The 57,671-nt window shown below is 69.3% G+C and carries 34 protein-coding genes (1 of these 34 running past the window's edge); 12 read left to right on the forward strand and 22 right to left on the reverse strand.

The features are described from left to right. Positions 1-36: 36 nt before the first annotated feature. The 4 genes from ACWFRB_RS10065 to ACWFRB_RS10080 form a co-directional block, all read right to left on the reverse strand. Positions 37-2,319, reverse strand: coding sequence for a polyribonucleotide nucleotidyltransferase (locus tag ACWFRB_RS10065; RefSeq protein WP_452640682.1), 2,283 nt, complete (start codon positions 2,317-2,319; stop codon positions 37-39). A gap of 374 nt (positions 2,320-2,693) precedes the next feature. Further along, on the reverse strand, positions 2,694-2,963 hold the full coding sequence (rpsO, locus tag ACWFRB_RS10070) for a 30S ribosomal protein S15 (RefSeq protein WP_097211165.1): 270 nt from the start codon (positions 2,961-2,963) through the stop codon (positions 2,694-2,696). Positions 2,964-3,098: 135 nt separating this feature from the next. Next, positions 3,099-4,079, reverse strand: a complete 981-nt coding sequence (locus ACWFRB_RS10075) for a bifunctional riboflavin kinase/FAD synthetase (RefSeq protein ID WP_211243317.1) — start codon at positions 4,077-4,079, stop codon at positions 3,099-3,101. A 43-nt stretch (positions 4,080-4,122) separates the two neighbouring features. Continuing rightward, positions 4,123-4,857 (reverse strand): TetR/AcrR family transcriptional regulator, encoded by a 735-nt coding sequence (locus ACWFRB_RS10080; RefSeq protein ID WP_452640684.1) that lies wholly within the window; start codon positions 4,855-4,857, stop codon positions 4,123-4,125. 178 nt (positions 4,858-5,035) lie between these two features. On the opposite strand from ACWFRB_RS10080, the gene ACWFRB_RS10085 reads away from it, so the two are divergent. The 4 genes from ACWFRB_RS10085 (at position 5,036) to ACWFRB_RS10100 (ending at position 7,937) form a co-directional block, all read left to right on the forward strand. Further along, the gene (locus ACWFRB_RS10085) at positions 5,036-5,761 is read left to right on the forward strand and encodes a metal-dependent transcriptional regulator (RefSeq protein ID WP_452640686.1); all 726 of its coding nucleotides are present in this window, start codon (positions 5,036-5,038) and stop codon (positions 5,759-5,761) included. 14 nt (positions 5,762-5,775) lie between these two features. Continuing rightward, a complete protein-coding gene (locus tag ACWFRB_RS10090; RefSeq protein WP_452640688.1) occupies positions 5,776-6,186 on the forward strand; it encodes a hypothetical protein in 411 nt (136 codons plus the stop codon). A gap of 123 nt (positions 6,187-6,309) precedes the next feature. Beyond that, the gene (locus ACWFRB_RS10095; RefSeq protein ID WP_452640690.1) at positions 6,310-7,086 is read left to right on the forward strand and encodes a DsbA family protein; all 777 of its coding nucleotides are present in this window, start codon (positions 6,310-6,312) and stop codon (positions 7,084-7,086) included. Then, positions 7,086-7,937, forward strand: coding sequence for a cytochrome c biogenesis CcdA family protein (locus ACWFRB_RS10100; RefSeq protein ID WP_452640692.1), 852 nt, complete (start codon positions 7,086-7,088; stop codon positions 7,935-7,937). The genes ACWFRB_RS10095 and ACWFRB_RS10100 overlap by 1 nt, the downstream gene beginning before the upstream one ends. Here the strand turns inward: ACWFRB_RS10100 and truB are convergent. From truB to rimP, 11 genes are all read right to left on the reverse strand, one after another. Further along, positions 7,934-8,854: a tRNA pseudouridine(55) synthase TruB gene (truB, locus tag ACWFRB_RS10105; protein WP_452640694.1), complete on the reverse strand. Its 921-nt coding sequence runs from the start codon at positions 8,852-8,854 to the stop codon at positions 7,934-7,936. The two genes, ACWFRB_RS10100 and truB, sit on opposite strands and share 4 nt — an antisense overlap. Positions 8,855-8,865: 11 nt before the next feature. Next, positions 8,866-9,534: a 4'-phosphopantetheinyl transferase Npt gene (npt, locus tag ACWFRB_RS10110; RefSeq protein ID WP_452640695.1), complete on the reverse strand. Its 669-nt coding sequence runs from the start codon at positions 9,532-9,534 to the stop codon at positions 8,866-8,868. Continuing rightward, on the reverse strand, positions 9,531-10,457 hold the full coding sequence (locus ACWFRB_RS10115; protein WP_452640696.1) for a metallophosphoesterase family protein: 927 nt from the start codon (positions 10,455-10,457) through the stop codon (positions 9,531-9,533). The genes npt and ACWFRB_RS10115 overlap by 4 nt, the downstream gene beginning before the upstream one ends. A gap of 5 nt (positions 10,458-10,462) precedes the next feature. Continuing rightward, positions 10,463-11,830 (reverse strand): MATE family efflux transporter, encoded by a 1,368-nt coding sequence (locus tag ACWFRB_RS10120; RefSeq protein WP_452640698.1) that lies wholly within the window; start codon positions 11,828-11,830, stop codon positions 10,463-10,465. Positions 11,831-11,836: 6 nt separating this feature from the next. Next, complete coding sequence (locus ACWFRB_RS10125; protein WP_452640699.1) at positions 11,837-12,817, reverse strand: DHH family phosphoesterase; 981 nt, start codon at positions 12,815-12,817, stop codon at positions 11,837-11,839. Positions 12,818-12,825: 8 nt separating this feature from the next. Further along, entirely contained in the window at positions 12,826-13,299 is a 474-nt protein-coding gene (gene rbfA, locus ACWFRB_RS10130; protein WP_452640700.1) for a 30S ribosome-binding factor RbfA, read from the reverse strand. Between the two features lie 76 nt (positions 13,300-13,375). Beyond that, positions 13,376-13,666 carry a DUF503 domain-containing protein gene (locus tag ACWFRB_RS10135; RefSeq protein WP_097211154.1) on the reverse strand — a complete coding sequence of 97 codons (291 nt, stop codon included), beginning with the start codon at positions 13,664-13,666 and terminating at the stop codon, positions 13,376-13,378. Between the two features lie 78 nt (positions 13,667-13,744). Beyond that, complete coding sequence (gene infB, locus ACWFRB_RS10140; protein ID WP_452640702.1) at positions 13,745-16,609, reverse strand: translation initiation factor IF-2; 2,865 nt, start codon at positions 16,607-16,609, stop codon at positions 13,745-13,747. Positions 16,610-16,744: 135 nt separating this feature from the next. Continuing rightward, positions 16,745-17,053 carry a YlxR family protein gene (locus tag ACWFRB_RS10145; RefSeq protein ID WP_452640704.1) on the reverse strand — a complete coding sequence of 103 codons (309 nt, stop codon included), beginning with the start codon at positions 17,051-17,053 and terminating at the stop codon, positions 16,745-16,747. 44 nt (positions 17,054-17,097) lie between these two features. Continuing rightward, the gene (gene nusA, locus ACWFRB_RS10150) at positions 17,098-18,129 is read right to left on the reverse strand and encodes a transcription termination factor NusA (protein WP_452640706.1); all 1,032 of its coding nucleotides are present in this window, start codon (positions 18,127-18,129) and stop codon (positions 17,098-17,100) included. Positions 18,130-18,133: 4 nt separating this feature from the next. Further along, a complete protein-coding gene (gene rimP / locus ACWFRB_RS10155) occupies positions 18,134-18,703 on the reverse strand; it encodes a ribosome maturation factor RimP (RefSeq protein ID WP_452640708.1) in 570 nt (189 codons plus the stop codon). A gap of 163 nt (positions 18,704-18,866) precedes the next feature. On the opposite strand from rimP, the gene ACWFRB_RS10160 reads away from it, so the two are divergent. Continuing rightward, a complete protein-coding gene (locus ACWFRB_RS10160; protein WP_452640710.1) occupies positions 18,867-19,382 on the forward strand; it encodes a hypothetical protein in 516 nt (171 codons plus the stop codon). Beyond that, the gene (locus tag ACWFRB_RS10165) at positions 19,379-19,837 is read left to right on the forward strand and encodes a ferritin-like domain-containing protein (protein WP_452640711.1); all 459 of its coding nucleotides are present in this window, start codon (positions 19,379-19,381) and stop codon (positions 19,835-19,837) included. Before ACWFRB_RS10160 ends, ACWFRB_RS10165 begins: the two co-directional genes overlap by 4 nt. Before the next feature lie 11 nt (positions 19,838-19,848). Here the strand turns inward: ACWFRB_RS10165 and ACWFRB_RS10170 are convergent, their stop codons facing one another. Beyond that, complete coding sequence (locus ACWFRB_RS10170; RefSeq protein WP_452640712.1) at positions 19,849-21,282, reverse strand: DHA2 family efflux MFS transporter permease subunit; 1,434 nt, start codon at positions 21,280-21,282, stop codon at positions 19,849-19,851. A gap of 89 nt (positions 21,283-21,371) precedes the next feature. Between ACWFRB_RS10170 and ACWFRB_RS10175 the strand changes: the two genes are divergently transcribed. The 4 genes from ACWFRB_RS10175 (at position 21,372) to ACWFRB_RS10190 (ending at position 24,969) form a co-directional block, all read left to right on the forward strand. Then, the gene (locus ACWFRB_RS10175) at positions 21,372-22,052 is read left to right on the forward strand and encodes a TetR/AcrR family transcriptional regulator (RefSeq protein WP_452640714.1); all 681 of its coding nucleotides are present in this window, start codon (positions 21,372-21,374) and stop codon (positions 22,050-22,052) included. A gap of 113 nt (positions 22,053-22,165) precedes the next feature. Continuing rightward, entirely contained in the window at positions 22,166-22,666 is a 501-nt protein-coding gene (locus ACWFRB_RS10180; RefSeq protein ID WP_452640716.1) for a nuclear transport factor 2 family protein, read from the forward strand. After that, positions 22,663-23,511 (forward strand): SDR family NAD(P)-dependent oxidoreductase, encoded by an 849-nt coding sequence (locus ACWFRB_RS10185; protein ID WP_452640718.1) that lies wholly within the window; start codon positions 22,663-22,665, stop codon positions 23,509-23,511. The genes ACWFRB_RS10180 and ACWFRB_RS10185 overlap by 4 nt, the downstream gene beginning before the upstream one ends. Positions 23,512-23,658: 147 nt before the next feature. Next, positions 23,659-24,969: a condensation domain-containing protein gene (locus ACWFRB_RS10190; protein ID WP_452640720.1), complete on the forward strand. Its 1,311-nt coding sequence runs from the start codon at positions 23,659-23,661 to the stop codon at positions 24,967-24,969. 61 nt (positions 24,970-25,030) lie between these two features. Here the strand turns inward: ACWFRB_RS10190 and ACWFRB_RS10195 are convergent, their stop codons facing one another. The 4 genes from ACWFRB_RS10195 to ACWFRB_RS10210 form a co-directional block, all read right to left on the reverse strand. Continuing rightward, positions 25,031-25,225 carry a hypothetical protein gene (locus tag ACWFRB_RS10195; protein WP_452640722.1) on the reverse strand — a complete coding sequence of 65 codons (195 nt, stop codon included), beginning with the start codon at positions 25,223-25,225 and terminating at the stop codon, positions 25,031-25,033. Between the two features lie 72 nt (positions 25,226-25,297). Beyond that, on the reverse strand, positions 25,298-52,075 hold the full coding sequence (locus ACWFRB_RS10200; RefSeq protein WP_452640724.1) for a non-ribosomal peptide synthase/polyketide synthase: 26,778 nt from the start codon (positions 52,073-52,075) through the stop codon (positions 25,298-25,300). Positions 52,076-52,087: 12 nt separating this feature from the next. Next, entirely contained in the window at positions 52,088-52,528 is a 441-nt protein-coding gene (locus ACWFRB_RS10205; RefSeq protein WP_452640725.1) for a tail fiber domain-containing protein, read from the reverse strand. A 14-nt stretch (positions 52,529-52,542) separates the two neighbouring features. After that, positions 52,543-52,683 carry a hypothetical protein gene (locus tag ACWFRB_RS10210; RefSeq protein ID WP_169310410.1) on the reverse strand — a complete coding sequence of 47 codons (141 nt, stop codon included), beginning with the start codon at positions 52,681-52,683 and terminating at the stop codon, positions 52,543-52,545. Between the two features lie 629 nt (positions 52,684-53,312). On the opposite strand from ACWFRB_RS10210, the gene ACWFRB_RS10215 reads away from it, so the two are divergent. After that, on the forward strand, positions 53,313-53,957 hold the full coding sequence (locus tag ACWFRB_RS10215; protein ID WP_452640770.1) for an FHA domain-containing protein: 645 nt from the start codon (positions 53,313-53,315) through the stop codon (positions 53,955-53,957). Here ACWFRB_RS10215 and ACWFRB_RS10220 read toward each other — a convergent pair whose 3' ends face one another. Further along, a complete protein-coding gene (locus tag ACWFRB_RS10220; protein WP_452640727.1) occupies positions 53,958-54,926 on the reverse strand; it encodes an alpha/beta fold hydrolase in 969 nt (322 codons plus the stop codon). 234 nt (positions 54,927-55,160) lie between these two features. Then, a complete protein-coding gene (locus ACWFRB_RS10225; protein WP_452640729.1) occupies positions 55,161-57,269 on the reverse strand; it encodes a DUF222 domain-containing protein in 2,109 nt (702 codons plus the stop codon). Between the two features lie 117 nt (positions 57,270-57,386). On the opposite strand from ACWFRB_RS10225, the gene ACWFRB_RS10230 reads away from it, so the two are divergent. Next, a protein-coding gene (locus ACWFRB_RS10230; RefSeq protein ID WP_452640731.1) for a carboxymuconolactone decarboxylase family protein crosses the window boundary here: on the forward strand, positions 57,387-57,671 show its start. 288 nt of this gene lie beyond the right edge of the window; the window shows 285 of its 573 coding nt (coding positions 1-285); its start codon is at positions 57,387-57,389; its stop codon lies beyond the right edge, outside the window.

Below are 57,671 nucleotides of genomic sequence, written 5' to 3' on the forward strand. Positions count from 1 at the left end.
GGGGCACCGGTGCTCTACCAGCGGTTCGGCCCGGATCTACTCCGAGTCGGTCGCCTCGTCGGCGGCCGCGTCAGCAGGCGCGTCGGCCGCAGCGGCCTCGTCCTCGACGGGGATCAGCGAGATCTTGCCGCGGTTGTCGATGTCGGCGATCTCGACGCGGAGCTTGGAGCCCACGTTGACCACGTCCTCGACCTTGGCGATCCGCTTGCCGTTGCCCAGCTTCGAGATGTGCACCAGCCCGTCGCGGCCCGGGAGCAGCGAGACGAACGCGCCGAAGGCGGTGGTCTTGACGACCGTGCCGAGGAAGCGCTCGCCCACCTTGGGCAGCTGCGGGTTGGCGATGGCGTTGATCATGTCGATCGCGGCCTGCGCAGACGGACCATCGGTGGCGCCGACGAACACGGTGCCGTCGTCCTCGATGGAGATGTTCGCACCGGTCTGCTCGGTGATCGAGTTGATCATCTTGCCCTTGGGCCCGATGACCTCGCCGATCTTGTCGACCGGCACCTTGATGGCCGTGACGCGCGGGGCGTAGGGGCTCATCTCGTCCGGGGTGTCGATGGCCTCGGCCATGACCTCGAGGATCGTGGTGCGGGCGTCGTGCGCCTGCGACAGCGCGCCTGCCAGCACCTTGGACGGGATGCCGTCGAGCTTCGTGTCCAGCTGCAGCGCCGTGACGAAGTCCTTCGTGCCCGCGACCTTGAAGTCCATGTCGCCGAACGCATCCTCGGCACCGAGGATGTCGGTCAGCGCCACGTACCGGGTCTCACCGTCGACCTGGTCGGAGACCAGGCCCATGGCGATGCCCGCGACCGGAGCCTTCAGCGGCACACCGGCGTTGAGCAGCGACAGGGTCGAGGCACAGACGGAGCCCATCGAGGTGGAACCGTTGGAGCTCAACGCCTCCGAGACCTGACGGATCGCGTACGGGAACTCGTCCTGGCTCGGCAGCACCGGCATCAGGGCGCGCTCGGCGAGGGCGCCGTGGCCGATCTCGCGACGCTTCGGCGAGCCGACGCGACCGGTCTCACCGGTGGAGTACGGCGGGAAGTTGTAGTGGTGCATGTAGCGCTTGCTGGTCTCGGGGCCCAGCGAGTCGATCTGCTGCGCCATCTTGACCATGTCGAGGGTGGTGACGCCCATGATCTGGGTCTCGCCACGCTCGAACAGCGCGGAGCCGTGGGCCCGCGGGATGACCGCGACCTCGGCCGACAGCGAACGGATGTCCGTGATGCCGCGGCCGTCGATGCGGAAGTGATCCTTGAGGATCCGCTGGCGCACGAGCTTCTTGGTCAGCGAGCGGAACGCCGCGCCGATCTCCTTCTCGCGACCCTCGAAGTTCGGGGCGACCTGCTCGAGGACCTCGACCTTGATCTCGTCGGTCTTGTCGTCGCGCTCCTGCTTGCCCGCGATGGTCAGTGCGGCGCTGAGCTTGTCGGCTGCGGCCTTCTCCACGGCGGCGAAGACGTCGTCCTGGTAGGCCGGGAACACCGGGTAGTCGCCGGTCGGCTTGGCAGCCTTGGCGGCGAGTGCCTGCTGAGCGGCGCACAGACGCGCGATGAACGGCTTGGCGGCCTCGAGGCCCTCGGCCACGATCGCCTCGGTCGGCGCCTGCGCGCCGCCGTCGATCAGGTCGATCACGTGCGCGGGGGCCTCGGCCTCGACCATCATGATCGCGACGTCGGCGTCGTCACCGGAACCGGAGACGATACGGCCGGCGACGACCATGTCGAAGACCGCGGTCTCGAGCTGCTCGACGGTCGGGAAGGCGACCCACTGGCCCTTCTTGTTCTCGTCCGAGGTGAGCAGCGCGACACGAACGCCACCGACCGGGCCGGAGAACGGCAGGCCCGCGATCTGCGTCGACGCCGAGGCGGCGTTGATCGCGACCACGTCGTACAGGTCCTTCGGGTCCAGGCTCAGGACCGTCACGACGACCTGGATCTCGTTGCGCAGACCGTCGACGAAGGACGGGCGCAGCGGCCGGTCGATCAGACGGCAGGTCAGGATCGCGTCCGTGGAGGGACGGCCCTCACGACGGAAGAAAGAGCCGGGGATACGGCCCGCGGCGTACATGCGCTCCTCGACGTCCACCGTGAGGGGGAAGAAGTCGAAGTGCTCCTTGGGGTGCTTGCTGGCCGTGGTGGCCGACAGCAGCATGGTCTCGTCGTCCAGGTAGGCGACGACGGAGCCTGCGGCCTGCTGCGCGAGACGACCGGTCTCGAAACGGATGGTGCGGGTGCCGTAGCTCCCGTTGTCGATCACGGCGGTGGATTCGAACACGCCCTCGTCGACCTCTACTGCGGAATTCTCTGTCATCTTTTCTCTTCTCGTCCTCTCGTCTTTTGCCGTATCCGTGTGTGGGCGTCGCAGCCCTCCTGGCTGCGACGCGCACCATCACGACGGTCCAGCGCCCGAGGCGGGCGGGAACGTCGCTGCGCGGAGGCGGTCATCGATCGAAGCCCTCCGGATTGGCGCCGTCTTGAGATCGACGCGTCCGAGTGACCACTACCGAGGACCGACGCCACGGCTTCAGGTACGTACGGCTGGATCCCGTGGATCCGATGCTAAAGCTGCGGCGCGAAAAACACCGGTAGCCAGCGAGGCCAAGTCTATGCACTCGGCTCGCTGGCTACCGGGAAGTTCACGTCCAGATGACCCGCAACGTGTCGCGGGTCACCGTGTACGCCGAATTATCGACGCAGGCCCAGACGCTCGATCAGCGAGCGGTAACGCGCGATGTCGACCTTCTGAACGTACTTGAGCAGACGACGACGGCGTCCGACCAGCAGCAGCAGGCCGCGGCGGGAGTGGTGGTCGTGCTTGTGCTTCTTCAGGTGCTCGGTGAGGTCGACGATGCGCTTGGTGAGCATCGCCACCTGCGCCTCCGGCGAACCGGTGTCGGTCTCGTGCAGTCCGTACTCGCCGAGCACGGCCTTCTTCTCTTCGGTGGTCAATGCCACTGTGAATCTCCTGTAACTGACGTCCGCGTGATTGGAACCGGGGCTCCCACCCGAAGATGTTCGCCCCAGTTGGTGCGGCCACCGCGGACCGCAGCACACACCGACAGGAGATACTACCAGGGCATTCGGGGCGAATTACTCACCGTGACGCAGGTCGGCCTCGATCAGGATCTCGCGCGAGCGCTCCGCGTCCCTGCCCATCTGCGCGACGAGTTCATCGACCGAGTCGAACTTCTCCATGCCCCGCAGTCGCTCGACGAAATCGACCGCGACGTGCTGGCCGTACAGATCGGCCTCACCGTCGAGCACGAACGCCTCGACCGTGCGGGTGCGTCCGGAGAACGTCGGGTTGGTGCCCACCGACACCGCCGCCTGGTGCCGCTCGCCAGGAACGACGGTTCCGGTCAGCGGTCCTGCGCCGAGAACGGTGAACCACGCCGCGTACACGCCGTCCGCGGGAATCGCCGAGTACATCGGGGGCGCGATGTTCGCCGTGGGGAAGCCGAGCTGGCGGCCGCGCCCGTCGCCGTGCACCACCACACCCTCGACCCGGTGCGGTCGACCCAGGGCCTCGGAAGCGGCCGCGACGTCGCCCGCGTCCACACACGAGCGGATGTACGTCGACGAGAAGGTCACCGCGTGTTCGGCCAGCAGGCTGACCCCGTCGACCGCGAAGCCGAACCGTTCGCCGGTCTTGCGCAGCAGGTCCACGTTGCCCGCCGCCTTGCGCCCGAAGGTGAAGTTCTCGCCGACCACCACCTCCGCGACGTGCAGCCGCTCCACGAGGATCTCGTGCACGTAGCGCTCGGGGGTCAGCTTCATGAACTCCGGGGTGAACGGCATCACGCAGAAGACGTCGATGCCGAGTTCCTCGGCCAGTTCCGCCCTGCGCGCGAGCGTCGTCAACTGCGCGGGGTGACTGCCCGCGCGCACGACCTCGGCCGGATGCGGATCGAAAGTCATGAGCACACTTGCGATTCCACGCTCGCTGGCGGCCTTGACCGCCCTGCTGATCAGTTGTGCGTGCCCACGGTGCACGCCATCGAAAACGCCGATCGTGAGAACGCAACGACCCCAGTCGGCAGGCACTTCGTCGAGACCACGCCATCTCTGCACGAGTGGCAGCCTACGGCCCCGGTCCGAGCGCGTCACCTTCGGCTCAGGACTCGAGGGCCTTCGCGGCGATCGCGTTCGCGACCTCGGCGAGTCCGGCGGCGATCGCGTCGGTGTCCCGGTCCACCAACCAGCGCAGCACAAGACCGTCGACGATGGACAGGTTGCGGTGCGCGATCGCCGCGACCGGCTCCGTCCACACCATCCCGGTGCGGACCGCACTCTCGTCGAGAAACGCCGTGACCTCCCGGTCCATGATCCGGTACTGCTCGCCGACCACGTCCCCCGCGTCCGGCGACCCGGCCTCGCGCAGGCGCAGGGCGTGCGTGGCGATCTCGTAGGTGAGCAACCTGCGGTTCGGATTTGCCTCGACGATCGACCACATGGCATTCAGCCCGATCCGGACCAACTCGTGCAGGCCCGCCCGCCCGGGCTCTTGCTGCGCGTCGGCCACCGCGGCGAGCATCATCTGGGAGGCCGTGCTCAGCTCGAGCACCAGCCTCTCGGCCATCTCCGTCAGCAGTGCTTCCTTGCTCGCGAAGCAGTAGTGCACCATCCCGAGGGAGATGCCTGCCTCCCGCGCGATCGCCCGCACCGTGACCGCGCCGATCCCGCCGCGCTCGGCGATGTCCAGCGCACACTCGATCAGTTGGCGGCGGCGCTCGTCGGCGGTCAGCCGAGCTGTCGAGACCGGGACTGGAGTCGTGGGGCCACCCGAGGGCGCCGACTGAACCGTCACCGCATCGGTCGTCATCGTGTCGGTCATCATCGAGGAGGTCATCGCATATTGATACCAGCGCGGATGCCGCTTGCCGGGACGTCGAGCACGCGTTAGGGGTCGAATAGGGGCAGGCCCGTGTCCGCAGCCCCTATTGCCCACGAATCCCCCTGTCGGGTCCCCCCGCCCCCGGGCCTCGAGAGTGTCGGCTTATGCCCGCACGCGTGCATTGCCTAAGCTCATGATCGTGGCCGAGAGCAAGAGTGGACCGAGCGAGACCGGGAGTCCGGCAGCGCCGGAATCCCTGACCACCGTCGCGCAGGACTACCTCAAGGTGATCTGGACGGCAGGCGAATGGTCCGGTGAGCACGTCTCGACGAAGATGCTCTCCGAGAAGATCGGGGTGTCGGCCTCCACGGTGTCCGAGGCGATCCGCAAGCTCGCGGGCCAGGGTCTGGTGGACCACGCCCGCTACGGCTCGATCGCGCTGACCGACCGGGGCCGGGCCGCCGCGATCGGCATGGTCCGCAGGCATCGGCTGATCGAGACCTTCCTGGTCAACGAACTCGGCTACGGCTGGGACGAGGTGCACGACGAGGCCGAGGTCCTCGAGCACGCGGTCTCGGAGCTGATGATCGCCCGGATCGACGCCAAGCTGGGCCATCCGGAGCGGGACCCGCACGGCGACCCGATCCCGACCGCCGACGGCGCGATCCCGACCCCGCCCGCCCGGCAGCTCAGCGATTTCGCGGACGGCGAGAGCGGCAGGGTGGCGCGGATCTCCGACTCCGACCCGGCGATGCTGCGGTACTTCGACACGGTGGGGATCGCCCTCGACCTGACGATCACGGTGGTCGAACGGCGCGACTTCGCAGGCACCGTCTCGGTCCGGCTCGGGGACGGTGTCGACGACACCGTGGACCTGGGCAATCCGGCCGCCGAGGCGATCTGGCTCGTCGAGGACTGACCGGGGTGCGGCGAGTGAGTTCCCGATCCGGGTCGCATCGGCGGCCCTCTCGGCGGCATCGGACCATGCTGCTCGGCGGCGTGCTGACCGCGATCATCGGAATGATCATCGGGATCATCGCGGCCTGCCCGCTCGCCGAGCGGACCGCGGTTGCCGAAGGTTCCTCGCTCGCCCACGTCGTGCCGGTCACCGCGGATCTACAGGCTGCCATCGGAAAGTCACCCGCCTGCCGTCAGGATCCGGCACCGGTGGCACCGATCCAGGCGGGGGTCCCGCACCGCGAGGACCTGCGGGTGCCGCTCGCCGGCTACGAGGTGCCGACGGCGGTGGCGCTCGGGCGCTCGATCCACGCCGACGTCCGGCTGATCGGGGCAACCGGTCCCCCACCGCCTGCCCTGGACCTGACCACCATTCTGCGAATTTAGACGACCTCACCCGGCCTCGACATCACCCCGACGGGGTGGTGCTCGGGCCTGGCTTTGTCATGTCGTCAATTCGTAGTTCGCGCGCCCGGTGAGTCGGCGCGCGCAGTCAGGAGCCCTCCCATCATGTCTGTCCGTCCCCAGCGTCGTCCCAGGAAGTCGATTCCCACCAGTTCACCCACCCGTAAGTTCGCTGCGGGGCTCGCCGTCCTCGCAGCCGTCGTACTGCTGGTCCTGGCGATCTCCCAGTTCGACAGCGGCACGAGCGCCGAGTCCGAGCAGGCGGGTAAGGCCACCGCGACGCAGTCCGGCGACAGTGAGATGTACCGACAGCTGGCCGCATTCGCGCGTCGCGATGCCGCCGACCCGATGGCACGGGGCTCGGTGACCGCACCCGTGGTCATGATCGAGTACTCCGATTTCCAGTGCCCGTTCTGCCGCCAGTTCGCACAGAACACCGAGCCCGAACTCGTCGAGAAGTACGTCGACAGCGGCCAGTTGCGGATCGAATGGCGCAACCTCGCGATCTTCGGCGACGAATCCGAACTCGCGGCGCGCGCAGTCTGGGCGGCCGGGCAGCAGGGCAAGTTCCCGGAAATGCACGCGATCATGTTCGAGCACTCGCCCGCCAAGAAGAACACCGGCGTCTACACCGCCGATCGGCTGACCGAATGGGCCGGGCAGGCCGGAGTCGCGGACCTGACCCGGTTCCGTGCCGACATGGATTCCGATGCCGCGCGCGCCGCCATGAAGACCGATGTCGACGAGGCGATCGGCATCGGCATCAATTCCACCCCCGCCTTCCTGATCAATGGCCGGCCCGTACTCGGCGCGCGTCCGATCGAGCAGATGATCGCGGTCATCGAAGCCGGACTGCAGGACGGCACCGAGGCGGGTCGGTAGTGAGCTTCGGAATCGGATACGGCGCAGCCTTCCTCGGCGGACTGCTCGCCCTGCTCAGCCCGTGCAGCGCGCTACTGCTGCCCAGTTTCTTCGCCTACTCCTTCAACTCCACCGGCAAGCTGATCACCCGAACCGGCACGTTCTACCTGGGCCTGTGCACGACTCTCGTACCGTTGGGCGCGGCCGGTTCCCTCCTGGGAGGGGTGCTCTCCCGGCACCGCGACACGGTGATCACCGTCGGCGGCGTGACCATCATCGTGCTGGGCATCCTCCAGATCCTCGGCCGCGGTTTCACATTCGAGTTCACGCAGCGCAAGATGGCCCAGCACGGCCGCTCGGACAGGGGTGGCGCCGTCTATCTGCTCGGCATGGTCTACGGCCTGTCCGGTTTCTGTGTCGGCCCCATCCTCGGCTCGATCCTCACCGTCGCGGCACTGAGTTCCTCCCCCCTCCACGGCGGCTCGCTACTTGCCGTCTACGCCCTCGGGATGGCCATGCCGCTGTTCCTGATGGCGATCCTCTGGGACCGCTTCGATCTGGGTCATCGCCGCTGGCTGCGAGGTCGCGCCATCACGCTCGGCCGCTTCCACCTGCACACCACATCGCTGATCTCCGGCGTCTTCTTCATTGCCGTCGGCGTCCTGTTCCTGCTGTCCGACGGCACCTCAGCCCTGGCAGGAACCATCGGAGCCGATACCGGTTTCGCGCTGGAGACCCAGGTCATGCGGTTCGGCGATTCCATCCCGACGACGGCCGTGCTGCTCCTGCTCGGTGTCGCAGCACTGCTGGTGCTGGCCTGGCGGCTACTGCGGCCGGGGGTGCGGGTCGAGGATTCGCCCGATTCGGGCTAGTGGTCCCGCAACGTCGCCGGGCGGACCACCATCACCGAACTGGCTCGCCTGCCACGCTCCTGCAGCAGTGCGATCGTGTGGCCGCCCGGGTCGATGGCCGCATAGGTGCCCGGGATCCCGATCGGCTCGAGCCACCGACCCTGGCTGATCGACTCGGCCTCGTCCGCGGTGATCTGCCGGTGCGCGAACGCGGTCTGGGCGGCCTGATCGATGTCGAGGCTGACCGCCGGGTCCTCGGCGAGTGCCTCGAGGGTGCGCGCGTGCTCAAGGGAGAACGGGCCGACCCGGGTGCGCCGCAGCACGGTCAGGTGTCCCCCGACGCCGAGCGCGGCGCCCAGATCGCGGGCCAGCGCCCGGACGTAGGTTCCGGACGAGCACTCGACCTCCACGTCGAGATCGACGAACGGCCCCTGGCGCCTCGTCTCGGTCAGCGCGAACCGGTCCACCGTGACGGGCCGGGCCTTGAGTTCGAACTCCTCGCCCGCGCGGATCAGCTTGTGGGCCCGCTGCCCGTCCACCTTGATCGCGCTGACGCTGGCCGGGACCTGCGAGATGTCGCCGGTCAGCGTGGCCATCACGGCCGCGATCTCGGCGTCGGTGACGGCGGAGGCGTCTGCCTCCGAGATCAGCTCGCCCTCGGCATCGTCGGTGGTCATCGCCTGGCCGAGCCGGATCGTCGCCGTGTACGCCTTGGTGGTCAGGGCCAGCAGCCCGAGCAGCTTGGTGGCCCGCTCGACGCCGAGGACCAGCACACCGGTGGCCATCGGATCGAGGGTGCCCGCATGCCCGACCTTGCGCGTGTTCAGGATCTTGCGACACCGGGCCACGACGTCGTGGCTGGTCATCCCCGCGTCCTTGTCGACGATCAGCAGCCCGGCGCCAACGAGGCCGGAGGACGGTTTGCGGTGAGAAGACACGGGTTTCGAGACTACTGGACGGTGATCGCGGTGATCACCAGGCCGTCGGCGACCATCCAGCGTCCGTCGAACGAGGACAGCGGCGGGCCCGACGTCGCCTCCCCCGGCACCAACAGCTTCGAGTGGAAGGTGCCCGCCGCCGCGCCCTCCGCGGCCTCGGACAGGGTGAAGGTGATGTGCGCGTCCTCGAACCCGAGCCAGCGGCCGGTCACGGGGAACCATGCCTTGTAGGTGGCCTCCTTGGCGCAGAAGAGGATCCGGTCCCAGTGCACGACGCCCGCCTCGGCGGCCGCGATCGCGGTGCGCTCCTCCGGCAGGCTGACCGCGTCCAGGACGCCGTCAGGGAGCGGACCGTGCGGCTCCGCGTCGATGCCGACCGACCGGACCTGCATCGAGTAGCCGAGGACCGCGCCTCGGTAGCCGTCGCAGTGCGTCAGGCTGCCGACCACCCCGCGCGGGAACAACGGAACGCCCCGCTCGCCCTTGAGGATCGGCGCCGGGTCCATGCCGAGCTTGTCGAGCGCGACCCGCGCGCAGTGCCGCGCGCTGGTGAACTCGCGGCGGCGCTTCTCGACCGCCCGGGAGATCAGCGACTCCTCCTGCGGGTGCGGCACGAGTCCCGGCGGATCCTCGAACAGTTCGGCGAACGCGACGCCGGTCGGCAGAATCTTCTCGATCACGCGCGCCCCGCCCTCATCGCATCGAACTCGGCTTCCTGCTCCGGGGTGACCTTGAAGTGGCCGCCCCACTTGTTCAGCGTGCCCGGCGGGTACTCCGGCACCGGCAGGATCTGGCGCAACAGCCGCTCGGGCATCCCGCGGCGCTGCCACTCACGCGGATAACCGAGCGAGACCTCCTCGAAGCGAACGCCGTCGTAGTAGGTGGTGCGCGGGATGTGCAGGTGGCCGTACACGCTGCAGATGGCGTTGTAGCGGGTGTGCCAGTCGGCCGTCAGCTCGGTGCCGCACCACAGCGAGAACTCGGGGTAGAACAAGACCGAGGTGGGTTCGCGGACCAGCGGGAAGTGATTGATCAGCACCGTCGGGACACTGGGGTCCAGCGCGTCCAGCCGGGCGCGGGTCGACTCCACCCTGGCGTGACACCAGGCCTCCCTGGTGCTGTACGGCTCGCAGGAGAGCAGGAACTCGTCGGTGGCGACCACGTTCTTGTCCCGCGCGATCTGCAGCGCGTGTGCCTTGGAGATCGAACCCGGCGGCCTGAACGTGTAGTCGTAGAGCAGGAACATCGGAACGAGGGTGGCCGGGCCGCCCTCGCCCTCCCACACCGGATAGGGATCCTCCGGCGTGATCACGTCGAGCTCACGACACATCGCGACCAGGTAGTCGTACCGGGCCGCGCCGTGGATCTGGACGGGATCCTTGGCCGTCGTCCACAGTTCGTGGTTGCCGGGCACCCAGATCACCTTCTCGAACCGGCTGCGGAGCAGTTTCAGCGCCCACGCGATGTCGTCGGTCTTCTCCGAGACGTCTCCCGCGAGGATCAGCCAGTCCTCCGGCGAATCCGGGTACAGCTCCTCGGTGATCGGACGATTTCCGCGATGCCCGACATGGGTGTCGCTCACCGCCCACAACTTGCGTGTCACGTGCACTACCTTCCCGCCTGTATATCGGCACCGGTCACTGCCCATCGGCCGGAACCCACCCGCCACACGACGGCCAGCATCCGCAGCACCATGAACACCGTAAGCCCCGACCAGATTCCCGCCAGACCCCAGTCCTGGATGAGCGAGAGCCAGATCAGGGGCAGGAATCCGACGATCGCACAACCGAGCGTCGCGTTGCGCAGGAACGGCGCGTCGCCCGCGCCGAGCAACACCCCGTCCAGCGCGAAGACCACCCCCGCGACCGGCATGATCGCGACGAAGAACCACCAGATGACGTCGATCTGGCCGAGGACGGCGGCGTCATCGGTGAACAGTCCCGGAATCACCGTGTGCCCGAGCGCGAACGCCGTGGCCAGCGCCACCGCGAACACCGTCGACCATTCGGTGAGCCGCCGCGCGAGACCCTTCGCCTGCGCCGCCCTGCCCGCACCGAGCGCCGCACCGACCAGTGTCTGCGCGGCGATCGCGAGCGAGTCCAGGGTCAGCGCGACCAGGTTCCACAGCTGCAGCACCACCTGATGGGCGGCGACCGCGGCAGCCCCGAACCGGGCCGCGACGGCAGCCGCCGACAGGAAGCAGGCCTGGAAGGCGAGGCTCCGCAGGATCAGGTCCCGGCCCAGCACGACCTGGGCCCGCATCACCGCCGAGTCCGGTCGCAGGGAAACCCCCGAGCCCGTGGAGCGGGCCTGCCGCAGCAGCGCCACGACGAAGAACACCGCCGTGACGGCCTGCCCGACGACATTGGCGACCGCGGAGCCGATCAGTTCCCAGCGCGGCGCCCCGAGCAGGCCGTGCACCAGGACCGGGCACAGCACGGCGGACAGCCCGAGTCCCACCAGCACGAAGCGCAGCGGGCGCACCGTGTTCTGGACGCCGCGCATCCAGCCGTTGCCCGCCATCGCAATCAGGATCAGGGGCGCGCCGAACACCGCGATGCGCAGCCACGACAGCGCCTCCGCGGCGATGTCACCGCCGCCGGCGATCAGCGAGGTGACCGGCTCGGCCAGGACCTGGACCGCGGCGATGATCGCCAGCCCGATACCAACGGCGAGGTAGGTGGCCTGTACGCCCTCGCGGACCGCGCCCGCCTCGTCACCCGAACCGTGCATCCGGGCGGCGCGCGCGGTGGTGCCGTAGGAGAGGAAGGTGAGCTGGGTACTGACCTGCGCCAGGATCAGCCCGCCGACGGCCAGCCCGGCAAGCGCGAGCGCGCCGAGTCTGCCGACCACCGCGATGTCGAAGAGCAGGTACAGCGGTTCGGCGGCCAGCACGCCAAGCGCCGGTAGCGCGAGCCCCAGAATCCGCGAGGCGGACGGTTCGGCCCGGCTCCGCCGGGCGGTCCGCTCAGCCAATGTCTCTCATGAGAGGGCGCCGAGCAGCGCGGCGACGACGTACTCGCTGTCACCCTCGGCGGTGTACCCGGACGCGAACCGGTGTCCGCCCCCGCCGAGCCGAGCGGCGACGACCGACACGTCGAGGGCGGCCTTCGACCGCAGCGACACCGACCAGTGACCGGGTGCGGTCTCCTTGAGCACGGCGGCGACCTCGGCCTCCGACGTGGTCCGCACGATGTCGATCACGCTCTCGATCTCCTCGGAGCGCATCCCGATGGTGTCCTCGTGCCGGAGCAGCGCGTAGACGAGCCCCAGTCCCTCGGCGGAGTCGGGGACCAGCTGCGCCGACCCGAGCACCGCGGCCAGCATCGGCAGCCAGCCGAACGGATGGGTGTCGAGCAGCACGCGGGCGATCTCCGCCGAGTCGATGCCGGTGTCGATGAGCCGCTCGGCCAGCAGGTGGGTACCGGGCTGGACCCAGCGGAACGAACCGGTGTCGGTGACCAGACCGGCGTACAGGCAGTGTGCGATGTCCCGATCGATCTCCACGCCCCACTCGTCGAGGAGCCGTGCGAGGATCGCGGTCGTCGACTCGGCCAACTCGTCGACCAGGTTGTGCTCGGCGTATCGGGTGTTGGAGCGGTGGTGGTCGATCACCAGGCTGGTGCGCGCGCCGTCGAAGCGGTCGGCCAGGTCACCGAGCCGACCACGGCTACCGCAGTCGACCGTCACCAACAGGTCCACCTCGGGGTTGACCTCAGAGGCCGCGGCCAGCAGGTGTGTTCCCGGCAGGCCGCTCATCGACTCCGGCAGTTCGTCCGGCCGCGCGAACGCCACCTGGACCGGGATGCCCTTGCGCTCGAGGACGATCGCAAGGGCGAGCCCGCTGCCGATGGTGTCCGCATCCGGCTGGATGTGGCACAGCACCGTCACCGATGCGGCGGCGGACAGCAACCCGACCGCGCCGGCCAGGTCGACGTCAGAGTTCTGCTCGGTCACGGTCATCCCGGGCCCTAGTCGTCCTCGCCGACCCGGTCGTCGTCCTCGTCGTCCACCGAGCGCGGCTCCTTGTACGGATCGGCCTCGCCCGCATGCGTTGCGTTCGCCCTCGCACGGGCCACCTCGTCGTCAGCCGCGCGGGCCTTGGCGAGGAGCTCCTCCATGTGCCGGGCCGTGTCGGGCACGGTGTCGGCGACGAAGGTCAGGGTCGGGGTGAACCGGACGCCGGTACCCGCGCCCACCTTGGAGCGCAGCGATCCGGTGGCCTTCGCGAGGCCGGCCGCGGCACCCTCGTAATCGGGTTCGGTCTCGAGGTCGACACCACGAACCGTGTAGTAGACGGTCGCGTCGTGCAGGTCCGCGGTGACCTTGGCATCGGTGATCGTGACGAAGTCGAGGCGCGGATCCTTGATCTCGCCCCCGATCGCCGACGCGACGATCGTCGCGATGCGCTTGGCCAGCTTGCGCGCCCTCGCCGGATCTGCCATGACGGGATGTCCCTTCTCGAAATCATCCGACGGCGTTGCCGTCGGTGAAACCATTCAATTCCATGCGGACACCGAGTCAATCCTCGGGTCCGAAGATCCTTCGCCGCACCGCGAGCAACTGCAACTCGGGCCTGCCGGCGACGTGCCGTTCGCAGGTGTCGAGCACCTCGGTGAGATGGCCGACGTCGGCACTCGCGACCGCGACACCGAGCAGTGAACGCCGGTAGCGGTCGTGCTCACCGGTCTCGGCGACGGACACCCCGTATCGGGCGAGGGCAGCGATCACGGGCTTGACCACAGACCGCTTCTCCTTGAGCGAACGCACGTCGCCCAGCAGGATGTCCAGCTCAAGAGCACCGAGATACAACGAGCCCTCCCGTCGGTCTGCCCAGTGCGCGCCCCGCCGACCACAGGTCGACGAGGCGCGCACATGGTGTCACTCAGCTCAGTCGCGCGGCTTCTCGCGAAGCTCGTACGCCGCGATGACGTCGCCGACCTTGATGTCGTTGTACGTGACGGTCAGACCACACTCGTAACCGTCGCGGACCTCGGTGACGTCCTCCTTCTCCCGCTTGAGCGAGGAGATGGTGACGGTCTCGGCCACGACCACGTTGTCACGCAGCAGCCGTGCCTTGGCGTTGCGCTTGACGACACCCGAGGTGACCAGGCAGCCGGCGATGTTACCGACCTTCGAGGACCGGAACATGGCACGGATCTCGGCCGTACCCAGCTCGACCTCTTCGTAGATCGGCTTGAGCATGCCCTTGAGGGCCTTCTCGATCTCGTCGATGGCCTGGTAGATCACCGAGTAGTACCGGATGTCGACGCCCTCGCGGTTCGCCAGCTCGGTTGCCTTGCCCTCGGCCCGGACGTTGAAGCCGATGATGATCGCGTTCGAGGCCGAGGCCAGGTTCACGTTCGTCTCGGTCACGCCACCGACACCGCGGTCGATGACGCGCAACTGCACCTCGTCGTCGATCTGGATGCCGAGCAGGGCCTCTTCGAGCGCCTCCACGGTGCCCGAGTTGTCGCCCTTGAGGATGAGGTTGAGCTGACTCGTCTCCTTGAGCGCTGCATCGAGATCGTCGAGGCTGATCCGCTTGCGGCTGCGTGCGGCCAGCGCATTGCGCTTGCGCGCATTGCGACGATCCGCGATCTGCCGGGCGATGCGGTCCTCGTCGACCACGAGCAGGTTGTCGCCTGCACCGGGGACTGACGTGAAGCCGACCACCTGGACGGGACGCGAGGGCAGCGCCTCGAGCACGTCGTTGCCGTGCTCGTCGACCATCCGGCGAACGCGTCCGTAGGCGTCGCCCGCCACGATCGAGTCGCCGACCCGCAGCGTTCCGCGCTGGATGAGCACGGTCGCGACGGGGCCGCGGCCACGGTCGAGGTGCGCCTCGATGGCGACACCCTGGGCATCCATGTCCGGGTTGGCGCGCAGATCCAGGGAGGCATCCGCGGTCAGCAGCACCGCTTCCAGGAGGGCATCGATGTTGGTGCCCTGCTTGGCCGAGATGTTGACGAACATGGTGTCTCCGCCGTACTCCTCGGTGACGAGGCCGTACTCGGTGAGCTGCTGGCGGATCTTGTCGGGGTTTGCCCCCTCCTTGTCGATCTTGTTCACCGCGACCACGATCGGCACGTCGGCCGCCTGGGCGTGGTTGATCGCCTCCACCGTCTGCGGCATGACGCCGTCGTCGGCCGCGACCACGAGGATCGCGATGTCGGTGGCCTTCGCACCACGGGCACGCATGGCCGTGAAGGCCTCGTGACCGGGGGTGTCGATGAAGGTGACCAGGCGCTCGTTGCCGTCCAGCTCGGTCAGCACCTGGTAGGCGCCGATGTGCTGGGTGATGCCGCCGGCCTCGCCCTCACGGACGTTGGCCTTACGGATCGTGTCGAGCAGTCGGGTCTTACCGTGATCGACGTGGCCCATGACGGTGACCACCGGCGGACGGGACTCGAGGTCCTCCTCGCCACCGGCATCCTCGCCGTAGGTCAGGTCGAACGAGTCGAGCAGCTCGCGGTCCTCATCCTCCGGGCTGACGACCTGGACGACGTAGTTCATCTCGCCGCCGAGCAACTCGAGGGTCTCGTCGTTCACCGACTGCGTGGCCGTGACCATCTCGCCGAGGTTGAACAGCGCCTGCACGAGTGCTGCGGGGTTCGCATCGATCTTGTCGGCGAAGTCGGACAGCGACGCGCCGCGGGCGAGACGGATGGTCTCGCCGTTGCCGCGAGGCAGCCTGACGCCACCGACTGCGGGAGCCTGCATGCTCTCGTACTCGGCGCGCTTCGCCCGCTTCGACTTACGGCCACGACGAACGGCACCACCGGGGCGACCGAACGCGCCTGCCGCGGCACCACGCTGTCCGGGACGGCCACCGCCGCCACCGGGACGACCGCGGAAACCACCTGCGGGAGCGCCACCGGCGGGAGCGCCCGTGCCTGCACCTGCGCCGGGAGCTCCGCCACCGCGGTATCCGCCGCCACCGGGCGGACGACCGCCCGGACCACCGGGACGACCGCCGCCGCCGCCGGGCCTACCGGCACCGGGAGCGGGACGAGCCGAACGGGACGGCATGGCACCCGGGTTCGGGCGAGGAGGCATCGAGCCGGGGCTCGGACGCGGGCCACCCTGGCCGGGAGCCGGACGGGGACCGCCCTGACCTGCGGCCGGACGCGGTGCGCCGGGCGCGGGACGGGGACCGCCCTGGCCGGGAGCCGGACGCGGGGCACCCGGACGGGGTGCACCCGGGGCCGGACGCGGCGCGGGACGCTCGGCCGGGGCCGAGGAGTACGGGTTGTTACCGACGCGCGGCGGCTTCGGGCCGGGCTTCGGACCTGCGGGGGCCGCAGGCGCGGCCGGAGCCGCACTCGCGGCGGGTGCCGCAGGCGCTGCCGGAGCCGCGGGTGCGGGGACCGGCGGGGCAGCCGGGACCGGCGCCGCGGGCGCGGCCGGGCGCGGTGCCGGCTGCTGGGCGACGGGGGCCGGGGTCGGCGCTGCCGGGGCCGCGGGGGCGACCGGCTGAGCCGGGGCTGCCGGTGCGGGTGCCGCCGGCTTCGGGCCGGGGCGCGGGCCACCGGGCTTCGCCGCGGTGGGCGACGGGGTCTTGGGCTTTGCTGCCTCGGCATCCGCCGACTGTGCGCCGGGGAATGACTCCCTGATGCGCCGTGCAACCGGGGCCTCCACGGTGGAGGACGCCGACTTCACGAACTCGCCCTGCTCCTTGAGCCTCGCGAGTAGTTCCTTACTTGTGACACCGAGTTCTTTTGCCAACTCGTGCACGCGGGCCTTGCCTGCCACTGCTCTCCTCACTGAGAGGTCGAGCGCGGCTTGGTGCCCGCACGACCTCGGGTTAACTCCGATGGACGATCATCGCTGGTGCTTCACGGTGTGCTCATGATGTGTTTGCCTGACTTCTCGAGAGGTACTGCTCTGTTATGGGAGCGATTCGATCATGTGATCGAGGGCCGCCGTGTCCAGGCTTCCGGACACTCGCAGTGCTCTGCCGAATGCTCGGCGCTTCTCGGCCTGACTCAGACACTGCGGGTCGGGGTGCAACCAGGCACCTCGCCCCGGGAGTCTGCGTCGCGGGTCGGGCACCAGCGTCCAGCCTTGCGGCTGCACCTCTCGCGCAACGATCCTCAGCAGATCAGCGGCCAACGCTTGTTTACGGCATCCGATGCATGTGCGGACCGGTTCTCCCGGTTTCGCACGCGCCTGTACCGAAAGCTCACGCTGAGCCATTGACCACTCTACCGCTGTTCGGGCAAGTTTCCCGCATGCCGCCCCTAGACACGCGAGGAAGCGGGTCCGGCAGGCCGATCCTGGGAGGGTTCGGCGTCACTACGGATGTCGATTCGCCACCCGGTCAACCGCGCTGCCAGGCGGGCATTTTGCCCTTCCTTGCCGATGGCCAGGGACAACTGGAAATCGGGGACGACAACCCGGGCGGCACGCGCATCCGCGTCCACGACTGTGACCGACACCACTTTCGACGGGGAGAGTGCGTTCCCGACGAACCGGGCCGGATCCGGGTCGTAGTCGATGATGTCGATCTTCTCGCCCGCGAGTTCGCTCATCACATTGCGAACCCGCTGACCCATCGGACCGATGCACGCACCCTTGGCGTTGAGACCCTGGACCCTCGACTGCACGGCGATCTTCGACCGGTGACCGGCCTCGCGGGCGACGGCGATGATCTCGACCGAGCCGTCCGCGATCTCCGGGACCTCGAGCGCGAACAGCTTGCGGACGAGGTTCGGGTGCGTCCTGGACAGCGTGATCTGCGGGCCACGCTGGCCGCGGGTGACGCCGACCACGTAGCACTTGATCCGCTCGCCGTGCTCGTAGCTCTCCCCCGGCACCTGCTCGGCGGCCGGGATGATGCCCTCGGCGCCGCTGGCCTCGCTGCCGATGTGCACGACGACCATCCCGCGGGCGTTGGCCCTGGTGTCGCGCTGGATGACGCCGCCGACGATTTCGCCTTCGTGCGTGGAGAATTCACCGAAGCTGCGCTCGTGCTCGGCGTCCCGCAGACGCTGCAGGATCACCTGGCGCGCGGTAGTCGCGGCGATCCGCCCGAAGCCCTCAGGGGTGTCGTCGATCTCCTCGCCGATCATGTTCCCGTCGGCGTCGACGTCGTGGGTCATGACCCGGACGACACCGGTCTTGGTGTCGACGTCGATCCGCGCGTGCGCGTGGTGGCCCTCGGTGTGCCGGTACGCGGTCAGCAGCGCGGTCTGGATCGCCGCGATGATGGTGCCTGAGGAGATACCCTTCTCCACCTCGATCGCGCGCAGCGCGGCAATGTCGATATTCACTTGTCTACCCCTCTACCTCTTCATCAACCTGAAAATCTGTCTCATCGATCTGTGCCGAGGCCACCCGACCCTCGGCCACACCACCGGCCAGTTCGAGCTCGCGCTCGTTCGGGGGCGAGAACTCCACCTGCACGACCGCCTTGCCGATGTCCGCGAGGGCTATCTCGCGCACCGACGGACCGCCCTTGCCGGGCAGCACGATCGCGATGACGCCGTCACCGAGCTGACCGACACGACCGGTCACGCTCTCGTCGGCGAGGTCGATCTTGACCTTGCGGCCACGCGCCCTGCGCCAGTGCCGGTCCTCCGTCAACGGCCGGTCGATCCCGGGCGAGGTGACCTCGAGCGTGTAGGGAGCCTCCCCGAATTCGGGTGTCGCGTCGAAGGTCTCGGAGATCGTCCGGCTGAGCTCCGCGACGTCGTCGAGGTCGAGTCCGGTGTCGCTGTCGATCATCACGCGGACCACACTGTGCTTGCCCGCGAGGGTGACCGCCACATCCTCCAGGTCGTATCCCTGGCGATGAACCAGATCGGAGAGAAGCTCGATCACCCTCTCCTTCGGCGGAACCGGCATCAGTGGAGCTCCCTCGTTCAGTTGTGGTCGGCAGGTCTCGTGTGCACAAGTCGTGCGCGCCCGAAATGGTTTCCGGCGCGATGATCAAGGATATCGCGCATTCGACCGCTCCGTGACCAGCCTCGGTCGCCGCGATCGACGGGGCACCTGCCAAGATGGTCGGGTGCCTGCAGCCGTCACCCCGTCACCGATCTCCCGGCGTTCGGCCTTCCGGATCGCGGGCGCCGCGTCGGTCGGACTGACCGCGCTCGCGTTGTCCGCCGGCTGCACGTCCGGCTCCTCCGACCCGGACTCCTCCGAACCCGATCCGTTGATCTCCGCGGCCGAATCGGCGCGCCGGGACGCGGCCACCGCGACCGCCGCGACCGCCCTCGCGCCCGAGCGGGCCGGGGCGCTGAGCGTCATCGCGAGCGAGCGCGGCGCCCACGCCGACGCACTCTCGGCCGAGGTCGCACGCGCGGCGGGGGTCGATCCGACCGCGCTGCCCTCACCCAGCCCGACCGGCTCCCCCACCGAGCCGCCGCCACCCCCACCGACCATCGACGAGTTGCGCGCCCAGCTCGCCTCCTCCCAGCGCGACGCCGCGGGCCTGGCCCGTCGCCTGTCCGGATATCGGGCCGGCCTGCTGGGTTCGATCAGCGCCGCCGTTGCGGCAGAACAGGCGGTGTTGCTGCTGTGACCTCACCAAGCCCCACCTCGTCACTCGGGCCGGAGCAGCAGGCACTGTCCGACGCGCTGCGCGCCGAGCACGCCGCCGTCTACGCCTACGGCCTGATCGCCGCCTTCTCGAACCCCGCCCGGATGGGCGACATCTCGGTCGATGCGGCCGCCCACCGGGCCAGGCGCGACGCCACCATCGATGCGCTCACCGCTGCCGGGGTCCGCGCACCCGCGGCCGATTCGGGCTACACCATGCCCTTCCCTGTCGCCGATCCGATCGCCGCGATCCAGTTGGCGGCGACGGTCGAGGCCGACACCGCGGTCGCGTGGCGGTCGGTGATCGAGCGGGCCGAGTCCGAGCACACCCGCCAGGCGGCGGTCGACGCGCTGACGGAAACGGCTCTGCGAGCAGCGAACTGGCGCGCGGTCCTGGGAACGGCACCGCCGACGGTACCGTTCCCAGGTCAGCCCTGACCGTCCTCCGACTAGACCTGCTGCGCCTGCCTGCTCGGCATGAACAGTGCCGCGATGATGGCGACCCCGACGGCGCCTGCGCCGACGAGCAGCGCGGGCTGCAGCCCCTCCGCGTAGCCGGCCGGGGTGAGACTGCCGCCGTTGCCGAGGAACACCGCCGTGAGGATCGCGATGCCGAGTGCCACGCCGATCTCCCGGATGGTGGAGTTCGCGGAACTGGCGGTCGCGTGGTCCACCTCCGCCATGTCCGCCAGCACCGCGGTCGCGCTCGGGGCGAAGGTCAATCCCATGCCGATGCCTGCCATCACGAACGCGGGCACCATCTCGCCGTAGGCGGCACCCGGCTCGAGCAGCTGGGACATCCACACCAGTGACGCCGCCTGCAGGGCGAGGCCGGCGATCAGCAGCGGCCGCAGACCGACCCTCGGCGCCAGGATGCCCGCGATGGGCGCCACCACCATCGGCGCGGCCGTCCACGGCAGGGTTCGCAGTCCCGCCTCGAAGGGGCTGTACCCCATCACGATCTGGAGGTACTGGGCCAGCAGGAACACCGCCCCGAACATGCCGAGCGTGAAGGCGAGACCGATGATGTTGGCCATCGAGAAGCTGCGCGAACGGAACAGCCGCAGCGGCATCACGGGATTCGACGTCCGTGCCTCGCGGAACACGAATGCGCCGAGCACGACCACGGAACCGACCAGCGCGCCCAGCACGCTCGCGGAGGTCCAACCGTCGTCGTTGCCGTGCACGATTCCCCAGACACCGAGGAAGACGCCCGCGCCGGCCAGCACCACGCCGAGCACGTCGAGTCGCTCACGCCTGCCGCGGGATTCGCTGAGCGCGTAGAGAGCGAGCGGCACGGCGATCACCGCGACCGGGACGTTGAGCCAGAAGATCGCCTGCCAGGAGACTCCGTCGACCACGGCCCCGCCGACCACAGGGCCGAGCGCGACGCCGAGGCCGGACACCCCGCCCCAGACACCGATGGCGAGCGCTCGCTTGGACGCGGGCACCGCGCCCGCGAGCAGGGTCAGCGACAGCGGCATGATCGCGGCCGCGCCTGCTCCCTGCAGGGCTCGCGAGGCGATGAGCAGCTCCGGCGTGGTTGACAGCGCGGAGGCGATCGAGGCGACCGTGAACAGCCCGATGCCGAACAGGAACATACGCCGCCTGCCCCAGCGGTCCCCGAGCGTCGCCGCCGAGAGCATCAGCGTCGCGAAGCACAGCGTGTACGCGTTCATGAACCACTGCAGCTGCCCGACCGAGGCACCGAGATCCGTCTGGATCACCGGCAGCGCGCTCGTCATCACCAGGTTGTCCAGGGTTGCCATGAACATCGGCAGCGAGGCCGCGAGCATCGCCAGCCAGATCGGCACCCGGCGCCCGGCCCGCGTTCGAGGCGGGCTCTCGATCAGGACATCGAGTTCATCGGTTGTTGCGGTCATCACCACTCCTCGAAGCGAAGATCAGGCTTGTAAGCATCGAATGATTACTTAAATGAAAACGCTAAGGCATCGAGTGATAACCTGTCAACATGGCAGTGCAAGACGGCTCCGTGGAGTCGACGAAGTCCCCCCGTACCGCGACCCGCATGAGCGCACCGGAACGCCGCGAGCTCGTGCTCGCCGCGGCCTCACGGGCCTTCGCGCGGGGCGGCTACGCAGGCACCAGCACGGACGCGGTCGCCAAAGAGGCAGGCGTGTCACAGCCCTACGTCGTCCGAATGTTCGGCTCCAAGGCCGAACTCTTCCGCGAGGTGTTCGCCCGCGCACTGAAGAGCATCGTGGCGGCCTTCGACGAGGAACTGGACCGGATCGAGACCCAGCCGGGCGGCATCGATCCCCAGAGCGAGGAGTTCTGGTCCCGGCTCGGCGCCGCATACGGCGAGCTCGTCTCCGACGGCGATCTGCTGCTGGTGATGATGCACGGCTTCTCTGCGGGCGGAACCCCCGAGATCGGCGCGCAGGCGCGGGCCGCGATGTCGGAGATCTACACGCAGATCCGTACCCGCACCGGGTGCACCCCGGAGGAGGCGCGGGAGTTCATCGCGAAGGGGATGCTGCTCAACGTCCTGCTCGCCATGCAGGCCCCCGAACATTTCGACGAGGACCCGGCGCTCGCCGAGCTCTCCGAGTGCGCCTTCGGCCCAACCCTGGACGCCGCGATCTCGGGGTCGGCGGCCATCGTGAACGCCGCCGCGGCCGCGCGGGGGTAGCTCCAGGGCGACCCCGTCTTGCCCGCAGTGTGGGAAGGACTGCTGCGCGCTGTGACCCGTGCCACCTATCGTCCAGGTCACAGAAGATCAGTGACCAGAGAACGGGACACACCTTGGACCTCGCGCAACGGATCGCCGCCCTCGAAGAGATCGAAGCGATCAAGAACCTCAAGCACCGATACTGGCGGGCGTGTGACGGCAAGGACCCGAAGTCCTTCCGCGCCTGCTTCATCCGCTCGGGAGCGAACATCGACTACGGCCGCCTCGGCGCGTTCGACGACATCGAGCCGATGGCCGAGATCTTCGAGAAGATCGCGCTGCACCGGGTCGGTGGCAAGCACGTCATCCTCGACATGCACCACGGCCTGCACCCCGACATCACCATCACGGGCGAGGGCACCGCGACCGGACGGTGGACCCTGCGCTTTCGTCAGCTGAACCTGCTCGAGAACACCGAGACCGTCTCGACCGGCGAATACGCCGACGAGTACGTGGTCGAGGACGGCGAGTGGCGCATGTCGAAGTGTCACTTCACCGAGACCTGGTCGCTGACCCGCCCGCTCTCCCCCGACGCCGTGGTGTCCGAGGGCCAGTTCGCGGGGGTGGCGCAGTGACTATTCATGAAGCAACTAGTGAGCGGCGGGTCGCCCTCGTCACCGGCGCCAGCCGCAGCGTCGGCAAGGGCATCGCGCTTGCCCTCGGCTCGGACGGCTGGACGGTCTATGTCACGGCCCGTGGCGAGGTCGGGACCGACGGTCCGCTCGACGCGACGGCAGCCGAGGTGACCGCGCGCGGCGGCACCGGGATCGCCGTGCAGTGCGACCACACCGACGACGCCCAGATCGAGGCGCTGTTCGCCCGCATCGCCGACGAACAGTCCGGACGGCTGGACCTTCTCGTCAACAACGTCTGGGCGCACCCCAAGGGTTTCGCCGGCTTCTCCGACCCGTTCTGGAAGCGTCCCATCAGCGACTGGGACACGCTCATCGGCGTCGGACTGCGCGCGCACTACGTCGCCAGCGTCGAGGCCGCCAAGCTCATGGTCCCGCGCGGTTCCGGCCTCATCGGCAACATCTCCTCGTTCGGCACCCGCGGCTACCTGCACTCGGTGCTGTACGGGATGTCCAAGGCCGGCCTCGACAAGATGGCGGCGGACATGGCGGTCGAACTCAAGGGCACCGGCGTCACGGCCCTGTCCTTCTGGCCCGGGCTGGTGCGCAACGAGGCGATGCTGGCGAGCGGGATGGAGAGCTTCGCCGGGTTCCCCCTCTCCGAGGCGGAGACCCCAGAGTTCATCGGGCGGGTGATCGTCGCCCTCGCCAACGACCCGGCGGTCGACAAGCTCAGCGGGAGCACCCAGATCACCGCCGAGACCGCGCTCGAGTACGGGATCACCGACGTGGACGGCGCCCAGCCTGCCTCGCACCGCGCCGCGTTCGGCGGCGGTCCCCTGTTCTGACGCCGACGACACCCAGGGTGGTGAATCCATCACCCTGGGTGTCGCCCGCGCCACCGCTTGGGGGCCTGTCCGCACCCCTTCCCTCCGACGAGACTTTGAGACCAGAGCAGTTCCCGGTCACCGAAGTCCGAGTCGAGGGAGAGTTTCGTGAACCAGCCAGTGCAGCCCACCAGCATCTCCGGTTGCGGTACCCGGGCGCGGGTCCTCGCGCTCTCCGCCGCCGCGCACTCGGTCTGGTTCTCCCAGCGCGTCTCCGGTGACGCACCGATCTCCGTCGCGCAGTACGTCGACATCCGCGGCGCGCTCGACGTCGGCCTGCTCATGGACTCGGTCCGCCGGGCAGGAACGGAATTCGGGGCGGGGCGGCTGCACGTGGTCGAGGTCGACGGATTTCCGTATCAGACCCTCACCGCCGCCGACGACGACTTCGTCGCCACCGTCGACTTCCGCGGCCGGATGAACCCGGCTGCCGCGGCACGGGAATGGATGCGCGACGAACAGTCCCGACCGGTCGACATGGCGGCCGACCAGCTCATCGTCGCGGCCGTGCTGCGTATCGGCGAGGAGCACACCTACTGGTACGTGCGCGCACACCAGGTCGCCCTCGACGCGCACGGACTGCGCACGCTGATCGAACGCTCCGCCGAGCTCTACACCCATGCGTTCGTCGGCGCCGCCGCCGACCCGTCCGAGGCCCTCGACCTCGAAGCCGTGGTGGCATCCGACGCGACCTACCGGACATCCGACCGTTTCGAGCGCGACCGCGACTCCTGGGCCGAGCATCTCGTCGGCGTCGCGGACCCGGTCACGTTCGCAGGCACGGCGGCACCCGCCCAGTCCGAGCCCGTGGTGATCGGCGGCGAGCTGGCGCCGGCAGGCCCCGGCGCCGCGCTGTCGGCGCCGACGGTGGTCGCCGCGTTCGGAGCCTTCCTCGCGCAGCACACCGGACGAGACGAGGTCACGGTCACGCTCCCGACCCCCGCCAGGGGCACCGCGGCCCTGCGCCGCTCGGGCGGATCGCTCGCCAACGTGGTCCCCCTTCGCCTGTCCTCGGGCGCTGGGATGACGGTCGGTGAGGCCGCCATGGCGGCAGGCAGGGAACTCGCGGGAGCGCTGAGCCGTCAGCGGTACCGCCAGGAGGACGTCGCGCGTGAGGTCGGCGTGATCGGCGACAACGCGGCCTCCTTCGGCCCCACCATCGAGCTGATGCTCGCCGACAGCGAGGTCCCTCTCGGACCGCTGGACGGAGCGGTCCACGTCCTGACCACGGGCCGGGTCGACGACCTGACCGTCCGGGTCCGCCCCGGCGCGGTCGAGGGCGCCACCCGGATCGACTTCCTGGCGAACCGAGACCTGTACTCGGAGAACGAACTCCGCCGGCTGCACCAGCGGTTTCTGGTCTTCGTCGAGGGCTTCCTCGCCGCGGACGCGGACAGCCCGCTCTCGACGGTCGCCTGACCTCACCCACCAGGGGTGCGGTCAGCGCGACCCCGCCGATCCGCGAAGCTCGCCGGGCGGATCAGTCTGCGAGTTCTACGATGTCGTACTTGATGTTCCGGTCGCTGATGAGCAAGGCGAATCCGAGTCCGAGCGCGGCGCCCGCGAGTCCGAGCGCGACCCCGCCAAGGGCGAGTCCGACGCCGAGCGCGGCACCACCCAGTCCCAGCCCGAGGCCGAGCGCCGCTCCGCCGAGGCCGATGATGAGTCCGAGCATGATGAATCTCCTCGATGAATGGTTGGTTTCCGGGCCCGTGCGTGCGGGAGGGGCATCACCGGAAGACCGTCCTCAGAATACGCCCCCAACCGGCACATCGAGGTGCTCCGCCAGCACCGGACCGATCACCGCGACCGCCTCCGGCTCGATCATCTGATTGTGTTCGCAGTCCACCTCGATCTCCCGGAGCTCGCCGGTGATCGCCTGCCGCCATTCCTGGGCGGAGTGCCCACTCTCCGACCTCACCGCGGTGAAGAACAGCAGGTCACCGTCGAAGAGCGCCGGGCTGAACCGGGACATGTTCTCGGCGGAATCGGCGAAGCCGTCGGCAATCCGCTCGAGGTGTGCCGCGGTCAGTCCCAGGTCCTGGCCCAGCGAGTCGTTGAGCAGCTCCGCGGCCCGCGCGTAGGTCAGGCCGCCGTCGCCCGTGTCCTCGACCTCGAGGCCGAGGCCGGCCAGCAGTTCCTCGGCACTCAGCCGCGGCTGGACCGGCTCCCCGGTCACCGCGTAACTGTCCATGAGGGCGAGAGTCGCGACCTCGTTGCCGGTGCCGCGCAGTTCGACCGCCATCGCGTGCGCCACACACCCGCCCAGCGACCAGCCCAGCAGGTGGTAGGGGCCCTGCGGCTGGATCGAACGCAGTTCCTCGACGTAGCGGTGCGCGAGCTGCTCCACCGAGTCGAAGTGCACGCCCTCGCTGATGGTCGGCAGCTGCAGTCCGTAGACGGGCCGATCCTCGGTGAGCTGCGCGGCCAGGCCGGCATACCCCCAGGACAGACCGATCCCGGGGTGCACGCAGAACAGCGGCGCCCTGCTACCGGTTGCGCGCAGGGAGATCACCACCGACAGCGCCTCCTCGAGGCCCGAGGCCCCGACCCCGGTGACCGCACCGTCCAGGTCCGCGATGCGCCGGGCGAGACCCGCGGGTGTCGGGTCGAAGAACATCAGTTGCAGCGGGATCGGGCGGCCGAGCCGCTCGTGCAGCTCCGCCATCACCCGGGTGGCGACCAGCGAGTTCCCGCCGAGGTCGAAGAAGCTGTCGTCGACACCGACCCGCTCGAGGCCGAGGATGGCCTCGAAGGCTCCGACGACGGCCTCCTCCAGCGGACTGCCCGGCGCCCGGAACCCCTCCGCCCGCGCACCGAATTCTGGTGCGGGCAGCGCATTTCGGTCGAGCTTTCCGACCGGCGTCAACGGGACCTCGCTCAGCACGCGGATCGACGAGGGCACCATGTACGCGGGGAGGAACGCCGCGGCATGGGCCTTGACCTCCCCCGGCTCGAGGGTGACGCCCTCGTGTGGCAGCACGTACGACACCAGGACGGTGTCGCCGGTGGGCCCGGCGTGCCCGATCGTGGTCGCGAAGCTGACCCCCTGGTGACCCATCAGCACGGCGTCGATCTCGCCCAGTTCGATCCGGAACCCGCGCACCTTGACCTGGAAGTCGCTGCGTCCGAGGTAGTCGAGGGTGTGGTCGGGCAGCCATCGCACGAGGTCCCCGGTCCGGTACATCCTCGACCCGTTCGGTTCGAACGGGTTGGCCACGAACCGCTGCGCGGTCAGCCCGCCCTTGCCGTTGTAGCCGCGCGCGAGGGCCGGACCGAACACGTACAGCTCTCCGGACACCCCCATCGGCACGGGCCGCAGCCGGGAATCGAGCACCGCCACACCGAAACCGATAGCGGGCCCACCGATGTCCACCGCCTTCCCCGAGATCATCGGCCCACCGACGGCTGCCTGCACCGTCGTCTCGGTGGGGCCGTACCCGTTGAACATCCGGCGTCCAGGGGCCCAGCGCGCGACGAGTTCCGGCGGGCACGCCTCGCCTGCGACGACGAGGACCTCCACGTTCTCGAGACCGCGATGGTCGATCGACGAGAGCGCCGTCGGGGTGACCAGCGCGTGGGTGACACCCTCGTCGCACAGCAGGTCGGCGAGCTCGGCGCCACCGAAAACGGTTGGCGGGACGATCACCAGTCGTGCGGCCGCCCCGAACGCCATCAGCAGCTCGTACACCGACGCATCGAAACTGGGCGACGCCAGGTGCGACACCCGCGACTCGTGCGTCACCTCGAAGAGCTCGCGCTCCTGCCGCGCGAGGTTCGCCAGCCCACCGTGGGTGACCACGACGCCCTTGGGCACGCCGGTCGAGCCCGAGGTGTAGATCAGATAGGCGGGGTGCACGTGCCGCAGCGGGGCGATCCGGTCGCGGTCGGTCAGCGGCGCGGACGAGTACCCGTGAACCCAGGCCTGCACCTCGGCCGCGTCGAGGGCCAGCCATGGCACGAGGTCCGGCAGGTTCGCCCTGCTTCCGCTCGCCGTCAGCCCCAGCAGCGCCCCGGAATCGGTCAGCATGTGGCCGATTCGCATCGCGGGATGGTTGGGGTCCACCGGCACGAAGGCAGCGCCCGCCTTGGTCACGGCCCACACCGAGAGCACCGATTCGATGGATCTCGGCAGCCCGAGCGCCACCACCGTCTCGGGTCCGACGCCCCGGTCAACGAGGGCACGCGCCAACCGGTTCGAGCGCTCGTCCAGCTCGCGGTAGGTCAGCGAGGATGCCAGGTAGGTCAGCGCCACCGAGTCCGGCCGGGCCGCGACCGCGTCGGCCAGCAACTCCGGCCAGGTCCGCGGCGGCTCGCCTGGCAGGCCCATCGCGGGTGCCAGATCTGCCCGTTCCGTGCCGACGAGGATCTCGATGTCACCGACCGGCCGGGCCGGGTCCGCGGCGACGGACTCGAGGATGCGCAGGAACCGCTCCGCGAAGCCGCGCACCGTGCCGGGGTCGAACAGGTCCGTCGCGAAGTCGAAGCCGGCCGTCATCCCCGCGGGTGTGCCGTCGGTGCCGAACTCCTCGGACAGCAACAGTTCCAGGTCCTCCTTCGCCACGTTCACCTCGAGATCGACGCCGGACACGGTCAGTCCTGGCAGCTCCAGCCGGGGTCGCAGGTTGTTCTGGAACTCCAGCGACACCTGGAAGATCGGCGAGTAGGAGGTGGATCGGATCGGGTTGAGCGCCTCGACGATCCGCTCGAACGGGACGTCGGCATTGCCGAACGCCGCCAGATCGGTCTCGCGCGCCCTGGTGAGCAGGTCGGTGAACGACGCGGTCCCGTCGACGCGGCTGCGGAGCACCAGCGTGTTGACGAACATCCCGACGAGGTCGTCGAGTTCCTCCTCCCCTCGGCCCGCGACCGGCGTGCCGATCGCGACGTCCTCGGTGCCGCCCAGCCTGCTGAGCAGGATGGCCAGCGCGGCGTGGACGACCATGAACACGCTCGTGTTGTTCTCCCGCGCCAGTGCGACCATGCGGCGGTGCAGGTCGGGTTCGACGGTGAAGTCGACACGATCGCCGTGGAAGGACTGCTGAACCGGTCGGGGCCGATCGGCGGGCAGCTGCAACACGTCCGGCAGTCCCGCCAGCGTCTCGGTCCAAAAGTTCAGCTGACGCGACGCCAGGCTGCCCGGATCGTCCGCGGAGCCGAGCAGTTCGTGCTGCCAGAGCGCATAGTCGGCGTACTGGATCTCCAGCGGCGCCCAGTCCGGCGCGCGGCCGTCGATTCGACAGGTGTAGGCGGTCATGACGTCGCGTGCCAATGGCGCCATCGAGAACCCGTCGGCGCAGATGTGGTGCACCACGATCGCCAGCACGTGCTCGTCCGGCGCCAGCCGGAACAGGGCGATGCGGTGCGGGACGGCGGTGGTCACATCGAATCCGGTCGCCGTGAATCGGCCGAGCCGGTCAGGCAGATCGGTCTCGTCGCCGAGATCGATGGGGGTGAGATCGGGCACGACCCCGGTCACCGGATGGATGACCTGGCGTGGCCCCTCGGTCGACTCCGGGAAGGTGGTCCGCAACGACTCGTGCCGGGCCACGACATCGGCGAGCGCGGTCTGCAGCGCGTGCAGATCGAGGGTGCCGGAGAGGCGGACCGCGAGCGGGATGTTGTACGCGGGCGAGGACGGGTCGAACTGGTTGATGAACCACATCCGCTGCTGGGCAAGGGAGAGCGGGATGTCATCGGGTCGCGGTCCCGCGGTCAACGCTGGCCGGGCGGTGCCGACCCCCGCGTGCCGTTCGACACGGTTGGCCAGCTCCCGCACGGTGGGGGCCTCGAACAGCGCGCGCACGCCGATCTCGGTGTTCAGCGCCGCGTTCAGGCGGGCCATCACCCGGGTGGCGGTCAGGGAATTGCCGCCCAGATCGAAGAAGTTGTCATCGAGGCCCGTTCGATCGCATCCGATGACCGCGGTGAAAACGTCCGCGACGGCCTCCTCGATCGGAGTCGTCGGGGCACGGAACTCTGTGGCGGCGAAGACGAAGTCGGGTTCCGGCAACGCCTTTCGATCGAGCTTGCCGACCGGGTTCAACGGGATCTCGTCGAGCACGGTGATCGCCGAGGGCACCATGTGCGCGGGCAGCCGGCTCGCGAGGTGCTCGGTGAGCTCGCGTGTCACCACCGGCGCGCCGCCTGCAGGCAGCACGTACGAGACCAGCACGGTATCGCCCGATCGTCCCGTGTGCCCGAGGGTCGCGGCGAAGGCGACGTCGGGATGGTCGGTGAGCGCCGTGTCGATCTCGCCGAGTTCGACGCGGAACCCGCGGACCTTGACCTGGAAATCGCTGCGTCCGACGTACTCGATGGCCAGATCGCCGCCCTCGGGGTCCCTCGTCCAGCGGACGATGTCCCCGGTCCGGTACATCCGGGCGCCCGGCTCGAACGGGTTGGCCACGAAGCGGCCCGCGGTCAGCGCGGCCCGCCGGTGGTAGCCGCGTGCCAGCCCGATGCCTGCGAGGTACAGCTCGCCCGCGACGCCGACGGGCACCGGTTGCAGCCTGGAGTCCAGCACCAGTTCCGCGACGCCGCGGAGTGGCCCGCCGATGGTGATCGGCTCCCCCGGGGTCATCGCCGCGCTGATGTTGGACATGATGGTGGTCTCGGTCGGGCCGTAGGCGTTGAACAGGCTGCGCCCTGGCGCCCACCTGGCCACCAGGTCCGGCGGGCAGGCCTCGCCGCCGAACACGACGAACTGGAAGTCGTCGAGGCCGGCGGGATCCATGGTGGAGAACGCCGCCGTGGTGATGAACCCGTGCGTGACCCGTTCCTCCGCCAGCAGCCGGGTCAACTCGATACCGCCGTAGACGGTCGGGGGAATCACCACCATCGTCGCGCCCGCTCCGCAGGCCTGCAGGTATTCGTAGATCGACCCGTCGAAACTCGGCGACGAGAAATGCAGTGTTCGCGAGGCGGGAGTGGCGTGGAACCGCTCGGTCTGCATGGCCGCGAAGTTGTCGAACCCGCGATGGGTGACGACGACGCCCTTCGGCACGCCGGTCGACCCCGAGGTGTAGACGATGTACGCGGCGGAGTCCAGTGTGATCGGCGCGATCCGGTCGGCGTCGGTCAGGTCCGCGCAGGAGGTTTCGGCACAGGCCGACTCGAACGCGGGGTCGTCGAGGGCTATCCAGTGCGCCGCGGCCGGGAGTCGATGCCGCTCGGCCGCCGTCGTCAGACCGAGGGTGGCGCCCGCGTCGGTGAGCATGTGCTCGATCCGCTCGGCCGGGTAGTTCGGGTCGACCGGCACGAAGGCGGCCCCGGTCTTGGCCACCGCCCAGACCCCGAGAACCGATTCCACCGAGCGTGGGATGCCAAGCGCGACAAAGGTCTCCGGCCCGGCGCCCTGTGCGATCAGGCGTCGGGCTATCCGGTTCGAGCGCTCGTCGAGTTCGCGGTAGCTGACCTCTCGACCCCGGAAGCTCAGCGCGATCGCGTCGGGGTCTGTCGCCGCGGCGTCCGAGAAGATCTGCGGCAGTGGGCGGATCGACCCGCCCGGATGCCCACGCACCGGTGCCAACTCGCGGCGCTCGCGCTCGTCGAGCACCTGTATCCGGGCCACCGGGAGGTCGAGGTCCAGGTGGTCGAGCATGCGCTCCACCCGCCTCGCGATGGACTCGACGCTGTCGCGGTCGAACAGATCGGGCAGGTACTCGAGCTTGAGGTGCATGCGGGAGTCGACGGATGCGACGAGGCACAGCGGGTAGTGCGCGGAGTCGGATCCCTCCACGTCGACCACCCGCATGCCCGCGATGTCCGTCTCCTCGGACAGTCCGGATCGGTCCACCGGGTAGGACTCGAACACGGCGAGCGTGTCGAAGCCGAGCCCCTCCCCCACCGCGCGCTTGATCTCGGGCAGGCCCATGTAATGGTGATCGAGCACGGCGGCCTGTTCGGTCTGGACCCGGTCCAGCAGTTCGCCGAGAGTCTCCCCCGGCAGCAGCCGGACCCGGACCGGGATCGTGTTGATGAACAGTCCGATCATCGACTCGATGCCGGAGATCTGCGGTGGGCGTCCGGACACCGTCGCGCCGAAGACGACGTCGTCGCGTCCGGTCAGTGCGCCGAGCACGATGCCCCACACCGCCTGTACGACGGTGTTGAGGGTCAATCCGCGCTCGCGGGCCAGCGCCCGCAGGCGATCGGTCTGCTGCTCGGTGAGCGAGAGCTGCACCTCGTTCGAGACAGTGGACACCTCGCGGCCGGGATCGGCAGGGACGAGCAGGGTCGGATCGGAGACCCCGGCGAGCGCGGTGGTCCATGCCGCGGTGGACTCGGCGGCGTCACGCTCCGACAGCCATGCGAGGTAGTCGCGGTACGAGCGGACACGCGGCAGCACCTCAGGGTCGCCGTCCGTCGCATAGAGCATCAGCAGCTCGCGCAGCAGCAGCGGGGTGGACCAGCCGTCGAGCAGGACGTGGTGGTTGGTCATCACCAGGCGGTAGTGCTCCGGTGCCGTCCTGATCATCGTGAACCGCAGCAGCGGCGCCCGCGCCATGTCGAAGCTGGTGACCCGGTCCGCGGCGAGCCGCGCCTTCAGCTCGGCCTCGCGCACCACCGGATCCAGGGCCGAGAGGTCGACCTCGGTCCACGGCAGGTCCACCCGGTCCTGGATGACCTGTACCGACCTGCCCTCCTCGTCCTGGACGAAGGCCGCCCGCAGGTTCGCGTGCCGGTCCAGCAGCGCCTGCCCGGCCCGGCGCATCCGCTGTGGGTCGACGGCCCCGCGCAGTTCAAGACCGAGCTGGACCAGATAGGAGTCGAGGCTGTCGTCGGACAGCAAGGCGTGGAACAGCATTCCGGACTGGAGCGGCGACATCGACCAGACGTCGGTCAGGTCGGGGTACCGGCTCTCGAGACGGTCGATCGCGGACTGGTCGAGGTCAACGAGGTCCAGGTCCGAGGGGGTCAGGCCGCCCGCGCGCGGGCCCGCGGCGTGTGTCGCCAGGGCCCGGAGCGCGCGGATCCACAGCTCCGCCACCTCCTCCACCTCGGCCGCGGTGAGCACGCCGCCGGGGAACGACCACGTCGCCCGCAGCTGTGGCCCGTTCTCGGTGACCCTGGTCATGGCGTTGATGTCCAGCACCGCCGCGACCGGCATCTCCGGGTTGTGCGGGTCGCCGAGCCCCGCATAGTCGACCGGCAGCCAGGCCGCCTCACCGGAGCCGCCTGCGGCGGCCGTCGCGAACCGGCCCAGGTAGTTGAAGCTGACCTGCGGCACCGGCAGCTCGCGGAGCGCGGCCGCCGACGCGTCGTCGAGATACCGCAGCATGCCGAAACCGATGCCGTGGTCCGGGATTGCCAGCAGCTGCTCCTTGACCGCCTTCACCGCGGCGCCCGCGGCGGGCCCACCCGCGAACGCGTCGTCGAGGTCGACACCCGAGAGATCGAGGCGCACCGGGAATATCGTGGTGAACCAACCGAGGGTCCTTGCGAGGTCGGCGCCGGGAACCACCTGTTCCTCGCGACCGTGACCCTCGAGATTGACCAGCGCACCGTCGGCCCACACTCCCCGCTCGCGCCGCCACCGGGTGATCGCCATCGCCAGCGCGGCGAGCAGGGCGTCGTTGACGCTGCCGCGGAACGTCTGCGGCAGCGAGGTCAGGACGGCCTCGGTCACGTCGGTCGGCACCGAGACCTCGACCTTCTGCACGGTCGCGTTGAGGTCGAGCGCGCGGTCCCGCGGCCTGCTGCCGAGCACCGGGTCCTCGGCCGCCAGCATCTCCCGCCACAGGTCCAGCTCGGCGATGCGCTCCTCGCGGTGCACCGCCTCCGTCAGCCCGTGGGACCACCGCCGCAGGGATGTCCCGACCGGGGCGAGCACGGGCTCGGCACCGGAGGCGATCTGCGCCCATGCGGCGGCCAGGTCCGGGACCAGGATGCGCCAGGACACCCCGTCGATCGCGACGTGGTGGGCGAGCACCAGCAGCCGGCCCTGTCCCTCGGGCGGGTCGAACCAGACGGCCTGCACCATCATCCCGGCCGCGGGGTCCAGCCGGTCGGCCGCCGCGTCCAGCTCGGCCGCGGCGATCGCGGTGAACTCCTCGCCCACCACCGACGGCACGGCGACCCGGCGGAGCATCCGGTCCCCGTGCTCCGAGCCAACGGGCTGCACCTCCAGGAACCAGTCGCCCCGGTCCGACCGCAACCGCGCGCGCAGCGCGTCGTGGTGGTCGACGACGGCCTGCACGGTGCGCCGCAACGAGATCTCGTCGATGTCGGGCGGCAGGGCCAGCACCGCCGCCTGTGCGTAGCGGTGGAACTCACCGCCGCGTTCGAGCATCCATCGCACGATCGGCGTGAGCGGAACCGTTCCGACGCCGCCGTCGGGGAGCTCCTCCAGCACCTCGGCCCCCGCGGCCTCCGCGACGCGGGCCACCTCGGCGAGCGCGGCGACGGTCTTGCGCTCGAAGACATCTCGGGGCGTGATGACGACCCCTGCGGACTTCGCCCTCGCGACCAGCTGGATCGACATGATGCTGTCGCCGCCGAGCGCGAAGAACGAGTCCTCGACGCCGACCGACTCGAGCCCGAGCGCCTCCGCGAACAGCTCGGCCAGCACCCGTTCCGCCTCGCTGACCGGGGCCCGGCTCGCCGTCACCCGCGCCCCGAAGTCCGGTGCGGGCAGCGCCTTCCGGTCCAGCTTGCCGTTCGCGGTCAGCGGCAACTCGTCGAGGACCACCAGCGCGGCAGGCACCATGTGTGCGGCCAGCACCTCCGCGGCGAAATCGGAGACGGCGCCTGCGTCGAGAACCGTGCCGGCCTCCGGCACCAGGTACCCGACGAGGCGGACTCCACCGCTGCCGTCGTCGCGGGCCAGCACCACGGTCTGCGCGACGCCCTGGCAGCGCAGCAGCGCGGATTCGATCTCGCCGAGCTCGATCCGGAACCCGCGGACCTTCACCTGGAAGTCGCTGCGGCCCAGGTATTCCAGCTCGCCATCGGCGTTCCACCTGGCCACGTCACCGGACCGGTACATCCGCGCGCCGTCGGCGCGGAACGGGTCGGCCACGAAACGGCCGGAGGTGAGGGCGGCCCGGCCGAGGTAGCCGCGGGCGGCCTGGGCACCCGAGACATACATCTCGCCCGAGACGCCGGGAGGGACCGGGTGCAGTCGCTCGTCGAGCACGTACACCCGGAGCCCGGGCAGACCCCGGCCTATGACGGACGCGGACGCCTCGGCCGCGAACTCCCGGTCCAGCGGGATGTGGCTGACGTGCACCGTGGTCTCGGTGATGCCGTACATGTTCACCAGCGCGGGGGCAATATCGCCATGCCTGCCGTACCAGCGGCCGAGCTGACCGAGATCGAGCGCCTCGCCGCCGAAGATCACGTACCGCAGGCTGAGCCCGGCCGGATCACCGCGCTCTGCCGCCACCCGGTCGGCCTCGGCCAGCTGGTAGAACGCGGTCGGCGTCTGATTGAGCACCGTCACCCGCTCGCGCCGCAACAGTTCCAGGAACATCTCCGGCGCGCGAGCGGTGAAGTAGTCCACGACCACCAGCGTGCCGCCGTACACGAGCGGGCCCCACAGTTCCCACACCGAGAAGTCGAATGCGTAGGAGTGGAACATCGTCCACACGTCCGTGTGGTCGAACCCGAACTTGCCCTCGGTGTTGGCCATGAGTGTCGCCACGTTCCGATGCGAGACGACGACGCCCTTGGGCCTGCCCGTAGACCCCGAGGTGTAGATCACGTACGCCAACGACGCCGGTGCCAGCACTCCGCGACGATCCGCGTCGGTGATCGGTCCGGAGGACAGGGCGTCGAGTCGGCTGACGACCTCCGGCGCGTCGAGCCGGACGGTCGGGATCGCCGACCCTGGTACCGACTCGGCGTCGGCCACCGTGGTCAGGACGCACACGGGCCGCGAGTCCTCGAGCATGAACGCCAGCCGTTCCGCGGGATAGGTCACGTCCACCGGCAGGTAGCCACCGCCCGCCTTGATCACCGCGAGGAGCGCGACGACCAGCTCGGCGGAGCGTGGCATCGCCACGGCCACCAGGTCCTCCGGCCCCACCCCGAGCGAGATCAGGTGGCGCGCCAAACGGTTGGCGCGGGCGTCGAGCTCCGCATAGGTCAGGGAGGTGTTCTCGAAGGTCACCGCGACGGCTGCGGAGTGCTCCGCGGCGCTTCGTGCGAACAGGTCCGCGAGGGTGACGGGAGGGACGGCAACGCCCTCGTCGCCGACGAGCATCCGATCCCGCTCGGCTGGATCCACGATGTCGATGTCGCCGATCGTGCGGTCCGGGTCGTCCGTGATCGCATCGAGGATGCGCTGGTAACGCTCGGCGAAGGTCGCGGCGGTGTCCCGGTCGAAAAGGTCTGTTGCGAAGGTGAAGCCGGCGCTCATGCCCGCGGGCTCGCCGTGATCGTCGTGATGTTCGCCGAGGGTGAGTTGCAGGTCGAACTTCGACACACCCAGGTCGTGGTCGACCGCATCGACGGCGAGTCCGGGCAGCTCGAGGTGGGCCGACAGGTTGTTCTGGTACTCGATCAACACCTGGAACAGCGGCGAATGCGCGGTGGAGCGTTCCGGCGCCAGCACGTCGACCAGTCGCTCGAACGGCAGGTCCGCGTTCCCGAAGGCCGCGAGGTCGGTCTCGCGAACCCGGGTCAGCAGGTCGGTGAAGGTCGCCGCTGCCTCGACTTCGCTGCGCAGGACGAGCGTGTTGACGAACATCCCGACCATGTCGTCGAGCTCCGCCTCGCCACGTCCGGCGACCGGTGTGCCGATGGCGATGTCCGCGGTCCCGGACAGTCGGGCGAGCAGCACCGCCAGGGCGGCGTGCGCCACCATGAACAATGTCGAGTTGTGCTGCCGGGCAATCGCTGCCAGCTCCCGGTGGATGCGCGGGCCGATCTCGAAATCGACCACCTCCCCACGGAAGGACCGGGCGAGCGGACGCGGCCGGTCCGCGGGCAGCTGCAGCAGATCGGGCAGCCCGGTGAGGTTCGACGTCCAGTAGGCGAGCTGCTGGGAGATCACCGAGTCGGGGTCGTCCTCCGATCCGAGCAGCTCGTGCTGCCAGAGCGTGAAGTCGGCGTACTGCACGGCCAGCGGGGCCCACTCGGGCTCCCGCCCCTCCACCCGAGAGCTGTACGCGGTCATGACGTCGCGGGCCAACGGCGCCATCGAGAAGCCGTCCGCGGCGATGTGGTGCACGACGACCGTGAGCACGTGCTCGGTCTCGCCGAGTTCGAAAAGGCCCGCGCGCAACGGGACCTCGCGCGTGACATCGAATCCGGCCGAGACGAAGGACGCGACACGATCCGTCAGGTCCGCCGCGGCCACCTCCACCGGAACCAGATCCGGCCCGGCCTCCGCGGCGCCCACGATCCGCTGGACCGGCTGCCCGTCGATGGTCGGGAACTCGGTGCGGAGCGACTCGTGCCTGGTCAGCACGTCGCGGACCGCGGCGCGCAGGGCGATCACGTCCAGCCGGCCGGTGAGCCGGATGGCGAGGGGGATGTTGTACGCCGACGAGGCGGTGTCGAACTGGTTGATGAACCACATCCGCTGCTGCGCCAGCGAGAGCGGGATGCGGTCGGGGCGAGGGACCGGACGCAGCGCGGGGCGATCCCGCCGGTCGGCCGTGTGGTGCTCGATGGCGGTCGCCAGGCGGTGCACGGTGGGCGCCTCGAACAGCGCGCGCACGCCGATGTCCGAGCCGAGCGTGTCGTTGACCCGGGCGATGACGCGGGTCGCGGTCAGCGAATTGCCGCCGAGATCGAAGAAGTCGTCGTCGACACCGATCCGATCGGCACCAAGGACGGCGACGAACACGTCCGCGATGGCTTCCTCCGCCGGGGTCGACGGTGCCCTGAACTCCGCGGTGGACAGCACGTACTCCGGTGCGGGCAGCGCCTTTCGATCGAGTTTTCCGACCGGGGTCAGGGGGATCTCCTCGATCATCACGATCGAGGACGGCACCATGTGTCCTGGCAGGCGCGTGGCGGCGTGGGCGGTGAGCCGAACGGCGAGGTCGGTCGCGGATCCGTTCGCGGCGGCCACGTCGGGGGCAGGCAGCACGTAGGCGACCAGCCTGGTGTCCCCGGACGGACCGGTGTGACCGACCGTCGTCGCGAAGTCGACCTCCGGGTGATCGGTGAGCACGGCGTCGATCTCGCCGAGCTCGATCCGGAACCCGCGGACCTTCACCTGGGAGTCGGCGCGCCCCAGGTACTCGAGCCTGCCGTCGTCCGTCCACCGGGCGAGGTCGCCGGTTCGGTACATCCGCGAACCGGGCTCACCGTGCGGGCTCGCGACGAACCGCTCGGCGGTCAGCGGCCCGCGGCGATGATAGCCCCTGGCCAGACCGGCTCCGGCGACGTACAACTCGCCAGGCACACCCACAGGCACCGGCTGCAGCCGGGAGTCGAGGACGACCTCGGCGACGCCACGGATCGGGCCGCCGATGGTGACGGCCTCGGCCGCCGACATCGCGTCGCTCATGTTCGTCGCGACGGTGGCCTCGGTGGGGCCGTACGCGTTGAACAGCCGTCGCGGCGCCGTCGCCCACTGGCCGACCAGCTCGCGCGGAACGGCCTCGCCACCGACGACCACGGAGGTGAACTCGTCAAGGCCGTCGGGTTCGATCGAGGCCAACGCGGACGGGGTGAGGAAGCCGTGCGTGACACGCTGGGCGCGTAGCAGTTCCGCGAGTTCGGCACCGCCGTAGACGGTCGGCGGCGCGATCACCATCGTCGCGCCCGGCCCGAACACAAGCAGGTACTCGAGGACCGAGGCGTCGAAGCTGGGCGAGGAGAAGTGCAGCACCCGTGAGGTCGCCTCGGTCCCGCAGCGGGCCCGCTCCTCGGCGGCGAAGTTGTCCAGCCCCCGATGCGTGACCACGACACCCTTCGGCATGCCCGTCGATCCCGAGGTGTAGATCAGGTAGGCCGGATGGTCGAAGCGCAGCGCGGTGATCCGGTCGGCATCGGTGACGGGAGCCGCGGACATGCGCGCACAGTCGCGCACGAAGTGAGGATCGTCGATCGCCATCCAGTCGACCCGGCCCGGCAGCGCGTCGCGTTCGGTCGTGACGGTGAGCCCCTCGGCCACGCCCGCGTCGGTGAGCATGTGCGCGATCCGCTCGGACGGGTAGTTCGGATCCACCGGCATGAAGGCCGCACCGCTCTTGGCCACCGCCCACACCGCGAGCACGGACTCGATCGATCGGGAGATCGCAACCGCCACAAAGTTCTCGGCACACGCTCCACGTTCGATCAGGACCCTGGCCATCCGGTTCGAGCGTTCGTCGAGTTCACGGTAGGTCATCGAGTCGTGGGCGCTGATCACCGCGACCGCATCGGCCCGGCGGGCCGCCGCGTCGGCGAGCAACTGCGGCAGCAACCGGATGGACAGTCCCCTCGGCCCGTGTACGGGCGCGAGCCGATCACGCTCGGCGGTGCTGAGCAGGTCCAGCCCGGCCAGCGTGGCGCCGGGATCGGCGGCGACCGCCGCCAGTACCCGGACCACCCGATCCGCGATGGATTCCACCCCGGCTCGATCCAGCAGGTCCGGCAGATACGTGAGCCGCAGCCGCAGTTCCGCATCGGCGGAGGCGATCACGGTCAGCGGATAGTGCGTCGCATCGCCACCCTCGATCACATCCGCGATCCGCATCCCGGCGATGTCGGTGACCTGGGACAGCCCGTCCCGGTCGACGGGATACGACTCGAACACGGTGAGGGTGTCGAAGCCGAGCCCGGATCCGACCGCCTGGGCGATCTCAGGAAGGCCGAGGTGGTGGTGGTCGAGCAGGGCTGACTGTTCGGTCTGGACTCGGCTCAACAGCTCACCGAGAGTCTCGTTGGGGTCCAGGGTGATTCGAACCGGCAGCGTGTTGATGAACAGTCCGACCATGGTCTCGACGCCCGCGATCTGCGGTGGCCTGCCGGAGACGGTGGCCCCGAACACCACGTCGTCCCGACCGGTCAGCAGCCCGAGCACGATCCCCCAGGCCGCCTGCACCATGGTGTTCAGCGTGACCCCGTGCGTCCGGGCCACCTCGCGCAGCGCATCGGTCTGATCCGCACCGACCGAGGCGTACACCTCCTCCGGGACGGTGCTCACCTCGCGACCGGGCTCCGCGGGGACCAGCAGCGTCGGGTCCTCGACGTCGGCGAACGCGCGCACCCAGGCCCCGGTCGAATCCGCGACATCTTGGCGCGCAAGCCATTCCAGATAGTTCCGGTACGGCGCCACCCGCGGGAGCACGCCGGTGTCGCCATCGGTGGCATAGAGGACGAGCAGCTCCTTGAGCAACAACGGTGTCGACCAGCCGTCGAGCAGGATGTGATGGTTGGTCATGTAGATCCGGTGCCGGTTCGGTGCCGTCTTGATCAGCATGAACCGCATCAGCGGCGGCGTCGCCATGTCGAAGCTGGTGTCGCGGTCCGCCGCGAGGACCGTCGCGAGCCGTGCCTCGAGCACAGCAGGAACCTCCTCGGACAGGTCGAGTTCGACCCACGGCACCTCGACATGCTCGGCAACCAACTGCACGGGCTCGGCGTCGCCGTCCTGGTGGAAGGCGGCACGCAGATTGGGGTGCCGATCCAGCAGTGCCTGCGCGGCGCGCCGCATCCGCTCCGCGTCGACGACGCCGTCCAGTTCCAGCCCGAGCTGGACGAGGTAGGCGTCGACCGACTGATCCGACAGCAGCGCGTGGAACAGCAGGCCCTTCTGCAGCGGGGCCATCGACCACACGTCGGTCAGATCCGGGTACCGGATCTCGAGCCGGTCGATCGCGGCCTGGTCAAGCGACACCAATCCGAGGTCCGAGGGCGTCAGGCCACCCGCTCCGGGAGACACTGCGTGGCCGGCGAGCGCCGTGAGCGCCGTGACCCACAGCTCGGCGAGCTCCCCGACCTCGTCCTCGGCGAGGACTCCGGTGGGGAACGCCCAGGTTGCTCGCAGCTGGGGGCCTGCGGCGGTCGTCGCGGTGACCGCATTGACGTCGACGGCCGCCGCGACGGGCAGCCGGGGATCCGTGACGCCTGCGAGGTCCCCCGCGTCCTCGACCGGAAGCCAACCGGTGTCACCGTGATCGGATGTGGCCGTGGTGAACCGGCCGAGATAGTTGAAGCTGATCTGGGGTGTGGCCAGCTCGCCGAGCACCGAGGCGGCCGTGTGGTCGAGGTGGCGCAGCATCCCGTACCCGATGCCGTGATCCGGGATCGCCAGCAGTTGCTCCTTCACGGATTTGATCGCCGCACCGGCGGCCGGTCCACCGGCGAACGCGTCGTCGAGGTCGATGCCGGACAGGTCGAGGCGGACCGGGAAGACCGCGGTGAACCAGCCGACCGTGCGGGTCAGGTCCGCTCCCGGCACCACCTGTGCCTCACGACCGTGGCCCTCGAGGGTGACGAGCGCGCCGTTCGCTCGCACGCCCCTGTTCTCGCGCCACCGGGTCAACGCCAGAGCCAGGGCGGTGAGCAGGCCGTCGTTCACGCTGCCGTGGAATGCCGAGGGCAGCGTGGTGAGCACCGCCTCGGTCACCGCGGGCGGGAGCTCGATCTCGACCCTCGCCACCGTGGCATTGACGTCGACGGCCGGATCGAGCGGCCGCGACCCGAGCAAGGGGTCCGGTTCGGCCAGCATCCGGACCCAGGTGTCCAGCTCGTCGGACCGGTCGCGCGCTGCGTCGACCAGCGCGTGTGCCCAGCGACGCATCGAGGTGCCGACGGCCGCGAGGTCCGGCCGCTGACCCGCCTCCACCTGCGCCCATGCGGTCGCGAGGTCGGGTATCAGGACCCGCCAGGACACCCCGTCCACCACGAGGTGATGCGCGACCACGAGCAGTCGGCCGACCCCGGCGGGGGTCTCGAACCACGCCGCCTGCAGCATGTTCCCGGCGGACGGGTCGAGCCGGCGCTGTGTATGCGCGAGCGTGTCGGCCACCCCGGCGGTGAACTCCGGACCGGTGACCGCATCGACCGGGATCCGGCGGAGCACCGTCTCCGGCGACACCGCTCCGGTCGGCCGCACCTCGAGCCCCCAGCCTCCCGGCCCGCCGTGCAGGCGGGAACGGAGCATGTCGTGGCGGTCCAGCACCGCCTGCAGCGCGCGTTCGAGCACGTCGCGGTCCATGCCCGGCGGGAGCGTGAGCAGTACGGACTGGGAGTAGCGGTCGAAGTCGCCCCCGCGGTCGAGCAGCCAGCGCACGATCGGCGTGAGCGGAACCTCGCCAACCCCGCCGCCGGGGAGTTCGTCGAGCGTCGGCACCTCGGCCGTCTCGCCGACCACGGCCACCTCGGCGAGCGCGGCGACGGTCTTGTGCTCGAAGACATCCCGCGGCGACAGGAACACCCCAGCCGTCTTGGCGCGCGAGACCAGCTGGATCGACATGATGCTGTCGCCACCCAGGGCGAAGAAGGAATCGTCGACGCCGATCGACTCCACCCCGAGCACCTCGGCGAACAGCCCGGCCAGCAGGCGCTCGGTCTCGGTGACCGGCGCCCGGCTCTCCGTCGTGCGGGCGCCGAAATCGGGCGCGGGCAGCGCCTTCCGATCGATCTTGCCCGCGGGCGTCAACGGAAGCTCGTCCAGCACCACCAGCGCGGCAGGCACCATGTGCGGCGCCAGTACCTCCCCGACCGAGGCCAGGACCTCCGCGGCACCGAGCTCGGCGCCCTCCTCGGGCACCACGTAACCGACCAGCCGCGCGACACCTCGGCCGTCGCCGGAGACGGTGACCACCGCGTCGGCTACCCCGTCGCAGCCCCGCAAGGCGGATTCGACCTCGCCGAGTTCGATCCGGAATCCGCGAACCTTGACCTGGAAGTCGCTGCGGCCCAGGTAGGCCAGTTGGCCGTCGGGACGCCAGCGCACCACGTCACCGGTGCGGTACATCCGGGATCCGGGGTCGCCGAAGGGATTCGCCACGAACCGGTCCGCGGTCACCCTCGACCTCCGGTGGTATCCGCGGGCCAGCCCGGGTCCCATGACATACAGCTCACCCGCGACACCCACAGGAACCGGGTGCAGGCGCTCGTCGAGGACCGCGACGCCGCACCCGACCGGGGGCCGTCCGATCGCGACCGCCGTGCCAGGGACCATCGGATCGCTGACGCTGGCCACGACGGTGGCCTCGGTCGGGCCGTAGGCATTGAACATCGTGGCAGTTGTGGCCCACTGGCGCACCAGTTCCGGGGGGCAGGTGTCACCGCCGGTCACCACGCATTCGAGGGCGTCGAGGGCGGCCGGGTCCACGGAGGCGAGCGCGGCTGGGGTGACGAAGGCGTGGGTGACCCGCTCGCGGGCGAGCAGTTCGGCCAGTTCCGCGCCACCGTAGATGGTGGGCGGCGCGATCACCATCGTGGCACCAGCGCCGAAGGCCAGCAGCAACTCCAGCACGGATGCGTCGAAGCTCGGCGAGGAGAAGTGCAGTGTCCGCGAGGCAGGGCCGACGCCGAACCGGGTGCGCTCATCGGCCGCGAAGTTCGCGAGGCCACGGTGCGTGAGCACCACGCCCTTGGGGACGCCTGTCGACCCGGAGGTGTAGATCAGGTAGGCGGGGTGCCCGAGCAGCAGCGGCGCGCGCCGGTCGGTGTCAGTGACCGCCGTTCCCTGCTGCCCGTCGATCTCGGCGCCGAATCCCGGGTCGTCGAGGACCAGCCAGTCCGTGGCGTCCGGCAGCTGCGTCCGCGACCGCGCGACCGTGAGACCCAGAGCGGCCCCGGAATCGGTCAGCATGTGCTCGATGCGTTCGGTCGGATAGCTCGGGTCCACCGGCACATAGGCGGCACCCGCTTTCGCCACGGCCCACACCGACAGCACCGACTCGATCGACCGCGCCATGCCGAGCGCCACGATCGATTCCGGGCCGACGTCCCGGCCGATGAGTACCCGCGCCAACCTGTTCGAGCGTTCGTCCAGCTCGCGATACGTCAGACCCTCGCCATCGCATATCACCGCGACGGCATCGGGATCGATCGCGGCTGCGTCCGAGAGCAACTGGGGCAGGGTGCGCGGCGGCACCCCTGCGGGTCCGGTGACCGGCGTCAGCGACCGGCGCTCGCTCGGATCGAGCAGCTCGATGTCCCCCACCGGAATCGACGGATCGGCGGTCGCGGCCTCGAGGACCCGGACGAACCGCGCGGCGAGGCCGTCGACCGTCGCCGAGTCGAAGAGGTCGGTGGCGAAGGTGAACGCGGCCGCCACCCCCGCGGGGGCGCCGTCGCCGTCATAGCGCTCGTCGAGGGTCAGCTGCAGATCGAAGTTCGCTGTGACGGAATCGAGTTCGACGGGCTCGATGACGAGCCCTGGCAGCTCCAGTCGCGCCCGTTCGGTGTTCTTGAACTCGAGCATCACCTGGAACAGCGGGGAGTGCGCGGTCGACCGTTGCGGGGCGAGGACGTCCACCAGGCGCTCGAACGGGAGGTCGGCGTGACCGAACGCGCCGAGATCCGCCTCGCGCACGGACTCGAGCAACTCGGCGAAGGTGGCCGACCGCTCGACGCGGGTGCGCAGGACGAGGGTGTTGACGAACATGCCAACGAGGTCGTCGAGCGCAGCCTCGCCGCGGCCGGCGATCGGCGTGCCGACCGCGACATCGTCGGTGTCCGCCAGCCTGCTCAGCAGCACCGCCAGGACGGTGTGCATCGCCATGAACACACTCGAACTGCGCTCCCTCGCTGTCGCGACGAGCCTGCGATGGGTGTCGGCGTCGATCGAGAACTCCACCCGGTCGCCGCGCGACGAGCGCTCCGCGGGCCGTTGCCGGTCGACCGGCAAGGCCAGCACCTCGGGCAGACCGGCGAGCGTCCGCGTCCAGTAGTGCAACTGCCGCGCGATCAGGGACTCGGAGTCCTCCTCGGAGCCGAGCAGCTCGCGTTGCCAGAGCGCGTAGTCGGCGTACTGCACCGGCAGCGGTGCCCACTGCGGGGACTCGCCCGCCATCCTGGAGCTGTACGCCGCCATGACATCCCGGGCCAGCGGGACGAGCGAGAAGCCGTCGGCCGAGATGTGGTGCACGACGACGACCAGGACGTGCTCGGTCTCGCTCAGTTCGAACAGCGCCGCCCGCAACGGAGCCCACGCGGTCACGTCGAAGCCTGCGGCGACGAACCGGGCGAGTTCCTCGGGCATCGCATCAGGTGGTACTGCGATCGGTGACAGGTCCCCCACCACGTCGACGGCGTCGACCACCACCTGCATCGGCTCCCCGTCCACGAGCGGGAACATCGTGCGCAGTGCCTCGTGCCGGTCGACGACGTCGAGGATGGCCTTTCCCATGGCGTCCGCGTCGAGCGCACCGGAGAGCCGGACCGGCAGTGCCACGTTGTAGGCGGCGGACGACGTGTCGAACTGGTTCATGAACCACATCCGTCGCTGCGCGAGCGAGACGGGCACCCGCGACGGACGAGGGGTCGCAAGCAAGGCGGGACGCTGAGCCGCCCGTGAACTCTCGGTCTCGGCGCGCACCGCCAGCGCAGCCACCGTCGGGGAGTCGAAGAGTTCGCGCACCCCTATCCGGGTGTCGACTGCCGCGTTCACCCTTGCCACCAGCCTGGTCGCCACCAGCGAGTTCCCGCCCAGGTCGAAGAAGTTGTCGTACACGCCGATCCGGCCGAGGCCGAGCAGGTCCGCGAAGATCGACGCGATGATCTCCTCGATCGGGTTCCGCGGCGCCACGAACTCGGAGGTCTTGGCCGCGAACACCGGTTCCGGCAGCGCGGAGCGGTTGAGCTTGCCGGTCGAACCGAGGGGGAATTCCGCCAGCACCATGAGCTGCGCGGGAACCATGTAGCCGGGCAGCCTCGAGGCGACACGTTCGATCACGTCGTCGGTGTCGATCTCCATGTCGCGCTCGGCGACCAGATAGCCGATCAGCGAATCGCCCGTGAGCGCGTCGCTGTGCATCGTCACCGCCGCCTGCGCCACCGCGGGGTGTTCGAGCAATGCCAACTCGATCTCGGACAGCTCGATACGCAGACCCCGCAGCTTGACCTGGAAGTCGGTGCGACCGATGTACTCGATGTTCCCGGTCTCGTTCCACCGCACCAGGTCGCCGGTGCGGTACATCCGCTCGCCCGGCGCGAAGGGGTTGGCCACGAAGCGGTCCGCGGTGAGGTCCGCGCGACCGACGTAGCCGCGCGCCAACTGGACACCGCCCAGATACAGCTCGCCGGCGACGCCCACCGGGACCGGGTTCAACCGGCCGTCGAGCACGTAGACCCGGGTGTTCCACACCGGCGCGCCGATGGGCACGACAACTTCGTCCGCGGCGCTGCACGCCCAGTACGTCACGTCGACAGAGGCCTCGGTCGGTCCGTACAGGTTGTGCAGCTCCGCGCCGCTGAACTCGCGGAATGCCTCCGCCGCCGACGGCGCGAGCGCCTCGCCGCTGCAGAACACCTGCCGCAACGACCGGCATCGGGCCGGATGCGCGCCAGCGGTGAAGGTCGCCAGCATCGAGGGAACGAAGTGGATCGTGGTCACCCGTTCGGTCTCGATCAGCCGCGACAGGTAGTCCGGATCGCGATGACCGTCGGGCGCGGCGACCACCAGCCGGGCGCCGGTCTGCAACGGCCAGAAGAACTCCCACACCGAGACGTCGAAGGTGGCCGGGGTCTTCTGCAGCACGACGTCCTCGGCCGTGAGGGGGTACCGGTGCTGCATCCACGACAACCTGTTGGCGATCCCGCCGTGCGTGACCGCGACGCCCTTCGGCCTGCCGGTGGAGCCCGACGTGTAGATCACGTACGCGACGTCGTCGGCGTGTACGCGGCCGAGCCGGTCGGCGTCGACGATCGGCGACGGATCCTGCGCGCCGAGGTCGAGCCGGTCGATCTCCACCGCCTCCAACGACTCCGGGAGCGCGGCGCGATCGGCGTGGGTGGTGAGCACGCACACCGGCCGGGCACTGCCCAGCACGTACTCGGTCCTTTCCTCGGGATGATCGGGGTCGATGGGTACATAGGCGCCGCCCGCCTTGACCACCGCGTACATGCCGACCACGAGTTCGAGGGAGCGGCGCATGGCGAGGGCGACAGTCGACTCGGGACCGACCCCCAGTGATATCAGGTGACGGGCAAGCCGATTGGCCGCAGCATCGAGCTCGGCGTAGGTCAGCCGGTCCGGTCCGAACACGACGGCGACCGCGTCGGGTGTGCGCGCGACCTGCGCCTCGAAGAGGTCGCCGAGGGTGGTCGCAGGCAACTCCCGCTCGGTGGCGTTCCAGTCGGTCAGCACCTGCGAACGCTCGCTCCCGGCGAGGAGGTCGACATCACCGACCGTCACCGCGACGTCCTCGGTGACCGACTCGAGCACCCGGACGAAACGCTGCGCGAACCGGCGGACGCTCGGCGCGTCGAACAGGTCGGTCGCATAGGAGAACGCCGCCTCGATCCGGCCCGGCGCGCCCTCGTCGTCATAGGACTCGGTGAGGGTGAGCTGCAGGTCGAACTTGGCGGTCCCGTTGTCCAGCGCCTCCACGTCCACGATCAGGTCGGGTAGTTCGAGTCGCGTGTGGCCGGTGTTCTGGAGCACCAGCAGCACCTGGAACAGCGGGGAGTATGCGGTCGACCTCGTCGGGTTGAGCACCTCGACGACCCGCTCGAACGGGACGTCGGTGTGGCCGAACGCGTTCAGGTCAACCGTGCGGGTCTGCTTGACCAGCTCCGAGAACGTCACCCCGGCATCGACGGGTGTGCGGAGCACCAGTGTGTTGACGAACATGCCAACCAGGTCGTCGAGCGCGGCCTCACCCCTGCCCGCGATCGGGGTTCCGATGGAGATGTCTGATGACCCGCTCAACCGCGCCAACAGGACCGCCAAGGCGGAATGCAGCACCATGAACAGGCTCGAATCCATCTGCCCTGCTCGCGAGATCAGCTTGTTGTGCAGCTCGGCGGAGATCGTGAACTCCTCGACCGCACCCCGGAACGACTGCTCCGGCGGGCGTGGACGATCCGTGGGCAGCTCGAGCACGTCGGGGGCGCCCGTCAGCGCGGTCGTCCAGTAGTCGAGCTGGCGCGAGATCAGGCTGTCGGGGTCGTGTTCGTCACCGAGCAGCTCGCGCTGCCACAGGGAGTAGTCCGCGTACTGCACCTCGAGCGGAGCCCAGTCAGGGGCGTCGCCGAGCCTGCGGGAGTTGTACGCGGTCATCACGTCCCGCGCGAGTGGCGCCATGGAGTAGCCGTCGGCGGCGATGTGGTGGACGACCAGGACCAACACGTGCTCGGCCGGTCCGAGGCGGAGCAGCTCGGTCCGGACCGGGAACTCGGTGGTGACATCGAAGCCGGTCGACGCCAGCCCGGTGACCATGTCGCGCAGACCGCTCTCGGACACGGGCACCGGCGTGAGATCAGGCACCACCTCGGCGGCGGGCCGGATCAGCTGGAAGGGACCGTCGGGAGAGTCGGGGAAGACGGTGCGCAGCGACTCGTGCCGTTCGACGACATCGGCCAGCGCCCTCGCCAACGCGTCGGGGTCCAGTTCGCCCGCGAGGCGCACGGCGATCGGGATGTTGTACGCAGGCGAGGTGGGGTCGAACCGGTTGATGAACCACATCCGTTGCTGCGCAAGGGAGACCGGAATCCGATCGGGTCGCTCCCCCGCCACCAGCACGGGCCGGTCCGAATCCCGGCGGCCGATCGAATCGATCCGCGCCGCGAGCGTCTGGACCGTGGGTGCCTCGAACAGATCCAGCACCCCGATGTCGCTGTCGAGGACGGCGTTGATGCGCGCGACGACCCGGGTCGCGATCAGCGAGTTGCCACCGAGGTCGAAGAAGCTGTCCCTGGTACTGATCCGCTCGACGCTGAGAACCGTGGCGAAGACCCCGGCGACCGCCTCTTCGCTGTGGGTTTCCGGGGCCAGGAACTCAGCGGTCGAGGTGACGAAGTCCGGTGCGGGCAGCGCCTTCCGATCGAACTTCCCCGCGGGCGTCATCGGGATCTCGTCGAGCAGGACGATGCTGGACGGCACCATGTGCCCCGGCAGCCGGGCAGCCAGGTGCGCGGTCAGCTCGGCGGCGGCGATCGCGGCGTCGTTGGTTGGGTGCACGTACGACACCAGCACGGTGTCCCCGAACGGGCCGGGGTGACCGACGGTGGCGGCGAAGCTGACGTCGGGGTGTGTGGTCAGCGTGGCGTCGATCTCGCCGAGCTCGATCCGGAAGCCCCTGATCTTCACCTGGAAGTCGCTGCGTCCGAGGTACTCGAGGGTGTGGCCGTGCCCGTCCTCGGTCTTCGTCCAGCGCGCGAGGTCTCCCGTTCGGTACATCCGGGTGCCGGGCTCACCGAACGGGCTGGCCACGAAGCGGTCCGCCGTCGGCACCGGCCGCCGGTGATAGCCACGGGCGAGACCGGTGCCGGTGACATAGAGCTCACCGGGCACCCCCGCGGGCACCGGGTGCAGTCGGCTGTCGAGCACCACCTCACCGCATCCGAGCGGGGGCCTGCCGATGGTGACCTGTTCACCGGGGGTCATCCGGTTGCTGATGGACGAGACGATCGTCGTCTCGGTGGGTCCGTACGCGTTGAACATCCGATGGCCGGGCGCCCACTGCTGCACCAGTTCCGGCGGGCAGGTGTCGCCGCCGGTGATGAGGCACTCGATGTCGTCGAGGCCTGCGGGGTCAACGGAGGCCAGCGCGGCCGGGGTGACGAAGGCATGGGTGACCCGGCGTCGGCCGAGTAGTTCGGCCAGTTCCGCGCCGCCGTACACGGTCGGCGGGGCGACCACCATCGTCGCGCCCGCGCCGAAGGCCATCAGCAATTCGAGGACGGACGCGTCGAAACTCGGCGACGAGAAGTGCAGGGTTCGCGAGGCCGGGGTCACGGCGAAACGGTCACGCTCCTCGGCCGCGAGGCTGGCGAGTCCTCGGTGGCTCAGCACCACGCCCTTGGGCACACCCGTCGAGCCCGAGGTGTAGATCAGGTAGGCCGGGTGGGTGAGCAGCAGCGGGGCGCGACGATCCTCGTCCGTGACCCGCGCTGGCGAGTAGCGCTCCAGCTCCTCCTCCAGGCCGGGTGTGTCGAGCACCAGCCACGGCACCGCGCCGGGGAGTCGGTTCCTGCGTTCGTCCACGGTCAGGCCGAGGGCGGCACCGGAATCAACGAGCATGTGCTCGATGCGCTCGGCCGGATAGTTCGGGTCGACCGGCACGAACGCGGCGCCCGCCTTGGCCACCGCCCACACCGACAGCACGGACTCGACGGACCGGGCCATCCCCAGCGCCACTATCGATTCCGGGCCCGCTCCCCGATCGATCAGCATCCGCGCCAGCCGATTCGAGCGCTCGTCGAGCTCGCGGTAGGTCAGGATCACGTCCTGGAACACGAGTGCCGCCGAATCGGGGTCGATGTGCGCGGCGTCGGCGAACAGCTCAGGCAACGTCCGCGGCGGCACCTCCTGGCCCCCGAACACCGGCGCCAGGGCGTCGCGTTCGTCGGAGTCGAGTAGTTCTATGTCCCCCACCGCGATCGACGGATCCGCGGTCGCGGCATCGAGTATCCGGACGAACCGGGTCGCGAAGCCCATGGCGGTGTCCGGATCAAACAGGTCGGTGGCGTAGGTGAACGCGGCCGACATGCCCGCAAGGGCGCCGTCCGCGTCATGCCGCTCGGCGATGGTCAGGACCAGATCCACCTCACCGGCGATACCGTCGGCCTCGGCCGATTCGACTGTGAGCCCCGGGAGTTCGAGATGTGGTCGCCGCGTATTGCGCACCTCGAGCAAAACCTGGACCAGGGGCGCATAGGCCGTCGAGCGGACCGGACAGACCGTCTCGACGAGACGCTCGAACGACTGCTCGGCATGGTTGAAGGCGCTGAGCTCGCCGAGGCACGCCTCGTGCAGGAGTTTGCCGAACGAATCGCCGCCGTCGACCCGCGTGCGCAGGACCACCGTGTTGTCGGAGGACTCGACGGTGCCGTCCACGGTCGCGGCGCGGACCGTGACCGGGGTGCCGATGGCCACGTCGTCTGTGTCGCCGAGCCTGCTCAGCAGCACCCCCAGCACGGCGTGCACCGCGGTGAACACGCTCGAGCTCCGATCCCGGGTCAACGAGATCAACCGCTCCTGGAGGTGGGCACCGATGTCGAACTCCACACGATGGCGTCGGTCCGAGAGCACTATCGGGCGGGGTCGATCCGTAGGCAGCGACAGCACCTCGGGTATCCCGGAGAGGACTCGCGACCAGTGGGCCAGCAGCGACGCAGCCTTGTGCTTGCGCCCGCCCATCCGGAAGCTCCTGGCGTGGATCTCCATCAGCCTGGTGTCGGGATCGGCCGCGACGAAACCCTCCAGCATCTCGACGAAGGCGTGGTGCCGCGATCGCAGATCGTCGCCCTCGTAGAGGTTCGGGTTACCCCGGAAGTCGATGACGGTGCTCGGCGGACTGCCGCTCTGATAGATGTTGACCAACAGGTCGTCGACCGGGCCCGAGGTCATGATGCGGTTCTCGCCTACGACGGAGCCGAGCGTGACCTGTTGACTGAACAACATCACGTTGACCATCGGGGCGTGCAGCGACCGTTCGCCGCTGCGCCCGGCATCCCTGCGGATGTCCTCGAGGCTGCAACGCTGGTGCCGCAGCGCACCCATCAACTCGAGATTGACCCGCTGCACCAACTCGGCGACGGTGTCGCCCGGTCGCACGCTCAGCCGCAGCGGCACCACGTTGACCAGCATCCCGCCGGATCGGTGCAGAACGGAGGTGGTTCGCGCCGAAACGGGGATGTTGACCAGGACTTCCTCGGAGCCGGTCATCTGGGACAGATAGCAGGCGAATCCCGCGATCACCACGGCCGCCGCCGTCGCGCCGCGCCGGAGGTCGGAGTCCTCGAGCAACCGGACGGCGTCGTCGGTCAGGGGCGCGCTCGCGAGCATGCTGCGTGCGGCGGCGGGCGCCACATCCGCCACCAGGCTCGAGCCCTCCTCGATTCCGCGGATCCGATCGGCCCAGTACCTGCGGTCCGACTCGAACCGGCTGGACGTCCGGTACTTCATGTCGAGTTCGTACAGATCCGTCAACGGAGAGCACTTGGCCGGACCGGCGTCCTCGCCCTCCACCGCGGCGGTGTACAGCGCGGCGATCCGGTTCATCACGGTCGCCCCGCCGTAGCCGTCGAGCGCGACGTGGTGAATCCGGCTGTACCAGAGGTAGTCCCGGTCGCCGACCTGCAGGACGGTGATGTCGAACAGGCGGTCGGTCGCGAGGTTCACCGGGGTCGCATAGTCCCGGTGCATCCACTCCTCGGCCGCCGCGGCCGGATCGTCCTCGCCGCGGAAGTCCACGAAACCGAGCGGTAGGCCGATGGATTCGTCGACGAGTTGGAACGGTTCACCGTCGACCTCGATCACCCGGAGATAGGGCGACTGGAACTCGTGTGCCGCGGTCTTCGCCGCCTGGTGCAGCACCTCGAAATCGAGGTCCCCGTGCAACTCGATGAACTGGGCAATGGTGATCGGGACCGTCGGGGTGAGCTGCTGGGCGAACCACATGGCACGTTGCGCCGAGGAGAGGGGAAACGCTCCGGCCGGAATGTTGGTAGCCACCGCGGGCCCCTTTCAGAGTTCCTCACGGGCCGAGCGCAGCTGCGCCACCTCGGTCTCGAGTTCGACGAGGCGCCGATGAAGTGCCTGGATGGCGGCCATGCACACCCCGTTCGCGTCGGCGACGGAGATCCGCCGGTCCGTGGATCCCAACGCGAATGCCGCGGCGAAGTCCTGTGCCATCGGACCCATGTGGCGCACCGACGGGTGATCGAACCCGTAGGTCCACACGCTGAGCGGCATCTCGGCGAGGCGTTGCAGAACCTCGTCGGCGCCGGCAGGCACGGACCGGTCGGTCTGGACCCCGCGCCGGCGGCTCAGCGCCGAGTTCAGCCAGGCCAGCGGGTGCCTGGTTCGGGCGGAAAGGCGCGCACGCGCTCGCCCCCGGCCGGTGTCCACCCACTGGCCAGGGGCGTCCTGCGCGCGCTCGGTGCTCGCTTTCATGGCTTCGGTCACCGAATCGCCTCGGTTCAGTCCGTGAGTTCTGTGACGTCGTGCTTGATCGTCGCGTCGCTGAGCAACAGCCCGAGCCCGAGCCCGATCGCTCCGAGTCCGAGTCCGAGCCCGATACTGAGCGCCGCGCCGCCGAGTCCGATTACAAGTCCGAGCATGATTCCTCCTGATTGTCGTCTGGTGTCGGAAGTCCGCCGATGTGCCGAACTCCCTGTTGTGAACACCTACAACCCTGATTCATCGACGCGGGCGCCGAAACCAACCCAAGGGGTGGTGACGCCCACCCTTCCCGAAACCCGTGCGGCCGAACCCGACGACTGAAACAGCTGTGCCACAAGAGAGTTGATGCCTCTACCTTGGTCAGGGCGTCATCAGATCATCACCAGAAATCCTGTGTGTGAGCATGCTGCGGGGTGACCATGGGCGCCTCAGCTCCCTCCGACGCCCATCGCGGCGTCGTGCGAACATCGATCCCCGGCCACTGGCTCGGTCCCCGGACGGGGCCGACGCGGGGGCGTGATGCGCGTCTGTCGCCCGCCGCTCGAATAGGCGGGCGCCGCGCCGGCGGGTCTGCCGGCCTGCACGTACGCGTTCATCACAACCACCTTTGACGCAGGTCTTTCACGATACGCCGAAGCCCCTGTGCGCGGTCAGCGGCGAGTTTCCCGATTCGACCCTCACGAAAAAGTATTCGACTAGGTCGACGTGGGCGTCAAGGCGATCAAGGTTGTTCCTTACCGCACCTATCGAGAATTCGATCTTGCTGCGCGCACCTCCGGAGGGCACGATGGAACCGTGCCCTGGGGTTGTCGTGGACCGAGCAGCTGAGTCTCGCCTGATCTACTCAGACAGGGAAGGTCGACAGCACAAGCTGGACCTCTCCCCCGATAACCCACGCCTGACCGTCGGACGCTCACCCGATTCCGGGCTGCCGTTGACCGCCGACGAGGAGGTGTCGCGGTTGCACGCGGTGATCGAATGCGTGGGCAGCCACTGGACCGTCGTCGACGACGGCATGTCCCGCAACGGCACCTTCGTCAACGGTGAGCGGATCACCGGACGCCGACGACTCCGTCAGGGTGACAGCATCCGAATCGGCGGAACTCTGTTGACCTACAACGAGTTCGGCGGTGCGATCGACGACGCGACCATGGTCGCCGCGAACATGCCGAACGTGCGGTCGTTGACCGAAACGCAACGCGCGGTGCTGACCGGCTTGTGCAGGCCGTACAAGCACGGGGCGACGTTCGCCAATCCGGCGTCGAACCAGCAGATCGCGGCGGAGCTGTTCCTCAGCGTCGATGCGATCAAGACGCACCTACGCGCACTGTTCGCCAAGTTCGATGTCGAGGACCTCCCTCAGAACCAGAAGCGGGTGCGGCTGGCCGAGCTGGCCATGCAGAGCGGCATCATCAACGAACGCGACCTGTGATCAGCCGGCGTCGGCGAGGATCCCCTTGTCCGCCGAGGTAGCCGACCCGCCGTGACCTGCGCGGGCGACGAGCGCAGCCACCGCGTGCGCGACCTCGGCCGCGCGTTCCAGGATCACCGAGTGGCCGGCCCCGCTGATGCGAACGAGCTCGGAGGCAGGCAGCCGGGACGCGATGGCCGCGGAGTGCTCGAACGGGGTCATCACGTCGGCGTCGCCGCACAGGACCAACGAGGGGATCCCGACCAGGGAGGACAGCGACTCCGACTCGTCGAAGCCGATCAGTGATTCCAGGAAGCTGGACATCGTGACCACCGAGGTGTCGTTGACCATCGCGGCCGCGAGCGCGACTACCCGCGAGTCCACCCCGCGGGTGCCGCACCCGATCACTCGGACGATTCCTGCGCACAGCATGCGGCTGAGCTGCTTGGAGCCCTGCATCATCCGCGGCGCCCGGCGCACGGCCTTTCGGAAGGCGGACACCACCGGGGAGTGCAGCAGCCGGCCGAGACCGGCCTCCGTGAGTCCGTTGGCGGCCGATGCGATGAGCGCCATCCCGACGATCCGCGAGCCGATGGAGTCCGGGTACTGCCGCGCGTAGGCCAGGGCCGTCATTCCGCCCATCGAGTGGCCGATCAGCACCACCGGGCCCTCGGGTACCACCGTGCGGATGACAGCGTCCAGATCGTGACCGAGTTGGTCGATCGTGTAGGTGTCGACGGGGCCGTGTCCGGAGTCGCCGTGCCCGCGGTGGTCGTAGAAGACCATGCGGACGTCGGCGCCCCAGGAGTAGGACAGGTACTCACGGAGGAAGGACCACGATTCGGTGCGCAGGCAGTGACCGTGCACGAACACGGCGGTGATGGGGGCGTCCACCCGGCCGAACTCCTGGACGGCGAGGGGGACGCCGTCGTCTGCGAGCACCGTGATGCGACGACCGGAATGATCTCGTGCGCTCGGCGTGCTCAACATTGCGTCCTCCGTACCTGGATTCGACCTGGTCCGCTCTCTTCTGCGGGTACATACCAATCTGCTATTTGCGGTGATAAGGAGCCAGCTACCCAAGTACTCGCTATATCGACCTGAGGGTGGAGTTTCTTACACCTGGGGTGGCACCGCCCGGATTTTTCCTCATTGGAACCAGTCAATAATGGCCCGCGCGGGGCGCGCCGAACCATCACCACAGGGGCGGAACAACCTCACCCCTCAGAACGGTGGGGGCTGGTGGCGGTGGCGTTCACCCAGGATCGCGAGGTGTTCGGCGTGGTGGGTGCGCAGCTGTGCGCACCGGGCGAGGTGGCTGGGGTCGGTGATGGTGGCCAGCTCCGGGAGCGTCGGGGGTAGGTCCGTGGGCTGCATGTGGGTTTCCCACCAGGTCGGTTCGTAGATCCCGAGGTCGGGTGGTTCGGGTGGCGGTGACGCGGTTGCCGGCTTCACGGTCGGTCGAGTTGCAGGCTTCTTGACGCGGGCGCTGGGTCGCTGTTCGACGGGCAGCGGCGCGGTGATGCCGATGGTGCCGTGTGCGCCGATCCAGACGATGACATCGCCCTCGAGTCGGACGACGCGGAAGAGACGGTCCGTCTTGGCTTGGTGGTGTCGGGTGCACGCGGGTTCGCCGTTGCTTTCCACGGTCCAGCCGCCTGCGTGGGGGTTGTCGGGGTCGAATTCGACGATGTGGTCGAACTGGCAGTCGCGGGCCTTGACGGTGCAGCCGGGGAAGGTGCAGGTGTCGTACTTGTCGAAGACGGCGGCGCGGACGGCGTTGCTGGGCCGGTAGGTCAGGGCGCCGCGGGGTGGGTGGTCGTAGCCGCCGTGCCCGTCGGGGAACTGCCCGTCGAGCAGGCCCGGGTTCGCGGCGATCGCGTCGAGGACGTCAGTGACCCGAGGACCACGAGAGCTCGAATCCGGGGATCGATTCGGTGGGTCATGCCGCGGAGGCAGTTGCCCGGCGGCCCTGCGTCGAAGTCGGTAGCGGGCCGGGACGCCTGGCGATGAGGCGTGGGCAGAGCTGTCCCCTGAACAAATGTCGCCCTTCGGTTCTCGCGTCGGATCGCCGTTCGCGCAATCCGTCGGATCGGCATCTGCCGGGCCACCGCTCCAAGCCTGGGTACCCTGCCGGCCGCGTGGCGGTTCGGAGCCCTCCCCCTCGACCCCTCCACCCTCGCAGTCGCAGTCGCAGTCAGTCTCGCCAAGCTCCTCTGAGTCGACGCCGTTGCCGAGGCCAGTGCCGCAGCAACCGTCGGACCCGCAGTCGGCCTCGGCATCACGGGCAGGATCGCCTTCGCGGTCCCTGACACTGTCGCTGTCGATCTCGTTGCCGACAACGGCCTTTCGCTCCGCATCGAGGCGCCGGGCATCGGTGATCACCGCCTGCCACGTCGCATCACCCGCCAGCAACCGCGCCAACTCCGGATCGATCGGGCCGTGGCCTTCGAGGTGGCTGGGGTTGTCGGCCAGCCGCAGCAGTGTGTCGAGGTCGATATGGATGTGGACCTCCGGCTTCGGCCGCTCCGGCCGCGGCAAATGCGCCGTGCGGCAGTCGTCACGTCCGCACTGGCAGTGCAGATAGCTCTCGCCGTGCACCAACGCCATGAACGCATCGGTGCGCAGATTGTCGACCGTCCGCGGGTCCTCCCGGCACACGGTGCCCGCCATCTCCTGAATGAGACTGTCGAGGGTCCGACCCTCCGCCGCGGTCAACGTCGCGTACACCTGCGCCATGCCGTGCAGATCCGCGGTCACCGACACCCGCCGAGAGTGCCGCTCCCGCCGCTTGCGCAACTCCTCTGCCTCGACCGGGTTGATGCGGATCAACTCCCGCATCACCTCCGCCGTCAACTTCCTCGGCGTCAAATACAAAGCGGCATCAGCCAAATGACCTTCCATCCGGGCAAGCGTCGCATCGGAGATCTCCGCAACAGCATCGACGATCGCGAACACCCGCGGAAAGTCCACCCGCCCCGACACGAACACCGCACGGATCTGCGGCAGCCGCAGATCCAGCGCATTGCCCACCGCCACAAACCGTTCCGCCGTGCACGCACTCACACCCAACGCCAGCGCGGTCTCCATCTCCGCGGACCGCCCCGCCCGATAAGCGAACTCCTCCCCGAACAGATCCACCTCGTGGGCGAACTGCCGCCGCGCGAAACGCGCCGCGGTCAGCACCTTGTGCGCCGCCGCGATGTTCTCCGCCCGCCCGAACTCCCGCAACGCCGACAACGCCGCAGCACCGTCCTCGAAATCCACACCGGGTTCGTCGGCGCGGGCACCCTCGCCCGCGGCCCCACCTCGAAACCCCCCGGTATCGAACATGTGTACGAGTCTACCCGGGGCCACCGACACAAACCCGAGGACACTGCCCGCCCGGGTGTCACATTCGATCCGTGGCCGGTGTCTTCATGCCGAGAGCAAGTAACCGGAGGAGGAATGATGACTACGAGGATCCCGAAAGCCGAGCTGACCGGCATCTACGGCGCGATCGTCAAGCGGATGTCCCGCAAGATGCTCGGCGACGTGGCCGAGCCGGTCGAGGTGGCGTGGCACAACCGCAAGGTGTTGAACTTCAGCTTCACAGTCGGCCGCAAGGTGCAGAAGTGGGATCAGTGCGACCTGAACCTGAAGTCGTTCGCGCACATGGCGGTGGCCAGCATGGTCGGCTGCAGCTTCTGCCTGGACTTCGGCTACTTCCAAGCCAACAACGACGGCCTCGATCTG

Source organism: Rhodococcus sp. NPDC055112, assembly GCF_053607505.1.

Bases quoted from the DNA above. Each gene is read 5' to 3' on its own strand.
- ACWFRB_RS10125 (WP_452640699.1), bottom strand. From the start codon at position 12,817: ATGACCGTGACCGAGCAGAACTCTGACGTCGACCTGGCCGGCGCGGTC.
- ACWFRB_RS10085 (WP_452640686.1), top strand. From the start codon at position 5,036: ATGATCGTGGCCGAGAGCAAGAGTGGACCGAGCGAGACCGGGAGTCCG.
- ACWFRB_RS10095 (WP_452640690.1), top strand. From the start codon at position 6,310: ATGTCTGTCCGTCCCCAGCGTCGTCCCAGGAAGTCGATTCCCACCAGT.
- rbfA (WP_452640700.1), bottom strand. From the start codon at position 13,299: ATGGCAGATCCGGCGAGGGCGCGCAAGCTGGCCAAGCGCATCGCGACG.
- ACWFRB_RS10195 (WP_452640722.1), bottom strand. From the start codon at position 25,225: ATGCTCGGACTCATCATCGGCCTCGGCGGAGCGGCGCTCGGCCTCGGG.
- ACWFRB_RS10220 (WP_452640727.1), bottom strand. From the start codon at position 54,926: ATGTTGAGCACGCCGAGCGCACGAGATCATTCCGGTCGTCGCATCACG.
- ACWFRB_RS10225 (WP_452640729.1), bottom strand. From the start codon at position 57,269: ATGTTCGATACCGGGGGGTTTCGAGGTGGGGCCGCGGGCGAGGGTGCC.
- ACWFRB_RS10145 (WP_452640704.1), bottom strand. From the start codon at position 17,053: ATGGCTCAGCGTGAGCTTTCGGTACAGGCGCGTGCGAAACCGGGAGAA.
- rimP (WP_452640708.1), bottom strand. From the start codon at position 18,703: ATGCCGGTTCCGCCGAAGGAGAGGGTGATCGAGCTTCTCTCCGATCTG.
- ACWFRB_RS10170 (WP_452640712.1), bottom strand. From the start codon at position 21,282: ATGACCGCAACAACCGATGAACTCGATGTCCTGATCGAGAGCCCGCCT.
- ACWFRB_RS10215 (WP_452640770.1), top strand. From the start codon at position 53,313: ATGGAACCGTGCCCTGGGGTTGTCGTGGACCGAGCAGCTGAGTCTCGC.
- ACWFRB_RS10175 (WP_452640714.1), top strand. From the start codon at position 21,372: ATGGCAGTGCAAGACGGCTCCGTGGAGTCGACGAAGTCCCCCCGTACC.
- ACWFRB_RS10080 (WP_452640684.1), bottom strand. From the start codon at position 4,857: ATGACCTCCTCGATGATGACCGACACGATGACGACCGATGCGGTGACG.
- ACWFRB_RS10210 (WP_169310410.1), bottom strand. From the start codon at position 52,683: ATGCTCGGACTTGTAATCGGACTCGGCGGCGCGGCGCTCAGTATCGGG.
- ACWFRB_RS10065 (WP_452640682.1), bottom strand. From the start codon at position 2,319: ATGACAGAGAATTCCGCAGTAGAGGTCGACGAGGGCGTGTTCGAATCC.